At 70.6% G+C, this 56,554-nt stretch carries 50 protein-coding genes and 4 pseudogenes (1 of these 54 cut by a window edge); 28 read left to right on the forward strand and 26 right to left on the reverse strand.

Features of this window, described 5'->3' with window-relative positions; translation table 11 throughout:
• Positions 1-230 precede the first annotated feature (230 nt).
• The 4 genes from EAO75_RS00165 to EAO75_RS00180 all read right to left on the reverse strand — a co-directional run bounded on the left by EAO75_RS00165 (position 231) and on the right by EAO75_RS00180 (position 5,760).
• Entirely contained in the window at positions 231-1,913 is a 1,683-nt protein-coding gene (locus EAO75_RS00165) for a carbohydrate binding domain-containing protein (RefSeq protein WP_147992974.1), read from the reverse strand.
• Positions 1,914-2,136: 223 nt separating this feature from the next.
• A complete protein-coding gene (locus EAO75_RS00170) occupies positions 2,137-2,568 on the reverse strand; it encodes a hypothetical protein (protein ID WP_147992975.1) in 432 nt (143 codons plus the stop codon).
• An 18-nt stretch (positions 2,569-2,586) separates the two neighbouring features.
• A complete protein-coding gene (locus tag EAO75_RS00175) occupies positions 2,587-4,395 on the reverse strand; it encodes a hypothetical protein (RefSeq protein WP_147992976.1) in 1,809 nt (602 codons plus the stop codon).
• Positions 4,396-4,623: 228 nt separating this feature from the next.
• Complete coding sequence (locus EAO75_RS00180) at positions 4,624-5,760, reverse strand: ATP-grasp domain-containing protein (protein ID WP_147992977.1); 1,137 nt, start codon at positions 5,758-5,760, stop codon at positions 4,624-4,626.
• Positions 5,761-6,071: 311 nt separating this feature from the next.
• Here EAO75_RS00180 and EAO75_RS00185 point away from each other — a divergent pair, with 311 nt between their 5' ends.
• Together EAO75_RS00185 and EAO75_RS00190 are read left to right on the forward strand one after the other, a co-directional pair.
• Complete coding sequence (locus EAO75_RS00185; protein ID WP_147992978.1) at positions 6,072-6,932, forward strand: metallophosphoesterase family protein; 861 nt, start codon at positions 6,072-6,074, stop codon at positions 6,930-6,932.
• Positions 6,929-7,609, forward strand: a complete 681-nt coding sequence (locus EAO75_RS00190; protein ID WP_147992979.1) for a 4'-phosphopantetheinyl transferase — start codon at positions 6,929-6,931, stop codon at positions 7,607-7,609. The genes EAO75_RS00185 and EAO75_RS00190 overlap by 4 nt, the downstream gene beginning before the upstream one ends.
• Positions 7,610-7,633: 24 nt before the next feature.
• Here the strand turns inward: EAO75_RS00190 and EAO75_RS00195 are convergent, their stop codons facing one another.
• The gene (locus EAO75_RS00195) at positions 7,634-7,864 is read right to left on the reverse strand and encodes a hypothetical protein (RefSeq protein ID WP_147992980.1); all 231 of its coding nucleotides are present in this window, start codon (positions 7,862-7,864) and stop codon (positions 7,634-7,636) included.
• A 231-nt stretch (positions 7,865-8,095) separates the two neighbouring features.
• On the opposite strand from EAO75_RS00195, the gene EAO75_RS00200 reads away from it, so the two are divergent.
• Positions 8,096-9,139 (forward strand): alpha/beta fold hydrolase, encoded by a 1,044-nt coding sequence (locus EAO75_RS00200; protein WP_147992981.1) that lies wholly within the window; start codon positions 8,096-8,098, stop codon positions 9,137-9,139.
• 34 nt (positions 9,140-9,173) lie between these two features.
• Here EAO75_RS00200 and EAO75_RS00205 read toward each other — a convergent pair whose 3' ends face one another.
• Together EAO75_RS00205 and EAO75_RS00210 are read right to left on the reverse strand one after the other, a co-directional pair.
• Entirely contained in the window at positions 9,174-9,698 is a 525-nt protein-coding gene (locus EAO75_RS00205; protein WP_147992982.1) for a toxin-antitoxin system, toxin component, read from the reverse strand.
• 39 nt (positions 9,699-9,737) lie between these two features.
• Positions 9,738-10,388: a helix-turn-helix domain-containing protein gene (locus EAO75_RS00210; protein ID WP_147992983.1), complete on the reverse strand. Its 651-nt coding sequence runs from the start codon at positions 10,386-10,388 to the stop codon at positions 9,738-9,740.
• Positions 10,389-10,611: 223 nt separating this feature from the next.
• Here EAO75_RS00210 and EAO75_RS00215 point away from each other — a divergent pair, with 223 nt between their 5' ends.
• The 13 genes from EAO75_RS00215 to EAO75_RS00280 all read left to right on the forward strand — a co-directional run bounded on the left by EAO75_RS00215 (position 10,612) and on the right by EAO75_RS00280 (position 25,293).
• Entirely contained in the window at positions 10,612-11,274 is a 663-nt protein-coding gene (locus EAO75_RS00215) for a hypothetical protein (RefSeq protein ID WP_187284235.1), read from the forward strand.
• Positions 11,275-11,392: 118 nt separating this feature from the next.
• Positions 11,393-12,544: an NAD(P)/FAD-dependent oxidoreductase gene (locus EAO75_RS00220; RefSeq protein ID WP_147992985.1), complete on the forward strand. Its 1,152-nt coding sequence runs from the start codon at positions 11,393-11,395 to the stop codon at positions 12,542-12,544.
• Complete coding sequence (locus tag EAO75_RS00225; protein WP_147992986.1) at positions 12,541-12,843, forward strand: (2Fe-2S)-binding protein; 303 nt, start codon at positions 12,541-12,543, stop codon at positions 12,841-12,843. Before EAO75_RS00220 ends, EAO75_RS00225 begins: the two co-directional genes overlap by 4 nt.
• Complete coding sequence (locus EAO75_RS00230) at positions 12,836-14,260, forward strand: FAD-dependent oxidoreductase (RefSeq protein WP_147992987.1); 1,425 nt, start codon at positions 12,836-12,838, stop codon at positions 14,258-14,260. Before EAO75_RS00225 ends, EAO75_RS00230 begins: the two co-directional genes overlap by 8 nt.
• Positions 14,261-14,273: 13 nt before the next feature.
• Positions 14,274-15,170: a dihydrodipicolinate synthase family protein gene (locus EAO75_RS00235; protein ID WP_147992988.1), complete on the forward strand. Its 897-nt coding sequence runs from the start codon at positions 14,274-14,276 to the stop codon at positions 15,168-15,170.
• Between the two features lie 13 nt (positions 15,171-15,183).
• Positions 15,184-16,185 carry a proline racemase family protein gene (locus EAO75_RS00240; protein ID WP_147992989.1) on the forward strand — a complete coding sequence of 334 codons (1,002 nt, stop codon included), beginning with the start codon at positions 15,184-15,186 and terminating at the stop codon, positions 16,183-16,185.
• Between the two features lie 79 nt (positions 16,186-16,264).
• The gene (locus EAO75_RS00245) at positions 16,265-16,960 is read left to right on the forward strand and encodes a GntR family transcriptional regulator (RefSeq protein WP_147992990.1); all 696 of its coding nucleotides are present in this window, start codon (positions 16,265-16,267) and stop codon (positions 16,958-16,960) included.
• A gap of 155 nt (positions 16,961-17,115) precedes the next feature.
• Positions 17,116-18,114 (forward strand): LacI family DNA-binding transcriptional regulator, encoded by a 999-nt coding sequence (locus EAO75_RS00255; protein ID WP_187284236.1) that lies wholly within the window; start codon positions 17,116-17,118, stop codon positions 18,112-18,114.
• Between the two features lie 131 nt (positions 18,115-18,245).
• On the forward strand, positions 18,246-19,595 hold the full coding sequence (locus EAO75_RS00260; RefSeq protein WP_147992991.1) for an ABC transporter substrate-binding protein: 1,350 nt from the start codon (positions 18,246-18,248) through the stop codon (positions 19,593-19,595).
• A 6-nt stretch (positions 19,596-19,601) separates the two neighbouring features.
• Positions 19,602-20,558 carry a carbohydrate ABC transporter permease gene (locus EAO75_RS00265; RefSeq protein WP_147992992.1) on the forward strand — a complete coding sequence of 319 codons (957 nt, stop codon included), beginning with the start codon at positions 19,602-19,604 and terminating at the stop codon, positions 20,556-20,558.
• A complete protein-coding gene (locus EAO75_RS00270; RefSeq protein ID WP_147992993.1) occupies positions 20,555-21,415 on the forward strand; it encodes a carbohydrate ABC transporter permease in 861 nt (286 codons plus the stop codon). Before EAO75_RS00265 ends, EAO75_RS00270 begins: the two co-directional genes overlap by 4 nt.
• A 57-nt stretch (positions 21,416-21,472) precedes the next feature.
• On the forward strand, positions 21,473-23,074 hold the full coding sequence (locus EAO75_RS00275; RefSeq protein WP_147992994.1) for a glycoside hydrolase family 13 protein: 1,602 nt from the start codon (positions 21,473-21,475) through the stop codon (positions 23,072-23,074).
• Between the two features lie 77 nt (positions 23,075-23,151).
• Positions 23,152-25,293: a discoidin domain-containing protein gene (locus EAO75_RS00280; protein ID WP_187284237.1), complete on the forward strand. Its 2,142-nt coding sequence runs from the start codon at positions 23,152-23,154 to the stop codon at positions 25,291-25,293.
• Here EAO75_RS00280 and EAO75_RS00285 read toward each other — a convergent pair.
• The 4 genes from EAO75_RS00285 to EAO75_RS00300 are packed head-to-tail and all read right to left on the reverse strand — an operon-like array spanning position 25,262 to position 28,613.
• Positions 25,262-26,074, reverse strand: a complete 813-nt coding sequence (locus EAO75_RS00285; RefSeq protein ID WP_187284238.1) for an ABC transporter ATP-binding protein — start codon at positions 26,072-26,074, stop codon at positions 25,262-25,264. The two genes, EAO75_RS00280 and EAO75_RS00285, sit on opposite strands and share 32 nt — an antisense overlap.
• 24 nt (positions 26,075-26,098) lie before the next feature.
• Positions 26,099-26,875 carry an ABC transporter permease gene (locus EAO75_RS00290; protein WP_147993158.1) on the reverse strand — a complete coding sequence of 259 codons (777 nt, stop codon included), beginning with the start codon at positions 26,873-26,875 and terminating at the stop codon, positions 26,099-26,101.
• Entirely contained in the window at positions 26,875-27,648 is a 774-nt protein-coding gene (locus tag EAO75_RS00295; RefSeq protein WP_147992996.1) for an ABC transporter permease, read from the reverse strand. Before EAO75_RS00295 ends, EAO75_RS00290 begins: the two co-directional genes overlap by 1 nt.
• Positions 27,645-28,613 (reverse strand): ABC transporter substrate-binding protein, encoded by a 969-nt coding sequence (locus EAO75_RS00300; RefSeq protein ID WP_147992997.1) that lies wholly within the window; start codon positions 28,611-28,613, stop codon positions 27,645-27,647. The genes EAO75_RS00295 and EAO75_RS00300 overlap by 4 nt, the downstream gene beginning before the upstream one ends.
• Before the next feature lie 167 nt (positions 28,614-28,780).
• On the opposite strand from EAO75_RS00300, the gene EAO75_RS00305 reads away from it, so the two are divergent.
• Positions 28,781-29,632, forward strand: a complete 852-nt coding sequence (locus EAO75_RS00305; RefSeq protein ID WP_147992998.1) for an IclR family transcriptional regulator C-terminal domain-containing protein — start codon at positions 28,781-28,783, stop codon at positions 29,630-29,632.
• On the opposite strand, the gene EAO75_RS00310 is transcribed toward EAO75_RS00305, so the two are convergent.
• The 4 genes and pseudogenes from EAO75_RS00310 to EAO75_RS48435 form a co-directional block, all read right to left on the reverse strand.
• Positions 29,547-30,485 carry a PDR/VanB family oxidoreductase gene (locus tag EAO75_RS00310; RefSeq protein WP_147992999.1) on the reverse strand — a complete coding sequence of 313 codons (939 nt, stop codon included), beginning with the start codon at positions 30,483-30,485 and terminating at the stop codon, positions 29,547-29,549. The genes EAO75_RS00305 and EAO75_RS00310 overlap by 86 nt on opposite strands.
• Entirely contained in the window at positions 30,482-30,700 is a 219-nt protein-coding gene (locus EAO75_RS00315) for a hypothetical protein (RefSeq protein ID WP_147993000.1), read from the reverse strand. Before EAO75_RS00315 ends, EAO75_RS00310 begins: the two co-directional genes overlap by 4 nt.
• Entirely contained in the window at positions 30,697-31,767 is a 1,071-nt protein-coding gene (locus EAO75_RS00320) for an aromatic ring-hydroxylating dioxygenase subunit alpha (protein ID WP_147993001.1), read from the reverse strand. Before EAO75_RS00320 ends, EAO75_RS00315 begins: the two co-directional genes overlap by 4 nt.
• A gap of 329 nt (positions 31,768-32,096) precedes the next feature.
• Positions 32,097-32,924: pseudogene (locus EAO75_RS48435) on the reverse strand (alpha/beta fold hydrolase); the annotation flags it as partial.
• A 53-nt stretch (positions 32,925-32,977) separates the two neighbouring features.
• Here EAO75_RS48435 and EAO75_RS00330 point away from each other — a divergent pair.
• Positions 32,978-33,556 carry a PadR family transcriptional regulator gene (locus tag EAO75_RS00330; RefSeq protein ID WP_147993003.1) on the forward strand — a complete coding sequence of 193 codons (579 nt, stop codon included), beginning with the start codon at positions 32,978-32,980 and terminating at the stop codon, positions 33,554-33,556.
• A 22-nt stretch (positions 33,557-33,578) separates the two neighbouring features.
• Positions 33,579-34,559 carry an NADPH:quinone reductase gene (locus EAO75_RS00335; protein WP_147993004.1) on the forward strand — a complete coding sequence of 327 codons (981 nt, stop codon included), beginning with the start codon at positions 33,579-33,581 and terminating at the stop codon, positions 34,557-34,559.
• Between the two features lie 366 nt (positions 34,560-34,925).
• Here the strand turns inward: EAO75_RS00335 and EAO75_RS46905 are convergent.
• The 3 genes and pseudogenes from EAO75_RS46905 to EAO75_RS00350 all read right to left on the reverse strand — a co-directional run bounded on the left by EAO75_RS46905 (position 34,926) and on the right by EAO75_RS00350 (position 37,129).
• Positions 34,926-35,610, reverse strand: a pseudogene (locus EAO75_RS46905) (SDR family oxidoreductase).
• Positions 35,611-35,794: 184 nt separating this feature from the next.
• The gene (locus EAO75_RS00345; protein WP_147993005.1) at positions 35,795-36,214 is read right to left on the reverse strand and encodes a cupin domain-containing protein; all 420 of its coding nucleotides are present in this window, start codon (positions 36,212-36,214) and stop codon (positions 35,795-35,797) included.
• 69 nt (positions 36,215-36,283) lie between these two features.
• Positions 36,284-37,129 (reverse strand): SDR family oxidoreductase, encoded by an 846-nt coding sequence (locus EAO75_RS00350; RefSeq protein WP_147993006.1) that lies wholly within the window; start codon positions 37,127-37,129, stop codon positions 36,284-36,286.
• A gap of 275 nt (positions 37,130-37,404) precedes the next feature.
• Here EAO75_RS00350 and EAO75_RS00355 point away from each other — a divergent pair, with 275 nt between their 5' ends.
• Both EAO75_RS00355 and EAO75_RS46910 read left to right on the forward strand, forming a co-directional pair.
• Positions 37,405-38,274 (forward strand): helix-turn-helix domain-containing protein, encoded by an 870-nt coding sequence (locus tag EAO75_RS00355; RefSeq protein WP_147993007.1) that lies wholly within the window; start codon positions 37,405-37,407, stop codon positions 38,272-38,274.
• Between the two features lie 227 nt (positions 38,275-38,501).
• Positions 38,502-38,627, forward strand: a pseudogene (locus EAO75_RS46910) (NADH:flavin oxidoreductase/NADH oxidase); the annotation flags it as partial.
• A 24-nt stretch (positions 38,628-38,651) separates the two neighbouring features.
• On the opposite strand, the gene EAO75_RS00365 reads toward EAO75_RS46910, so the two are convergent.
• Together EAO75_RS00365 and EAO75_RS00370 are read right to left on the reverse strand one after the other, a co-directional pair.
• Positions 38,652-39,023 carry a DUF2255 family protein gene (locus EAO75_RS00365; protein ID WP_147993008.1) on the reverse strand — a complete coding sequence of 124 codons (372 nt, stop codon included), beginning with the start codon at positions 39,021-39,023 and terminating at the stop codon, positions 38,652-38,654.
• Positions 39,024-39,081: 58 nt separating this feature from the next.
• Entirely contained in the window at positions 39,082-40,062 is a 981-nt protein-coding gene (locus tag EAO75_RS00370; RefSeq protein WP_147993009.1) for an aldo/keto reductase, read from the reverse strand.
• Between the two features lie 217 nt (positions 40,063-40,279).
• Between EAO75_RS00370 and EAO75_RS00375 the strand changes: the two genes are divergently transcribed.
• From EAO75_RS00375 to EAO75_RS00390, 5 genes and pseudogenes are all read left to right on the forward strand, one after another.
• The gene (locus tag EAO75_RS00375; RefSeq protein WP_147993010.1) at positions 40,280-41,146 is read left to right on the forward strand and encodes a helix-turn-helix domain-containing protein; all 867 of its coding nucleotides are present in this window, start codon (positions 40,280-40,282) and stop codon (positions 41,144-41,146) included.
• Between the two features lie 196 nt (positions 41,147-41,342).
• The gene (locus EAO75_RS45510; protein WP_187284239.1) at positions 41,343-41,498 is read left to right on the forward strand and encodes a hypothetical protein; all 156 of its coding nucleotides are present in this window, start codon (positions 41,343-41,345) and stop codon (positions 41,496-41,498) included.
• Between the two features lie 450 nt (positions 41,499-41,948).
• Positions 41,949-42,467, forward strand: coding sequence for a hypothetical protein (locus EAO75_RS00380; protein WP_147993011.1), 519 nt, complete (start codon positions 41,949-41,951; stop codon positions 42,465-42,467).
• 252 nt (positions 42,468-42,719) lie between these two features.
• Positions 42,720-43,457: pseudogene (locus EAO75_RS46915) on the forward strand (M48 family metalloprotease); the annotation flags it as partial.
• A 1,272-nt stretch (positions 43,458-44,729) separates the two neighbouring features.
• Positions 44,730-46,781, forward strand: coding sequence for a phosphocholine-specific phospholipase C (locus EAO75_RS00390; protein WP_147993013.1), 2,052 nt, complete (start codon positions 44,730-44,732; stop codon positions 46,779-46,781).
• Between the two features lie 39 nt (positions 46,782-46,820).
• Here EAO75_RS00390 and EAO75_RS00395 read toward each other — a convergent pair whose 3' ends face one another.
• Together EAO75_RS00395 and EAO75_RS00400 are read right to left on the reverse strand one after the other, a co-directional pair.
• The gene (locus tag EAO75_RS00395; RefSeq protein ID WP_147993014.1) at positions 46,821-47,786 is read right to left on the reverse strand and encodes a DMT family transporter; all 966 of its coding nucleotides are present in this window, start codon (positions 47,784-47,786) and stop codon (positions 46,821-46,823) included.
• A complete protein-coding gene (locus EAO75_RS00400; protein WP_147993015.1) occupies positions 47,783-48,601 on the reverse strand; it encodes a phosphatase PAP2 family protein in 819 nt (272 codons plus the stop codon). Before EAO75_RS00400 ends, EAO75_RS00395 begins: the two co-directional genes overlap by 4 nt.
• A 236-nt stretch (positions 48,602-48,837) precedes the next feature.
• Here EAO75_RS00400 and EAO75_RS00405 point away from each other — a divergent pair, with 236 nt between their 5' ends.
• Positions 48,838-49,452, forward strand: coding sequence for a TetR/AcrR family transcriptional regulator (locus EAO75_RS00405; RefSeq protein ID WP_147993016.1), 615 nt, complete (start codon positions 48,838-48,840; stop codon positions 49,450-49,452).
• A gap of 148 nt (positions 49,453-49,600) precedes the next feature.
• Here the strand turns inward: EAO75_RS00405 and EAO75_RS00410 are convergent, their stop codons facing one another.
• From EAO75_RS00410 to EAO75_RS00420, 3 genes are all read right to left on the reverse strand, one after another.
• Entirely contained in the window at positions 49,601-50,632 is a 1,032-nt protein-coding gene (locus EAO75_RS00410; RefSeq protein ID WP_147993017.1) for a DUF2510 domain-containing protein, read from the reverse strand.
• A gap of 97 nt (positions 50,633-50,729) precedes the next feature.
• The gene (locus EAO75_RS00415; RefSeq protein ID WP_147993018.1) at positions 50,730-51,884 is read right to left on the reverse strand and encodes an anhydro-N-acetylmuramic acid kinase; all 1,155 of its coding nucleotides are present in this window, start codon (positions 51,882-51,884) and stop codon (positions 50,730-50,732) included.
• Positions 51,884-53,173: an MFS transporter gene (locus tag EAO75_RS00420; protein WP_410092118.1), complete on the reverse strand. Its 1,290-nt coding sequence runs from the start codon at positions 53,171-53,173 to the stop codon at positions 51,884-51,886. The genes EAO75_RS00415 and EAO75_RS00420 overlap by 1 nt, the downstream gene beginning before the upstream one ends.
• Before the next feature lie 268 nt (positions 53,174-53,441).
• On the opposite strand from EAO75_RS00420, the gene EAO75_RS00425 reads away from it, so the two are divergent.
• Entirely contained in the window at positions 53,442-56,111 is a 2,670-nt protein-coding gene (locus EAO75_RS00425) for an ATP-binding protein (protein ID WP_147993020.1), read from the forward strand.
• 76 nt (positions 56,112-56,187) lie between these two features.
• Here the strand turns inward: EAO75_RS00425 and EAO75_RS00430 are convergent, their stop codons facing one another.
• A protein-coding gene (locus EAO75_RS00430) for an SDR family NAD(P)-dependent oxidoreductase (RefSeq protein ID WP_147993021.1) crosses the window boundary here: on the reverse strand, positions 56,188-56,554 show its 3' portion. The gene runs 425 nt beyond the window's last position; only the last 367 of its 792 coding nucleotides appear in the window; the start codon falls outside the window, past its right edge; its stop codon occupies positions 56,188-56,190.

A 56,554-nucleotide genomic window follows, 5' to 3' on the forward strand; every position in this document is an offset into this window, starting at 1 on the left:
GTACCGCGGAGCGGGCCGCTTCTGACCCGGGGCTCCGGGACCTACTTCGGGCCGGTCGGCCGCCACCCCCGTCGACAGCGGTCGGCCGACCCGAAATCCCCCGTGCTTCCCCCGTGGTGGTGCTGTCCCCCGTTGTTCCCCCGTTGCCTTTCACCCTTATGAGCGCGCGGTCGGCGCCCTGATACACCCTCCCGGGAAAAAATTTCCCGGGAGGGATGACGAAGGCGACCTCAGCCGGTGAACCCGGCCGTGATGGACGTGAACTGCCAGTTGCTCTGGCTGATCCCGGAGCAGTTGCTCGTCACGCCGCCGCCCGGGCACGGCCGGTCGCGGTTGACCGACCAGAACGCGAGACGGGCGATGTGGTGGGAGTTCGCCCAGTCGCGGATCTGGGTCCAGGTCGCGGGCGAGGTGAGCTCCTGCTGGTCGGAMAGGCCGTTCATGCCGGAGATGCCGATGTGCGCGTAAGCGGTGGCGTCGTCCCAGCCGAAGGTGGACTTCAGCTTGTTCTTCAGCCCCTCCGAGGCGTTCACGGTGTTGCCGTACATGTCGGCGCCGCCGCCGAAGTCGAACGGCATGATCGTGAAGACGTCGATGTCCGCGTTCAGCGCCTTGGCCTGGTCGATGAGGCGGTTGCCCCAGTACGTCGGCCCGGTCGTGGAGGTGCCGAAGGTGAGGACGGTCCGCAGGCCCGGGTTGTTCGCCTTGACGATCTTCAGGGCGTTCAGGATCCGGTCCTGCACGGTGGCGTTCTCGAATTCGTCGGTGTTCTCGATGTCGACGTCGATCGCCTTCAGCCCGTAGGCGTCGATGACCCTCTGGTACGCACCCGCGAGCGCCTCGGGCGTCGAACAGTTCGGCCCGAGCTTGTTGCCGCTCCAGCCGCCGATCGACGGCACGATGTCACCGCCGGCGGCCCGGATGGAGTTGATGACGCTCTGGTCGTTGCCGCCGGTCAGCGGCCGCGATCCGTCCCAGGCGGGGTTGCAGCCGCCGGAGGAGAGGATGAACGCCATCGTGTACCACTTGATCCCGGTCGAGCTCATCACCGAGGTCGCGCTCGGCGGATCGCCCCAGCCCAGGTACAGATAGGGCGCGGCCTGCTTGAAGCCGGTGCCGCCACCGCCGCCGGTGTCCGTCGTGACGGTGACGGCGTTGGAGGCCGCCGACACGTTCCCGGCCGCGTCCCGTGCCTTCACCGTGAAGGTGTAGCCCGTGCTGGGCGACAGTCCGCTGACCGTGGCACTCGTACCGGAGACGCTGAGCACCTGGCTGGAGCCGCGGAAGATGTCGTACCCCGTCACCCCGACGTTGTCCGTCGAGGCGTTCCAGGCCAGCGACACACTGGACGAGGTCTTTCCGGTGGACCGCAGGCTGCCCGGCACGCTCGGCGCCTGGGTGTCCGAGCCGCCGCCGGGCCCGTCGAGACTGAGGTCGTCGGCGTAGTAGGTGCCCTGGGCGTACCAGCCGTGCACGTACACCTGGGCGCTGGTCTGCGAGGCACCGGTCGTGAACGACACCGACAGCCGGCTGTAGGCCGACGGCGACGACGTCCAGGTGGAGGCGCCGCCGTCCACGCCGAGGTACACGTAGGACCCGCGCACCCAGCCGCTGAGGCTGTACGTGGTGTTCGGCTGCACCGCGACGGTCTGGCTGCACTTGGCGATGTCGCTCGAACTCACGGCCCCCGCAAGAGCCTTGGACCCACCGTGCACGGGCGAGGAGGCGACCGACCCGAGATTGCCGGTGCAGCTCCACGGGGAGAGCGCGCCCGACTCGAAGCCGGCGTTGGACAGGACATTGGCCGCTTGGGCCGTACCGGGAAGAGCGACGGCTCCGGCGATCGCAAGAGCACCGGACCCGACAAGAGCGAGAAGTCGACGTCTCAGACGTCTGAGGGGTTGGTTGCGCACGTGATCTCCCTGGGAAAAGTGGGGTGTTCGGGAGTGCACAGGTGCAGAGATGTGCAGAGGTGCAGAGATGTGCAGAGGTGCAGAGATGTGCAGAGGTGCAGAGATGTGCAGAGGTGCAGAGATGTGCAGAGGTGCAGAGATGTGCAGAGGTGCGCCAACCAAATTGGTATGAACCAATCCTGGTGTCAAGCTCTGGCGCGGGATTGGTCCATACCAAAAATTCTCAGCCGTCCGACGCGGCCGGCCGTGTCGGGTGGACCGTCAGATCACCGTTCATGACGGCGTTCACGGTGCCGTGGTCGTATGCGCGATTGTCCTGGCGGATCGCGGCGGCGGAGACGGGCCGGGGCGGGGGCAACTCGGCGATCGCGGACCGCAGTTCCTCGGCGGCGTCCGGATTCTCCTCCAGCAGGTCCTGGAGGCGCAGACGCCAGGCGTGGCGGGCCTCGGCCAGTTCACGCTCGTTTCCGGGCTCCTCGACGACGCGGCGTAGATCGTCCAGCCGCCGGGCCGCCGTCTCGGTGCGGGCGGGATCGCCGCGGCCCAGCAGCCGGGCGAAGCGCTCGCGAGCGGCCTGCCAGACGTCGGTGGAGGCGGCGTTGACCAGGGCTGCGGAGCCGGCCGCGGCGAGTGTGGTCAGCCATTCGGATATCACGTCGGTGCCTTTCCTCGGTCAGGAGTCGGAGCGCCGCGCGGTCCACGGACCGGAGGCGTCGTAGCAGTCGGTCTCGAAGGTGCCGCGCATGGTGTCGCCGTCCACGCTTCCGGTGAACGTGATCTCCTTCTCGCTGTTCACGCTGCCGAAGGTGATGCGGTCGCCGTCGAGCGTGCCGTTGAGGGCCCCGTCCAGGGAGCACGGCACCCCGTCGACCTTCAGCTCTCCGGTGAGTCGGTTCCCGTCCTGGGTCAGGTTGGCCGTGAACCCTCCGGTGCCGAACCCCGTGGACCAGTCCCCCGTCCACGTGCCCGTCAGGGTGGCGATCCCGGACGGCTTCGACCCGTCGCCGGAGGGCGGCGCGGACGGGGTCACGGTCAGTCCGAAATCCCAGTAGCGGGCGGAGGCGGCCAACCGGTCGCCGGCCGCCCGTGTGGTGAGGCGGACGAGCCGGCCGACGTCGTCGATGCGTGCGGTGAAGTCGACGGCGGAGCTGTCGGACTCGGGCGTGGAGGTGGTCGCCGCCGGTTCGACGAAGCCGCTTTCCGACCTTGCGACGGCCGGTTCGGCGCTGCCGGTAGATCCGCCGGGTTCGGCCGAGGGAGCCAGCGTTCCCGTGAAGGTGCAGCCCTCGCGCCGCGCCCGGGTGACCGATCGCAGCTCCCGCGCCGGAGCCACGGGGTCGACGGCGTCCATGAAGGCGCCGTCGGCCCGCACCCACCGTGGATCCGCGCCGAACGGCGTGGTCGTGCCGGTGGGCAGCACGACCCTGCCCCGGTCGATCGTGCCGCTCGTGGCGGGGCCGCCGGTGAGGCCCTGTCGGAACCAGGCCGTGCGCGCGTGCGGGTCCGCCGCCCCGGCGACATGGTGCCGGCCGCGTGTGACGTCGTAGCGGAAGCTCGTCAGTTCCACGCGCCGGGCGGCCTCCGCCAGGACCGCGGGGGCCGAGCGGCCCTCGGCGGCCTTGTCGCAGGACGCCCCGCCCATGACGCGCGGCACGACGACGGTGACTGTGACGGTCACGACCACCACGACCGTGACCACACTCGCCACCACGGGCACGCTGACCCCGGCGGCCCCGGCGCCGGCGAACGTCAGGGCCTTGGTGACGGCGGCTGCGGCCTTGGCGAGGACGGTCGTACCGGCTTTGGCGGCGGCCGTCGAGGCTCCGGCGGCCGAGGTGGAACCGGCGGTCTGCGTTGCCGCGGTGGACACCTGGACCGGGTCGGCGAGCGGTGCCCCCGGCGCCGGTCCGGTGCCGGCCGCCTTCATGGCCTCGGTGGCGAGATGGTCGGCGGCCATGTGACCGCCGACGGCCGTCACCGTCGCAGCGGTGCCCGTGATGACGGCCGCCTTGCGCAGGCTCGTCCTCCGGGGCGGCCGTGGGGCCAGGCCGAGTACGACCTCGTAGTAGATGTTGCCGTTCTGCACGGCGTTGACGGTGCCGTGCCCGGTCGCCACCGCGATCTGGGGGGTGGTGCCGTCCGGCGAGGGGAGGAGCGATTGAACGGAGTCCGCGAACCGGCGGGCCTCTTCCGCCCGTTCGGGGTCATCCGCGACGGCCCTCTCGATCAGCTCCCGCCATTCCGGCAGCGAATCCGTCAGGTAGCGGGTCAGCCCCTGGCCCTCGTGACGTGCCGCGACGGCCGCCCAGGCGTCGATGCGTTCGTCCACCTGCGGCTCGTCGTCCGGTAAGAGGCCGAGTACACCTTCCCGGGCCTCGGCCCAAGCCGGTGTCCCGATCGCCGCGGCGAGATGCTCGGCCGCGTCCTCGGCCGGATCCGCGGACCTTCCGAATGCCCCGTCGTCCTGTGTTCCTTCGGCCATGAAGCCGCCTCCCCCGGTTGCTCCACGCTGCGTTGGCGCGAAGCTAGCAGCCACGAAAGAGGGAGAGAGCGGCTTCGAGGGACGCCTGTCCGGCGGCTTGTGGCGTGGGGGCACGCAGGGGGCGCTCCGCTTGGCAACCGCCCCGTCGGGCGACCGGACGCGCCCCGATCGCGCCGCTCGGGCGCCCGGCAGGGCGCCCGACAAGGCGGATCTTCCAGCGGACCCGAACTAGAGCGGCAGCACCTGTGCCGCCCCGCTCTCGATCGGTTCGGCCGGTGCGGGAGCCGGTACCGCCGGCAGCAGGGGCTCCGTCTCCTCGGCCGCGCGCTGCTGGGGGATGGACACCGGTCGCAGCTGGCGCGGGCCCGAGACCACCGTGTAGTCCTGTCCGAGGAACGGGGGCACGACCTCGCCCGGATCCTCCCCGAGCGCCAACTGCACAGCCAGCCAAGGCACGTTGACCCCGCACAGCGACAGCTGATGCAAGCCGCCGGCCGGCCGCGTGTTGACATCCATCAGCACCGGAGTGTCCCCGAACATCCGGAACTGGATGTTGGACAGATAGTGCAGCCCGAACCCCTCCGCGATCAGCCGCGCCGGCTCCAGCCACTGCTCCTGCAGCGTGAACCCACGGCGCCGGCCGTTCTTGATCCGGCCGATCGCCAGCCGCACCCGGTTGTCCGGCCCGGTCAGGCAGTCCACCGACACCTCCGGCTGCTCCAGCCGCGGCATCACCAGCCAGTCCACCGGCTCGTCGGTCCGCCGCAGGGCGTCCACCACCAGATCCAGCTGCACATACGGAGTCGGGAACCCGCTGAGGTGCATGAGCGAGAAGGGGGAGCGCGTGATCATGCGGAAGCCCACCCCGCCCGCACCGGACGCCGGCTTGAAGCACGCCTTGTGGCCGGCGGCCTCCAACTCCTCGACGGCGGCGACGAGTTCATCGGCGTTGCGCACCCGCCACCACGGCGGCACCGGCACCCCGACGGCCTGCACGGCCTCGTACGCGATCACCTTGTCCTGGAAGACCGCCACGGCCTCCGGCGGCGGCGCCAGCAGCGCCGTACCGACCGCCTCGAACTCCGCGCGGTGCGCCACGATCGCCGACTGGTGCAGCCGGGGCACGAACACGTCGATACCGCGGCGCCGGCACTGGGCGAGGGCGTACTCCACGTACCCGGCCGGGGACAGGCCCTCCGGCTCCAGCTCGGCGGTGTCGGCGGCGGCGAGCACGGGTGAGTCGGCGTCCCCGTGCGTCGCATGGATCTCCACGGCCCGATCGCTGGGATTTCGTCGCAGCTGATCCATGAAGAACACGTTCTCCGCGTACGTGCGGTTGAGCCAGACGCGTACGCGAGAGACCATGCAGGGCCGTCCTTTCGGGTTCGCGGGCAGGGCAAAGCAGGCCCGTGCCCGGGCAGGGTGGTTGGAGGGACACCAAAATCGCCCCTTGCGAGGGGACGCTGATTGCCGTGGTGTTGGGGCGATCATACGGGTTTCAAGGGGTGCCGCGTGCAACGTACGTGTTACGGAATTGCGGATCCTTCCTGACCGTCAGGTACACCCCCGACACCCCTCCCCGGCGACGACGTGATCCGGCCTTGTACCGGTGGGGCACTCTGTGATCTCGTGGTCCTGTTCGTGTGATCGTTCCGTGTGATCGGAAGGGGCGAAGGGTGACGTCGACGGCCCGCGGTGCCGGACAGCTGCTGGCCATCAGCGACCTGCACATCGGATACGAGGAGAACCGCGCCCTCGTCGAGAAGATGCGCCCCGACTCGGACGACGACTGGCTGCTCGTCGCCGGCGATGTGGCGGAGACCGTCGCCGACATCCGCTGGGCCCTGAAGACGCTCGCCGGCCGCTTCAGCAAGGTCGTCTGGGCCCCCGGCAACCACGAGCTGTGGACCCACCCGAAGGACTCGGTCACCCTGCGCGGCGTCGAGCGCTACGAGCACCTGGTCGAGGTGTGCCGGGAACTCGGCGTGACGACCCCCGAGGACCCCTACCCCGTCTGGGAGGGACCCGGCGGCCCGGTCGCGGTGGCGCCGCTGTTCCTGCTGTACGACTACACCTTTCTGCCCTCCGGCTGCACCACCAAGGAGGAGGGGCTGAAGTACGCGCACGGCACCGGGATCGTGTGCAACGACGAGTACCTGCTGCACCCCGACCCCTACCCGTCCCGCGAGGCCTGGTGCGAGGCCCGGGTCGCCGAGACCGAGCGCCGGCTCGCCGCACTGCCCGAGGACCTGCCCACCGTCCTCGTCAACCACTACCCGCTGGACCGGCATCCGACGAACGTGCTGTGGTACCCCGAGTTCGCCATGTGGTGCGGCACCCGGCTGACCGCGGACTGGCACCGCAGGTTCCGCGCCCGGACGATGGTCTACGGCCACCTCCACATCCCGCGGACCACCTGGCACGAGGGCGTCCGCTTCGAGGAGGTCTCGGTGGGGTACCCCCGCGAATGGCGCAAGCGACCGGACCCGCCGGGACGGCTGCGCCGCATTCTGCCGAAGGAGGGCGCGGCCCGGTGATCGAGGAACTGCTGCCGGACCCGGTGGTCACCGTCGAGGCGTACGGCCATGACGAGCACGCGGGCGCGGCCCTGTACCCCGAGGAGGAGGCCGTCGTCGCCAAGGCGGTCGACAAGCGCCGCCGGGAGTTCGCCGTCGTACGCTCCTGCGCGCGTCGCGCCATGGAGAAGCTGGGTGTGCCCCCGCAGCCGATCCTGCCGGGTGAACGCGGCGCCCCCGGCTGGCCGGCCGGTCTGGTCGGCAGCATGACCCACTGCGACGGCTACGCCGCCGCCGCACTGGTCCGCGCCGCCGATCTGGCCTCCCTCGGTATCGACGCCGAACCCCACCAGACGCTCCCGGAGGGGGTGCTGCCCGCCGTCGCCCTGCCCGCCGAGGAGGAGCGGCTGCGCCGGCTGGCCGGCGACCACCCCGATGTCCACTGGGACCGGCTCCTGTTCAGCGCCAAGGAGTCCGTCTACAAGGCGTGGTTCCCCCTCACCGGAAAGTGGCTCGACTTCGCCGAGGCCGACATCGACGTCTTCGCCGACCCCGGTGAGCGGCACAGCGGCGGTCTGCGCGCCCGGCTCCTCGTGCCGGGCCCGCTGGTGGGCGAGCGCCGGATCGACGTCTTCGAGGGCCGGTGGACCGTCCAGCGGGGGCTGGTGGCGACCGCGGTCAGCGTGCCGCACACCTGAGCCCCCTCCCGGCGCCGCTTGGCGCTAGGGCTCCGCCGGGCACCAGCTCGTCAGCAGCCGGAAGAACGCCTCCTCGTTGCCCGTCAGACCCGCGTCCGCCAGCGCCTGTTCCGCCTCGGCGAGGACGGCGGGGGGCACTACGGTTGGTCGGCCCTTCCCGGGCGGACCGTCGAACGCGGCTCGTACGGTGTGCAAAAGCCGCAGGTAGGCCTGGACTGCGGTGCGCTCGCGATCGGTCAGTACGGCAGTGGGCATCGGTCGGCTCTCCCCAAGTCGGCGTCATCGCGTCACGCCCCGCACATGAGGGCGCACCACCAGCTTGCCGTCCACCACTGACAATCGGGTCCGACCACATCTGCGTTCGTCCGCTTAGCGGAGCCGAAACCGCCCCGAAATCCCTGGTGGGAAAGGCGTTCTACGCTGAGGGGAGGAGCTTTCGGCCGCGCGCTCGCGGCCGGGGAAAGCAGCAGGAACGGAGGTGGGTGCGTGGCCGACGTACAGGGACTGAGCCCTGCGCGCGCCGTACGGCTGCGTTCGGTGGGTGACGGGGACCTCGCGTTGCAGTACCGCGTCGTGCACGGCTACCGGCGCGCCTTCCGCATGGCCGGTGACGGGCCGGTCCTGGTGCTTGTCCACGGCATCGGGGACTCCTCCGACACCTGGACCGAACTGATCCCCGACCTCGCCCGCACGCATACCGTGATCGCCCCCGACCTGCTCGGCCACGGCGCCTCGGACAAGCCGCGCGCCGACTACTCGGTGGCCGCGTACGCGAACGGTGTGCGCGACCTGCTCACCACGCTCGGTGTCGAGTCGGCGACCCTGGTGGGGCACTCGCTGGGCGGGGGAGTGGCGATGCAGTTCGCCTACCAGTTCCCCGAGCGCACCGAACGGCTGATCCTGGTCAGCGCGGGCGGGGTGGGGCGCGAGGTCAATCCGGTGCTGCGGCTGGTGTCGCTGCCGGGCGCGCATCTGATGCTGTCGGCGCTGCGGCTGCCGGGAATGCAGCTGCAAGTGGGGCTGGCGGTACGGCTGATGAGGCTCCTCGACACCGATCTCGGGCAGGACGCGCCGGAACTGCTGACCCTCGTCGACGCACTGCCCGACGAGACCTCGCGCAACGCGTTCATCCGTACCCTGCGGGCGGTGGTCGACTGGCGCGGACAGGTGGTCACGATGCTGGACCGCTGCTATCTGACCGAGGGCATGCCGACCATGCTGCTGTGGGGCGACCGGGACAGCGTGGTGCCGGTGCGGCACGCCTACGGCGCGCACGAGGCGATGCCCGGCAGCCGGCTGGAGATCTTCGAGGGGGCGGGGCACTTCCCGTTCCACACCGACCCGGCCCGTTTCGTCGCGCTGGTCGAGGAGTTCACCAGCGGCACGGCCCCCGCCGACTGGAGCCGCGAGAACTGGCGCGAGATGCTGCGGGCGGGGCGGCCCGGCACGGCGTCGGGGCAGCCGGACACGGCCCGTTCCCGTGCGGTCGAACGGGAGCTGCGGGAGGCGAGCGAGCGCAGCGCGACCTGACCCGGGCAGCCGGACGCGGCCCGACGCCCCTCGATCAGCCCTGCGGCCCGAGGTAACCCAGTGACGCCTCGATCCGCCCCGCCAGATGGTCCCGCTGCCCCCGCACCGACGAGKCCGCCAGCCAGGTGCGGCACTTGCTGGCCAGCAGCAGGCCGAAGCTCTCGGCCTCCTTCTCCTCGGCCTCGTCGAAGCGGCTGCGGGCGGCGACCTTCAGCACCGTCGAGCGCAGATCGGCGTCGTCGCTGAGCAGCCTGGCCGCCACGGTGGCGCCCTCGATGCTGTGGGTGCAGTGACCGGCCTTCATGTGCCACAGCTCGTGACCGAGGATCACCAACTGGTGGTCCGGCGCGGTGCGTTCCTCGATCACGACCAGGTCCTGATCGGCCATGTCGAGCCACAGCCCGCTGGCGGTGTCGGCCGGGAAGGCGGCCGTACGGAAGTGGACGGGACGGCCGCGGCGTCTGCTCATCGCGTCGCACAGTGCGCCGTACAGCCTGTCGGGGGCCGCGGGCGCGGGGAGTGTCAGCTCCGCGACCAACTCGCCGCACAGGCGGCGCATTTCCCTACCGATGCCCACTGATCTCCCGTTCTCCCCGGATCACGACTCGGGTCGCTTGACGCTCTCCAGGAGCATGTCCAGCCACTCCGCGACCTTGTCGCGGTGCTGGTCGGTGGGCAGTTGGGCGGCCCGCCAGGCGATGCCGCGCACTCCGTGGTCCTGGAGGAGCTTCTCCAGCGGGTCCTCGGCGGCCTGGGCGGCCTCGCGCTCCGCGAGCTTTTGGAGCAGATCCTGCTCGGTGCGCTGGAGGGCGCCGGCGAGCGCCTCGGGGTCCTCGGCCGTGAGGAATCCGGCGTGCACCCGGAAGAAGCGCTGGATGGCGTCGCAGTGCTCCATGGTGGGGCGCCGGTCGCCGTTGATCAGGGCGCCGGCCTGCTGCCGTGACATGCCCGCGCCGTCGGCGATCTCCTGCTGGGTGTACTTGCGGCCGTTCGGCTTCACGCGGGTGCGGCGCAACAGGTCGAGCCGCTGGAGAAAGCGTGCCTGCACGTCGGGCTCACCCGCGGGCCGGCCGCTCAGCAGGGCCCTGACCACGGGTTCCGTGACGCCGCAGGCGACGGACAGCCGCCCGGTGTGGAGGACCTCCGTGTGCGGCACGCCGAGCCGGTCGGCGAGCGCGGTGACACGGGCGACGACGGCCGGCAGCGCTACCGTCGGCGTGGCGCCCGAACCCTCGAAGCCATCCGTCACCGGCAGATCTCCTACGTCTCTCACAGGCTTCTCACAAGCCCTTCCCGTGAACTTGACGGAGATTACCGGGTAGTTCGAACTCACATCCAGGTCTCGCCACAACTGTGGCCAATTTCAGCCGTCAACAGGCACGAAATGCCACGATAGTTGACACGACTCGGGCTCGGGCAGCAGGATCGGGGCGCCGCGTGAAGGCCGCATAGGCAAGAGGGGTGACCTCCCGATGGCATATCAGGCAGGTGGGCAGCGGTCCGAACCGCGACCCGTCCCCGAGAGGCCGGAGGCCCAGGCGTATCTGCGGGACTATGCCGCACTCGTGGAGGCCGTGCCCTTCCCGTCCGTCGTGCTCGACCACCGTTGGGACGTCGTCCTGGCGAACACCGCTTTCGCGTCACTTTTCCGCGGCGTGGGCCCGCATCCGACGGCCATGCCCGGCGACAACTTCCTCAGATTCGTCCTCTTCCACCCGGACGCGAGCACCGTCCTCGGTGAGCACGAGTCCAGCTGGTGCCTGCCGATGCTGGCCCACTTCGCCGCCGCCGTGGAGCGGCAGGGCCATGACCACGGGTTGCAGGCCATCCGCCGGGACATCGCGCAGGATCCGATCATGGAGGCCGCCTACCGGCAGGGCCTGCCGCACTGGATCCGCGCGGTCGGCGAGCAGGCCGTCGCCCGGGACGGCGCCGTACGTCCGCTGCTGCACCCCGACCCGCGCTGGGGCGCCACCGAGTGCCGCGTCGTCGACGAGACGCCCATGACCCTTCAGGAGATGGGCTACACCCGGCTGACGCTGGTGCTGCGCGAGGTGCGCCGAGACCGGCCCCGGACGCGTACCGCGCGCCGCGGCGCGGCCCATCTGCGCGTCGTGCCCGTCACCGAGAACTGAACGGGGCACCGTCGGCGTTCAGGTCGCCGGCGGCGCCCCGTCAGCGCGCTGTCGTTTTCTGCGAAGCGGTCACTGTCGCATCATTCCGTCCGAGGGTGGTGTGTGACATAGTACTGGCGTGAGTGAGCGACTGACCTGCGACGTCGTGGTCGTCGGAGCCGGCATGGTGGGCGCGGCCTGCGCGCTGTACGCGGCCCGGGCGGGCCTCGACGTGATCCTCGTCGACCGTGGCCCGGTGGCCGGCGGCACCACCGGCGCCGGCGAGGGCAATCTCCTCGTCTCCGACAAGGAGCCGGGCCCCGAGCTGGACCTCGCGCTGCTGTCCGGCCGGCTCTGGGGCGAGCTGGCGCGGGAGTTCGGGACGGCCGTCGAGTACGAGGCGAAGGGCGGCGTCGTCGTGGCCTCGTCCCCGGACGGACTCGCGGCGCTGGAGCGGTTCGCCGACGGGCAGCGCGCCGCCGGAGTCGTCGCCGAACCGGTGGCGGGCGACGCCCTGTACGCCCTCGAACCCCACCTCGCACCCGGCCTGCCGGGCGGCGTCCACTACCCCCAGGACTGCCAGGTCATGCCCGCGCTGGCCGCCGCCCACCTCGTCCGCGGCTCGGGCGCCCGCCTGTTCACCGGCCGGACGGTGACCGACGTCCTGCGCACCCCGGACGGCGCGGTGCGCGGCGTCCGCACGGACCGGGGCGACATCCACGCCCCGGCGGTCGTCAACGCGGCCGGCACCTGGGGCGGTGAACTCGCCGCACTCGCGGGCGTCCCTCTCCCCGTCCTCCCGCGCCGGGGCTACGTCCTGGTCACCGAACCCCTCCCGCGCAAGGTGCGTCACAAGGTCTACGCCGCCGACTATGTGGCCGACGTCGCCAGCGACTCGGCCGCGCTCCAGACGTCCCCGGTCGTCGAGGGCACCGCGGCGGGCCCGATCCTGATCGGCGCGAGCCGGGAACGCGTCGGCTTCGACCGGACCTTCTCGCTGCCCGTCGTCCGGGCGCTGGCGGCGGGCACGACCCGGCTGTTCCCGTTCCTGGCCGACGTCCACGCGATGCGCGCCTACCTCGGCTTCCGCCCGTACATGCCCGACCATCTGCCCGCGATCGGCCCCGATCCCCGCGTGCCCGGCCTGCACCACGCCTGCGGCCACGAGGGCGCCGGCATCGGACTGGCCACCGGCACTGGCCACTTGATCGCGCAGGCACTCACCGCGAAGACGCCCGACCTGGACCTGACGCCGTTCCGACCCGACCGCTTCGCCCAGGAGGCCGCATGAGAACCCCTCCGGAGCTCGCCGACGCCCACCCGGGCCCGGCCTTCACGGTCACCCTCGACGGCCGTGAGATCCAGGCCCTGCCCGGCCAGACGGTCGCCGCCGCGCTGTGGGCGGCCGGGGTCACCTCCTGGCGGACCACCCGGGGGGAGGGCCGTCGGCGCGGCGTCTTCTGCGGCATCGGCGTCTGCTTCGACTGCCTGATCACCGTCAACGACCGCCCGAACCAACGGGCCTGTCTGGTGTCATTGCACCCGGGCGACGCGATCCGGACCCAGGAAGGGACGGGTCACGATGACTGACCGCGACCGCGACCGCGACCGTGAGCGGGCGGCGGCCCCGCACCTCGCCGTGATCGGCGCCGGGCCCGCCGGGCTTGCCGCGAGCGTCGCCGCCGCCGCCCGAGGTGTCCGGGTCACCCTGCTCGACTCGGCGGCGGAGGCGGGCGGCCAGTTCTACCGGCAGCCGGCCGCCGGGCTTCGGGCGCGCAGACCGCAGGCCCTGCACCATCAGTGGCGGACGTGGGAGCGACTGCGGGACGGGCTGGCCGCCCACGTGGCGGCAGGCCGCGTACGGCATGTGACGGACCATCACGTGTGGTTCGTCGAGCGCCGCCCCGACGGCGGATTCACCGTGCACGCCCTGCTCGGCCCCGAACAGCACGACCCGGCCGAGGTGCGCGCCGATGCCGTGCTGCTCGCCACCGGCGGTTACGAGAAGGTGCTGCCGTTCCCCGGCTGGACCCTTCCCGGCGTCGTCACGGCGGGCGGCGCCCAGGCCATGCTCAAGGGCGCCCTCGCCGTCTCCGGACGCACCGCGGTCGTCGCCGGGACCGGGCCGCTGCTGCTCCCCGTGGCGACCGGGCTCGCCGCTGCCGGGGTCGAGGTGACGGCGCTCGTGGAGTCCGCCGACCCGAAGGCGTTCCTGCGGCGCACCCGAGCGCTGGCGGCCCAACCCGGCAAGGTCGCCGAAGGCGCGCAGTACGCGGCCCTGTTGCTGCGTCACCGCGTGCAACTCCTCGCACGGCGCACCGTCGTCGAGGCACACGGCACCGAGCGGCTGGAGGCGGTGACCGTCGCGGCGCTCGATGCCGACGGGAGGGTCAGGCCCGGCACCGGGCGCCGCATCCCCTGCGACACGCTCGCCGTCGGCCACGGGATGCTTCCGCACACCGATCTCGCCGAGACCCTCGGCTGCCGCCTCGACGGACTCGCGGTCCATGTCGACGACGAGCAGCGCACCGACGTGCCCGGCGTCTGGGCCGCGGGGGAGACGACCGGCATCGGAGGCGCGGCGCTCTCGCTCGCCGAGGGACACATCGCCGGCCGCTCGGCCGCGGCCCGCCTGCACGGCGCGCGACCCGACCCCGCCGAGTGGACGGCGGCCGCGAGGACCCGTACCCGACTGCGCGCCTTCTTCGCCGCGCTCGACTCCGTGTACGCACCGCAGGCCCACTGGGCCGAGCAGGTCACCGACGACACCGTCGTCTGCCGCTGCGAGGAGGTCACCGGCGGTGCGATCCGTACGGCCGTCTCCGAACTGGGCGCCGGGGACGTCGGTGCGCTGCTCGTCGTCGACATGGACCGCGAGTCCGTCGAGGCGGCAGCCGAGGGTCTCGGCGAGATCGGGGGGAGGGCGGGGACGACTGAGCGCCTAAGCCGCCGGGCGCATCGCACAGGCTGGCCCGCACCGGCTCAATGCAATGTCACACTCCACTGAGAGGGAATTCCAGATGACCGTCACCGAGAACCGTCCGTGGCGCGGCGTCCTCGTCGCCACCGCCCTCCCGCTCGACGACGGCCTCCGCGTCGACCACGACAAGTACGCCGAGCACTGCTCCTGGCTCGTCGAGAACGGCTGTGACGGTGTCGTGCCGAACGGCAGCCTCGGGGAGTACCAGGTGCTCACCCCCGAGGAGCGGGCGAAGGTCGTGGAGACCGCCGTCGCCGCGATCGGCGGCGAGCGGGTGATGCCCGGCGTGGCCGCCTACGGTTCGGCCGAGTCCCGGCGCTGGGCGGAGCAGGCCCGAGACGCGGGCTGTACGTCCGTGATGCTGCTGCCGCCCAACGCCTACCGTGCTGACGAGCGGTCGGTGCTGTTGCACTACGCGGAGGTCGCCAAGGCCGACATCCCGGTCGTGGCGTACAACAACCCCATCGACACCAAGGTCGACCTCGTCCCCGAACTGCTCGCCAAGCTGCACGGCGAGGGGTACATCCACGCGGTCAAGGAGTTCTCCGGCGACGTCCGGCGCGCCTACCAGCTCGCCGAACTCGCCCCGGAACTCGACCTGTTGATCGGCGCCGACGACGTCCTGCTGGAGCTCGCGCTCGCCGGCGCCAAGGGCTGGGTGGCCGGGTACCCGAACGCGCTGCCGAGGTCCACCGTGGAGCTGTACCGCGCGGCGGTCGGCGGCGACCTGGGTACCGCCAAGAAGCTCTACGAACAGCTGCACCCGCTGCTGCGCTGGGACTCCAAGGTCGAGTTCGTGCAGGCGATCAAGCTTTCCATGGACATCGTGGGCCGACACGGGGGAAGCTGCCGTCCACCGCGGGTGCCACTGCTGCCGGAGCAGGAGTCCGCGATCCGCGCGGCCACCGAGAAGGCCGTCGCAGCCGGACTGGCGTGAAGGAGGCTGGACCATGCGCAGCAAACTCGTCCTGCACGCCGTCGACTCGCACACCGAGGGCATGCCCACCCGCGTGATCACCGGCGGCATCGGGACCGTCCCCGGCGCGACCATGAACGAGCGGCGCCTGTACTTCCGTGAGCACCGCGACGACATCAAGCAGCTCCTGATGAACGAACCGCGCGGCCACTCGGCGATGAGCGGCGCCATCCTCCAGCCGCCCACCCGCCCCGACTGCGACTGGGGCGTGCTCTACATCGAGGTTTCCGGCTATCTGCCGATGTGCGGACACGGCACGATCGGGGTCGCGACCGTGCTCGTCGAGACCGGCATGGTCGAGGTGGTCGAACCGGTCACGACCATCCGCCTCGACACCCCGGCGGGCCTGGTCGTCGCCGAGGTGGCGGTGGAGGACGGCGCCGCGAAGGCGGTCACCCTTCAGAACGTGCCGTCCTTCTCGGTCGCCCTCGACCGCAAGATCACCCTGGCCGACGGACGCACGGTGACCTACGACCTGGCGTACGGCGGCAACTTCTACGCCATCCTGCCGCTGGAGCAGTTCGGGCTGCCCTTCGACCGCTCCCGCAAGGACGACATCCTCCAGGCAGGCCTCTCCCTCATGGCGGCGGTCAACGCCAAGGAAGAGCCCGTCCACCCCGAGGACCCGTCCATCCGCGGCTGCCACCACGTCCACCTGATCGCCCCCGGCGCCACCGCCCGTCATTCCCGGCACGCGATGGCCATCCACCCCGGGTGGTTCGACCGCTCGCCCTGCGGTACGGGCACGAGCGCACGCATGGCGCAACTGCACGCGCGAGGTGAACTCCCGCTGCACACCGAGTTCGTGAACGAGTCCTTCATCGGCACCCGCTTCACGGGCCGGCTCCTCGGCACCACCGAGGTCGCCGGCCGCCCCGCCGTCCTGCCCAGCTTCACCGGCCGCGCGTGGATCACCGGAACCGCGCAGTACCTGCTCGATCCGTCGGACCCGTTCCCGTCCGGGTTCGTGCTGTAGGGGGCGGGCCGCGGGGGCGACGAAGCCGGGGATAATGACGCGTACCGCGTGACATTGCACTGCCACAAGGAGACACCGCATGGCCGCCCAGCGCACCGGCGCCCCGTCCACCGCAGCCGCCCCGGCGCTGCCCAGCCTGGGCGGCCAGAAGAGCAGCTACCGGGAGCGGGTCGCCGACGCCCTGCGGGCCGCGCTGATCGCCGGGGAACTGCGCCCCGGCGAGGTGTACTCGGCGCCGACGCTCGCCGCCCGCTTCGGCGTCTCGGCGACCCCGGTGCGCGAGGCCATGCTCGACCTGGTCAAGGAGGGCCTGGTCGACACGGTCCCCAACAAGGGCTTCCGGGTCACCGCCGTCTCCGAGAAGCAGCTCGACGAGTACACCCACGTCCGGGCGCTCATCGAGATCCCCACGGTGGTCGAGCTGGCCCGCACCGCCGACAAGGTCTCCCTGGAGGCGCTGCGCCCCGCAGCCCGGGAGATCGTCCAGGCCGCCGTCTCCGGTGACCTCATCGCGTATGTCGAGGCCGACACCCGCTTCCACCTCGGCCTGCTCGCCCTCGCCGGCAACGCCCACCTCGTCGAGGTCGTCGGCGACCTCCGCAAGCGCTCCCGCCTCTACGGCCTCACCGCACTCGTCGAGGCGGGCCGCCTCCTGGCCTCCGCCGAGGAGCACCTGGAACTCCTCGACGCGCTGATCGCCCGCGACGAGAAGGCCGTACGCGAGGTCATGACCCGCCACCTCGGACACGTCCGAGGGCTGTGGGCAGCGAAGTAGGCGGTCGCAGACCTGGGTCCACGCGCTCAAGCTTGGTCCAGCCCCTCCAGCCTCGCTCCTTCAAGAGCTCGATCAGCCGACGGGCGGGGGGCACGGTGTGGAAAGCCAGCGATTCCACGCAAGCCGCTTGCGTTTCTTGCGCTATTCTTGCGTGCATGACGCGACGACTTGCTGAAGTGGCGAAGAAGGTCGGGGTCAGCGAGGCCACGGTCAGCCGGGTGCTCAACGACAAGCCCGGTGTCTCCGAGGCCACCCGGCAGGCGGTGCTGTCCGCGCTGGACGTCCTCGGCTACGAGCGGCCGACGCAGCTGCGCGGCGAACGCGCCCGGCTCGTCGGTCTCGTGCTGCCCGAGCTCCAGAACCCGATCTTCCCGGCGTTCGCCGAGGTGATCGGTGGCGCGCTCGCCCAGCTCGGACTGACGCCGGTGCTGTGCACGCAGACCAAGGGCGGGGTGTCCGAGGCCGACTACGTCGCGCTGCTGCTGCAACAGCAGGTGTCCGGGGTCGTGTTCGCCGGCGGTCTGTACGCCCAGGCCGACGCACCGCACGACCACTACAAGGAGCTCGCCGATCGCAACATCCCGGTGGTGCTGGTCAACGCGGCCATCGAGCACCTCGGCTTCCCAGGTGTGTCCTGCGACGACGCCGTCGCTGTCGAACAGGCCTGGCGGCACCTGGCCTCGCTGGGGCACGAGCGCATCGGGCTGGTGCTCGGGCCGGGCGACCACGTGCCGTCGGCGCGCAAGCTGGCCGCCGCGCGAAGCGTCGCCGGGGAGTTGCCCGAGGAGCGCGTGGCGCGGGCCATCTTCTCGATCGAGGGCGGTCATGCCGCCGCCTCCCGGCTGATCGACCGCGGCGTCACCGGCATCATCTGCGCGAGCGACCCGCTGGCGCTCGGGGCGATCAGGGCCGCCCGCCGCAAGGGACTGCGCGTTCCGTCGGAGATCTCCGTGGTCGGCTACGACGACTCGGCGTTCATGAACTGCACCGAGCCCCCGCTGACCACCGTCCGACAGCCCATCGAGGCCATGGGGAGGGCGGCCGTGGAGCTGTTGAACGCGCAGATCGGCGGCACCGCCGTACCGACGGAGGAACTGCTCTTCGAGCCGGAGCTGGTGGTGCGGGGGTCCACCGCCCAGGCGCCCCGCCCCTGAGATCCATCGCCTCACCACCTCGATCCACTTAGCTGTTCAAAAATTTCAAATTTCGCGCGACATCTTGCGGACCGATGTCGCCGGTGCTTGAGTGTGCGGCGCCCACCGCTCCTGCCCAGAGGGGTCCACCGATGAGAAGCACCGGGTTCCGCCGTAGCCTTGCCGCGCTGAGCGTCTGCTCCCTCGCCCTGGCCGTCTCCGCCTGCGGGTCGGGCGGCGACGACTCGGCGAGCGGCAAGACCCGTATCACGGTCAACTGCATGCCGCCCAAGAGCGCCAAGGTCGACCGCCAGTTCTTCGAGCAGGACATCGCGTCCTTCGAGAAGGCCAACCCGGACATCGACGTCGTCGCGCACGACGCGTTCCCCTGCCAGGACCCGAAGACCTTCGACGCCAAGCTCGCCGGCGGGCAGATGGAGGACGTCTTCTACACGTACTTCACCGACGCAAAGCACGTCGTCGACATCAACCAGGCGGCCGATCTCACCCCGTACGTCAAGGAGTTGAAGAGCTACGGGACCATCCAGCAGCAGCTCCGCGACATCTACACCGTCGACGGCAAGATCTACGGCATCCCGCGCACCGGCTACTCGATGGGCCTGATCTACAACAAGGCGCTCTTCGAGAAGGCCGGCCTGGACCCCGACCAGCCCCCGGCCACCTGGGACGAGGTGCGCGCCGCCGCCAAGAAGATCGCCGCTCTCGGGAACGGCACGATCGGCTACGCCGACTACAGCGCCCAGAACCAGGGCGGTTGGCACTTCACCGCCGAGCTCTACTCGCAGGGCGGCGACGTCGTGAGCGCCGACGGCAAGAACGCCACCGTCGACACCCCCGAGGGCCGCGCCGTGCTCCAGACCCTGCACGACATGCGCTGGACGGACAACTCGATGGGCAGCAAGCAACTCCTCGTCATCAACGACGTCCAGCAGATGATGGGCTCCGGCAAGCTCGGCATGTACCTCTCCGCCCCGGACAACATCCCGATCCTGGTCAAGGAGAAGGGCGGCAACTACAAGGACCTCGCGCTCGCCCCCATGCCCGGCGGCCAGGGCACGCTCATCGGCGGCGACGGCTACATGTTCAACAAGAAGGCGAGCCCCGAGGAGATCCGCGCCGGGCTGGAGTGGCTGGACCACATGTTCCTCACGCCCGGCGACGGCTTCCTCGGCGACTACGCCCGCGCCAAGAAGAACGACGCCCCCGTCGGACTGCCCGAACCCCGCCTGTTCACCGGCGCCGCCGACGCCAAGGACCAGCAGGTCAAGGAGGCCAACGCCAACGTCCCGGTGGAGAACTACCAGGCTTTCCTCGACGGCAACCAGAGCCTCGACATGAAGATCGAGCCGCCCAGCGCCCAGCAGATCTACTCCGTCCTGGACGGCGTCGTCTCCTCCGTCCTCACCAAGAAGGACGCCGACATCGACCAGCTCCTGAAGGACGCCTCCGGGAAGATCGACGGCATCCTGGCCCGAGGCTGACGGGCCATGACCAGGACGGCTCAGCGACGGACCGTCGCGAAGGTCGCGGTCCGCCCGATGCAGGCGCCGCCCCCGGCAGGGGACCGGAGGCGGCGCCGCCTCGCCGACCAGGCCCGCGCGTACGGCTTCCTCGTCGGCGGCCTCGTCTGCTTCGCCCTGTTCTCCTGGTACCCGGCGATCCGCGCGGTCGTGATCGCCTTCCAGAAGTACACGCCCGGCAGCGACCCCGAGTGGGTCGGCACCGCCAACTTCACCCGCGTCTTCGCCGACCCGGAGTTCGCCGCCGCCTGGCGCAACACCCTCACCTTCACGCTGCTCGCGCTGCTGATCGGCTTCGCGATCCCCTTCGTACTCGCCCTGGTCCTCAATGAGTTGCGGCACGCCAAGGCGTTCTTCCGCGTCGTGGTCTATCTGCCGGTGATGATCCCGCCGGTGGTCAGCGCCCTGCTGTGGAAGTGGTTCTACGACCCGGGGACCGGCCTCGCCAACGAGGCGCTGCGCTTCCTGCACCTGCCCACCTCGAACTGGTCCAACGGCGCCGACACCGCACTCCTCTCCCTGGTCATCGTCGCCACCTGGGCCAACATGGGCGGCACCGTCCTCATCTACCTCGCGGCGCTCCAGTCCATCCCGGGCGAGCTGTACGAGGCGGCGGAACTCGACGGTGCCAACCTCCTCCAGCGCATCCGCCACGTCACGATCCCGCAGACCCGCTTCGTGATCCTGATGCTGATGCTCCTTCAGATCATCGCCACGATGCAGGTCTTCACCGAGCCGTTCGTGATCACGGGCGGCGGCCCGGAGAACGCCACGGTGACCGTGCTGTACCTGATCTACAAGTACGCCTTCCTCTACAACGACTTCGGTGGCGCCTGCGCCCTCAGCGTCCTGCTCCTCGCGCTCCTCGGTGCCTTCTCCGCCGTATATCTGCGACTGACCCGCACCGAAGGGGACGACGCATGACCACCCGGACCCTCGTCTCGCCGGCGACGCTGGCGCGCCCGCGCGGCAAGGCCGCCTACTGGTCCGTCTTCACCGGCACCGTCCTGCTGTTCACGCTCGCCTTCCTCTTCCCCGTGTACTGGATGGTGACGGGCGCGGTGAAGTCACCGGACGAGGTGGCGCGGACCCCGCCCACGGTCGTACCCGAGCAGTGGCATCTCAGCGGCTACACCGACGCCTGGGACCTGATGCAGCTGCCGACGCACCTGTGGAACACGGTCGTCCAGGCCACCGGCGCCTGGCTGTTCCAGATCGTGTTCTGCACGGCCGCCGCCTACGCGCTGTCCAGGCTGCGGCCCGTATTCGGCAAGGTGCTCCTCGGCGGCATCCTCGCCACCCTGATGGTCCCGGCCCAGGCGCTGGTCGTGCCGAAGTACCTGACCGTGGCTGACCTGGGGCTGCTCAACGATCCGCTCGCCATCTGGCTGCCGGCCGTCGCCAACGCCTTCAACCTCTATCTGCTGAAGCGGTTCTTCGACCAGCTCCCGCGCGATGTCCTGGAGGCCGCCGAGATCGACGGCGCCGGAAGGCTGCGCACCCTGTGGTCGATCGTGCTGCCGATGTCCCGGCCGGTCCTCGGCGTGGTCTCGATCTTCGCGCTGGTGGCCGTGTGGCAGGACTTCCTGTGGCCGCTGATGGTCTTCTCCGACACCGACAAACAGCCGATCAGTGTGGCGCTCGTCCAGCTGTCGCAGAACATCCCGCTGACCGTGCTCATCGCCGCGATGGTGATCGCCAGCATCCCCATGGTCGCGATGTTCCTGGTCTTCCAGCGGCACATCATCGCCGGGATCGGCGCGGGCAGCACCAAGGGCTGACGCCTCCTCTCCCGGACTCCCGGACGCCCTCCTCCTTCCGACAGAAAGGGCCGCACCGTGGCACAGTCCCGTCCTGCCGCCGCACAGTGGTGGCGCTCCGCCGTCATCTACCAGGTCTACGTCCGCAGCTTCGCGGACGGCGACGGCGACGGCACCGGCGACCTCGCGGGCGTCCGCGCCCGGCTGCCGTATCTCGCCGAACTCGGCGTGGACGCCCTGTGGTTCACGCCCTGGTACGTCTCACCGCTGAAGGACGGCGGATACGACGTCGCCGACTACCGCGCGATCGACCCGGCCTTCGGCACTCTCGCCGAGGCGGAGAAACTCATCGCCGAGGCACGTGAGCTGGGCATCCGCACCATCGTCGACATCGTGCCCAACCACGTCTCCGACCAGCACCCGTGGTTCCGGGCCGCGCTCGCCGCCGGACCCGGCAGCCCGGAGCGCGAGCTGTTCCACTTCCGGCCCGGACGCGGCCCGGACGGGGAACTCCCGCCGGGCGACTGGCCTTCGCAGTTCGTCGGCTCCACCGAGCCGGTGTGGACCCGGCTGCCGGACGGGGAGTGGTATCTCCACCTGTTCACGCCCGAGCAGCCCGACCTCAACTGGGCCCACCCCGCCGTCCGCCAGGAACACGAGGACATCCTGCGCTTCTGGTTCGAGCGGGGCGTGGCAGGCGTCCGTATCGACTCGGCCGCGCTGCTCGCCAAGGACCCCGCGCTGGCCGATCTCGCCGACGCGCCCGACCCGCACCCCTTCGTCGACCGCGACGAACTCCACGACATCTACCGCTCCTGGCGGGCCGTCGCCGACGACTACGACGGCGTCTTCGTCGGCGAGGTCTGGCTCCCCGACCCCGAGCGCTTCGCCCGCTATCTGCGCCCGGACGAGCTGCACACCGCCTTCAACTTCGCGTTCCTGTCCTGCCCCTGGGACGCCGGGCGGCTGCGGGCGTCGATCGACACGACCCTCGCCGAGCACGCGCCCGTCGGCGCCCCCGCCACCTGGGTCCTGTGCAACCACGACGTGACGCGCACGGTGACCCGCTACGGCCGTGCGGACACCGGATTCGACTTCGCGGCCAAGGCCTTCGGCACCCCGACCGACCTCGCGCTCGGCACCCGACGCGCGCGGGCGGCCGCGCTGCTCTCGCTCGCCCTGCCGGGCGCCGTCTACGTCTACCAGGGCGAGGAACTCGGCCTGCCCGAGGCCGACCTCCCCCTCGACCGCATCCAGGACCCGATGCACGCCCGCTCCGGCGGCACCGACCCGGGCCGGGACGGCTGCCGGGTGCCGTTGCCCTGGGCGGCCGAGGCCCCGCACGCCGGCTTCGGCTCACACGAGGAGCCGTGGCTTCCGCTGCCCGCCGACTGGGCCGCGTACGCCGCCGACCGGCAGGCAGCCGACCCCGGCTCGATGCTCGCCCTCTACCGCCGGGCCATCGCGCTCCGCCCGGAGTTCGGCGAGGGCCCCCTCAGCTGGCTGCCCGCGCCCGAGGGCGTGCTCTCCTTCACCCGCGCGCCGGGCGTGACCTGCCTGGTCAATCTGGCGGACACGCCCGCCGACCTGCCCGACCACACCGAACTCCTCCTCGCCAGCGGCCCGTTGGACACGGGCGGGCGGCTGCCGAAGGACACCGCGGTCTGGCTGCGCGCCTGAGACCGCGGACCGCTATCCCCGTACCCCCACCACGAAGGGATCAGCACATGCAGTACACGCGCAGATATGTCAGGATCATGCCAACAGCGGTGACGGTCGCCCTCGCCGCCGGCCTGCTCACCACGACGGCGCCCACCGCCCACGCGGCCGCCGGCGCCACCCTCCCGTTCACCTCGGTCGAGGCCGAGTCCGCCACCACGACCGGCACGAAGATCGGCCCCGACTACACGCAGGGCACCCTCGCGTCGGAGGCCTCAGGGCGCCAGGCCGTACGCCTCAACTCAGGCCAGCGGGTCGAGTTCACCGCGCCGAGCGCGGCCAACGCCCTCAACGTCGCCTACAGCGTCCCGGACGGCCAGACCGGCTCGCTGAACGTGTACGTCAACGGCACCAAGCTCGCGAAGACCATCGCCGTCACCGCCAAGTACTCGTACGTCGACACCGGCTGGATCCCGGGCGCCAAGACCCACCACTTCTACGACAACGCCCGCCTGTTGCTCGGGCAGAACATCCAGGCCGGCGACAAGGTGGCCCTGGAGGCGGCGAGCACTCAAGTCACCGTCGACGTCGCCGACTTCGAGCAGGTCGCGGGGGCGGCGAGCCAGCCCGCCGGGTCGGTGTCGGTGACGTCCAAGGGGGCCGACCCCACCGGCCAGGGCGACTCCACGCAGGCCTTCCGGGACGCCATCGCCTCGGCGCAGGGCGGGGTCGTGTGGATCCCGCCGGGTGAGTACCGGCTCACGTCCTCCCTCAGCGGGGTACAGAACGTCACCCTCCAGGGCGCGGGCAGCTGGCACTCGATCGTGCGCACCTCGCGCTTCATCGACCAGTCGAGCTCCTCCGGAGGCGTCCACATCAAGGACTTCGCCGTCATCGGCGAGGTCACCGAGCGCGTCGACTCCAATCCCGACAACTTCGTCAACGGCTCGCTGGGGCCGAACAGTTCCGTCTCCGGCATGTGGCTCCAGCACCTCAAGGTCGGCCTCTGGCTGATGGGCAACAACGACAACCTGGTCGTCGAGAACAACCGCTTCCTCGACATGACCGCCGACGGGCTCAACCTCAACGGCAACGCGCGCGGGGTGAAGGTCCGGGGCAACTTCCTGCGCAACCAGGGCGACGACGCGCTCGCCATGTGGTCGCTGTACGCGCCCGACACCAACAGCAGCTTCGAGAACAACACGATCACGCAGCCGAACCTGGCCAACGGCATCGCGATCTACGGCGGCACCGACATCACCGTCAGGAACAACCTGGTCTCCGACACCAACGCCCTCGGCAGTGGTATCGCGATCTCCAACCAGAAGTTCCTGGACCCCTTCCACCCGCTGTCCGGCACCATCACGGTCGACGGCAACACGCTGGTGCGCACCGGCGCGATGAACCCCAACTGGAACCACCCGATGGGCGCGCTGCGGGTCGACTCCTACGACAGCGCCATCGAGGCGCAGGTGAAGATCACCAACACGACCGTCACCGACAGCCCGTACAGCGCCTTCGAGTTCGTATCGGGCAGCGGGCGCGGCTTCGCGGCGAAGAACATCACCGTCGACGGCGCCACCGTCCGCAACGCCGGCACCGTCGTCGTCCAGGCCGAAGCGCAGGGCGCCGCCACCTTCCGCAACGTGACCGCCACCGGCGTCGGCGCAGCCGGCATCTACAACTGCCCCTACCCCACCAACTCCGGCACCTTCACCCTCACCGACGGCGGTGGCAACTCCGGCTGGAGCAGCACCTGGTCCGACTGCTCGACCTGGCCGCAGCCGGGCCAGGGCAACCCCGACCCCGACCCGGCCCGCAACCTCGCCAAGGGCCGCCCGGCCACCGCCACCGGCTCGCAGGACGTCTACACGCCCGGCAAGGCGGTCGACGGCGACGCGAACAGCTACTGGGAGTCCGCCAACAACGCCTTCCCGCAGTCCCTCACGGTCGACCTCGGCTCGTCCGAGGCGGTGCGCCGACTGGTGCTGAAGCTGCCGCCGTCCGCGGCCTGGGGCGCGCGCACCCAGACCGTTGCGGTTCTCGGCAGCACGGACGGCTCGAACTTCTCGACGGTGGTCGGCGCCACCGGCTACCGCTTCGACCCGGCCACCGGCAACACGGTCACCGTCGCCCTGCCCGGCAGCACCAACCTGCGCTACGTGCGGCTGTCGGTCAGTGCCAACACCGGCTGGCCGGCGGGTCAGTTCAGTGAGGTGGAGGCGTATCTGACTTCGTGACCGCGTCCTTGGGAACCCCGCGCTTCGCCGCCTGGATCTGCTCGTACACATGGGTGCGCAGCTCGGCGAAGCGCGGGTCCACGCGGGTGTGCAACTGGTCGCGCTCTGCGGGCAGATCGACCTTCAGCTGCTCCCGTACGACGGTGGGGGACGCGGACAGCACGATCACCCGCTCGCCCAGGTACACGGCCTCGTCGATGTCATGGGTGACGAACAGGATGGTGATGCCGCGCTCCCGCCACAGCCCCCGGACCAGGTCCTCCAGATCGGCCCGCGTCTGCGCGTCCACCGCCGCGAACGGCTCGTCCATCAGCAGCACCCGGGGCTCGTAGGCCAGCGCCCGGGCGATGGCGACACGCTGCTGCATACCGCCGGACAGCTGCCACGGATACGCCCCCACGGCGTCCGCCAGCCCCACCGACACCAGCGCGTCCCGCACCAGCTCCCGGCGTCGGGCCCTGCCCAAACCCTTCTGCTTCAGCGGCAGTTCGACGTTCTCGCCGACCCGCATCCAGGGGAACAGGCTGCGCCCGTACTCCTGGAACACGAACGCCATCCCGGGCGGCGGTCCGCTCACCCTCCGCCCCTCCAGGAGCACCTCACCGCCGGTCGGCGTGAGCAGCCCGCCCATGCACTTCAGCAGGGTCGTCTTGCCGCAGCCCGACGGCCCGACGAGACATACGAGTTCCCCGGCGTCGACGGTGAAGGTGAGGTCGCGGACCGCCTCCACACGCCGCCCGGAACCCTCGTAGACCTTCTTCAGACCGCGTACGTCGAGCATGACCCGCCCCTTCACGGTGTTCACTCAGGACCGCCGGGTGCTCGCGCGCAGACCGTGGTACCAGCCGAGCACCCGGCGCTCGACCAGCTGGAACACGACGGAGAGCAGGAAACCGAGCAGACCGAGGACGAGGATCCCGGTCCACATGTCGGGGATGGCGAAGCTGCGCTGGAACTGGACGACGGTGAAGCCGATGCCGTTGTTGGCGGCGAACATCTCGCTGATGACCATCAGGATGATGCCGATCGAGAGCGCCTGGCGCAGCCCGGCGAAGATCTGCGGGCTCGCGGAGGGCAGCACCAGATGGCGCAGCCGGGCGATGCCCGTGACGCCGTACGAGCGGGCGGTCTCCAGCATCACCGAGTCGACCGCGCGCACACCCTCCACGGTGTTGAGCAGGACGGGCCAGACGCAGCCGCTCGCGATCACGACGATCTTCATGGTGTCGCCGATGCCCGCGAACAGCATGATGACCGGCACCAGCACGGGCGGCGGCACCGCCCGCAGGAACTCCAGGACGGGTTCGCACACCGCGCGCACCGCGCGGTAGGAGCCGATGACCGTGCCCAGCGCGACGCCGACCACGGCCGCCGTCGCAAAGCCCGCGAGCAGCCGCAGGAGGCTCGGCACGACGTCCGTCCGCAGCCGCTCGGCCGTCCAGACGTCCGGGAACGTGTCGAGGATCGTGCGCAGCGGCGGCCAGAAGGGGTCCGTGCTGCCGGCCGACGCCGCCCACCACACGGCGACCAGCACCACGGGCAGCGCGACGACGAAGAGCAGCCGCAGCAGCAGGTGCCCGATCACACCGCCACCTCCCCGCGCACCGACTGGTGCCAGGCCAGCGCCCACCGCTCCACCGTGCGCGCGCCGACGTTGATGAGCAGCCCGAGCACCCCCGCGACGACGATGAGCGCGTACATCTCCGGCACCGCCTGCGAGGTCTGCGCCACCGCGATCTGCTGCCCCAACCCCGGTGCGCCGATGACGAGTTCGGCGGTGATCGCGAGGATCAGCGCCACCGCGGCGGCCAGCCGCACACCGGTCATCACGTACGGCAGGGCGGTCGGCCACAGCACATGGCGGATCCGCGCCCAGGTGCCGAGACCGTACGAACGTGCCGTCTCCTCGGCGACCGGGTCGACGTCCTGGACGCCGTACAGGGTCTGGATGAGCACCTGCCAGAAGGACGCGTACACCACCAGCAGGAGCACTGACCGCAGCTCGGTGCCGTAGAGGAGCACCGCCAGCGGGATCAGCGCCACCGACGGGATCGGGCGCAGGAACTCGATCGTCGAGGCGGTCGCCGCGCGCAGGTACGGCACGACGGAGACGACGACGCCCGCGACGACACCCGCGCAGACCGCGATGGCGAGGCCCAGCGCCCAGCCGGTGAGGGTGTCGCCGAGGGCGTGCCAGAAGGCGGCGTCGGAGAGTTCGTCCCCGAGGGCCGCGGCGATCCGGCTGGTCGGCGGGAAGTACGCCTCCTTGACCAGGCCGAGCCGCGGCACCGCCTCGCCCAGGGCGAGGAAGGCCGCGAGCCCGGCCGCACCGAGTGCGACGTTCGCGCCTCTCACGGCAGCAGCGAGTCCAGGTCGGGCGTCTTCTTGAACAGTCCGTCCTCCTCGCCGAGCTTCATGAGGGCCTCGATGGAGGCGCGGTTCGGCTCGGCCGGCCACTTCGGCAGGATCACCTGGTCCAGCACCGACTCCGGGATCTTGGTGTACGTGGTGACGATCTGCCGGGCCTCGTCCGGGTGGGCCTCGGCGTAGGCGAGGGACTCGGCGGTGGCGTCCTGGAACTTCTTGACCACGTCCGGGTGTTGCTGCGCGTACTGCGTCGACGTGAAGTACATCGCGACGGTGAGCTCGGGGGCGATGTCGATCAACGGCGAGGCGATCTCCCGGCCGCCCTGGCTGCGGATGGTGGCGGTCGCCGGTTCGACCACGCACGCGGCGTCGATCTGACCCTGGTCGAGAGCGGCGGGCATCTGGTCGAAGGCCATCTCGACGAGCTGCACCTTGTCCGGGTCACCGCCCGCTTCGCGCACCGCCTGCCTGACGGCGGTCTCGTTGATGTTCTTCAGCGTGTTGATGGCGACCTTCTTGCCCTCCAGGTCCTTCGCCGACTTGACGGGGCTGTCCTTCTTGACCATCAGGCCGTTGAAGTCCTTGCCCCGCACCCCGGTCGACGCGATGCCGTTGGCGACGGCCTTCACGGGAACGCCGTTGCTCTGGGCCACCATCAGGGACGTCACATTGCTGAAGCCGAACTGGAACTGACCGCTCGTCACACCCGGCACGATCGCCGCACCGCCCTGAGCGGTGGTGAACTCCAGCTTCAGGCCCTGCTTTTCGAACAAGCCCTTCTTCTGGCCGAGATACAGCGGCGCGACATCGACGATCGGAATCAGCCCGAGCTTGACGGTGGTGACGCCGCCGGACGACGCTCCCGCGTCCGGCGAACCGTCGTCGGACGAGCCACAGGCCGTCCCGACGAGCAGCAGGGCGCCGGCGGCGAGACCGGCGGACAGACGACGCATGGCTCCTCCTGTACAGACAACGGTGCAACGGTGTTCCGACAGGTTGTGCGCAACGCGCACAGTAGTGCGCGGGGTTGCTCAGCGGGAAGGTAGAAGCCTCAAACGCATCCGGTCAATGGGTTCACCAAGGTTCGCCGACAACATTGTTGACACTTCTGGAGGTGGCGATGTCCGCCGAAGCCCGCGCACCGCACTTCGTGAGGTCCTTCGAGCGCGGCCTGGCCGTCATCCGCTGCTTCGACGCCGACCATCCCGCCCGCACGCTCAGCGACGTCGCCCACACCTGCGACCTGACCCGCGCCGCCGCGCGCCGCCTGCTGCTGACCCTCGCCGACCTCGGCTACGTCCACCAGGACGGCCGCCTCTTCCGGCTCACCCCGCGCGTACTGGAACTCGGCTACTCCTACCTCGCCGGCTACACGCTGCCCCAGATCGCCGAGCCGCATCTGGAGCAACTCGTCGCGCAGGTGAGGGAGTCGTCGTCGCTGTGCGTCCTCGACGGCGACGACATCGTGTACGTCGCCCGGGTCGCGACGCGCCGCATCATGACGGCGTCCATCACCGTGGGCACCCGTTTCCCGGCGTATGTGACATCGGTGGGCAGGGTGATCCTGGCCCACCTGCCTCAGGAGGAGGCCGAAGTCCTTCTGGAACGGGCCGAGTTGAAGCCCCTGACCGCCCGCACCCTCACCACTGCGGACGCCCTGCGGGCGGAGCTGCGCCGCGTCCGACGGCAGGGTTACGCCGTCGTCGACCAGGAGTTGGAGGAGGGGCTGCGGTCGGTCGCCGCCCCGGTGCGGGATCGCGGCGGCGAGGTGGTGGCGGCCGTCAATATCGCCGTGCACGCCGGCCGCAACTCGATGGACTCCGTACGCCGCGACCTGCTGCCGCACCTGCTGGCGACGGTCGGCGGCATCGAGGCCGACCTGCGGATCACAGATCCAGGACCAGCCGCTGCCCCCGGCACCGGGACACACAGATCATCATCGTCTCGCCGCACTCCTGCTCCTGGCGAGTGAGCACGGAGTCCCGGTGGTCCGGGGCCCCGTCGAGGACGTCGGTCTCGCAGGTCCCACAGGTGCCCTCGGTGCAGGAGTAGAGCACCTCGATGCCGGCGGCCCGGACGGTGTCCAGCACGGAGTCGCTCGGCGTGACCGTCAGGGTCAACCCGCTCCGCGCCAGCTCGACCTCGAACTCCGTGTTCTCGTCGCCCTCTTGCTCCTTCGGTGCGAACCGCTCCACGTGCAGCAGCCCGGCCGGGCACCGCTCCTCCACCGCGTCCAGCAGGGGACCGGGCCCGCAGCAGTAGACGAGCGTGCCGTCGGGCACCTCATCCAGCACCGAGGCGAGGTCCAGCAGTCCCGACTCGTCCTGCGGAGCGATCGCGACCCGATTGCCGTATCGCCCCAACTCCCCGGTGAACGCCATCGATTGACGGGTGCGCCCGCCGTACAGCAGCGTCCACTCGGCACCCGCCGCCTCGGCCGCGGCGAGCATCGGCAGGATCGGGGTGATGCCGATGCCACCGGCGATGAAGCGGTAGCGGGGAGAGGGCTCCAGCCGGAAGTGATTGCGCGGGCCGCGCACCCGGACCTTGTCGCCCTGCCCCAACTGCTCGTGCACACGGGCGGATCCGCCGCGCCCGTCCGGCTCCCGAAGCACGGCGATCCGCCACTGAGTCCGGTCTGCCGGATCGCCGCACAGCGAGTACTGGCGCTCCAGCTCCGGCCCGAGCAGGACGTCGATGTGGGCGCCGGGTTCCCAGGCGGGGAGCTGCTCGCCCAGCGGGTGGCGCAGGGTGAGGGCGAGGATGCCGTCGGCCGCGAACTCCCGGCGCTGGACGACGAGTTCGGCTTCGTACACGTCGCTCATGAACTGTTCCCTTGTGGCTCGCGTCCTTGCGGCTGGTGTCCCTGGGGCCGGCGTCCCTGGGGGTGGTGTCCCTGGGGGTGGGCGAGCATCCACTCCCACATCTCCACCGGGTCCTGCGCGGTGTGCTCGCGGCCGCAGTGGCAGGTGCCGTGCAGGACGTCGGTGCCCGGCAGCCAGTCGATGCGGTAGATCTCGCCGGTGGGACCGGCGCTCACAGGACCTTCTCCACGGGCTTGTCGCCCTCCTCGACCAGACGGGCGAGGATACGGCGGGCGGCCAGGCCGCCGGTGTCGATGTTGATGCTCAGCTCCTGGTAGCCGTGGCGCTCGGTGCCGAGGGTCTTCTGGAGCAGGTTGAGAGCGGTGACGTCCTGCATGACGACCGTGTGGTTGTTGCCACGCAGGAACTCGGTGACCTCGTCGTCGTCCGTCGCCCAGTCCCGCGAGACCGCCCAGAAGTCGTACACCTTGCCGTCGCCGGACGGAGTGATGGCGTAGGTGACCTCGGTGTGGAAGCCGCCGGGGTCGCTGCCGTCCGGCTCGGGCACCACGCCGACGGGCGCGACGCGGCTGTGCAGCAGATACAGACAGGGGGCGTGGTACTCGATGTCCTGCCAGCGGGTGATCCGGCCCTCGATACCGGTCGACCTGGCGTAGAACGGCGGGCACTCGGCGTCGTCCATGTGCCGGCTCACCCGGACGATCCCGGCGCCCTCGTCGACCTCGGTGGTGATCGGCGTCTCGGCGACCTCGGGGGTGCCGATGTAGCCGCCGTGGAGGTAGGTCTCGTGGGAGAGGTCGAGCAGGTTGTCGACGAGGAGGCCGTAGTCGCAGTCGATGGGCTCCATCCCGCGGACGGTGACCCAGCCGGGGGAGTCGAGGTGCCTGGCCCGCGGGATGCTCTGCGGGTCGGCGAGCGCCGGGTCGCCGATCCACACCCAGATCAGGGAGTCCTGCTCTACGACCGGGTACGAGGCCACGCGCGCCGTCCGCGGGACGCGTTTTTGCCCCGGCACGTACACGCACGTACCGGTCGTGTCGTACGTGAACCCGTGGTACCCGCACACGATCCGGTCACCGTCGAGCCGGGTCGGCGCCTCGGAGAGCGGGTAGCGCCGGTGCACACAGCGGTCGTGCAGCACGACGGGTGTCCCCTCCTCCTCGGTGCGGTAGAGGACGAGGGTCTCCCCGAGAACGGTCCGACCGAGCAACTCCCGCCCGACCTCGTGGCTGTAGGCGGCGACGTACCACTGGTTCTTGGCGAAGGCGGTGGAGTGAGGCATGGGCGGTCCCGTCCCTGTCGGCGGGGCGCCCTCGCCCCGCGTGCCGTGGTTGGACTTAGCGTCCTGACGGCCGCGGTCACTGCGCAAGGCGGCTTCTGCCAGACGGAAGGCATTGGCGCGGACGTTCGAGGGCGGCTTGGTCGGGGCCCTTTGCCGGTCAGGGCGTTGCCCCCTTCTACCTGGCATTCCTGGGACTTCCCGTGGGCGTATGCACTCGTTGTGCACCGCTTCCTGGAATGCCAGTCGCAGGCGTGGGCACTTCCCGAACAACGAGCCAGTGCTTCGGGTGCGGTCAGGTAGGCCTCGTGCGCATGACCGGGGATCTGGACGAGGCGGCTGTTCGGCAGCGCATCATCAAGGTGCCGGGAGATGCCGAGCAGGACGGGCGGGCTGAGCTCCCCGGTGACGAGGAGCGTCGGGGTCGTGAGGCCGGTGAATCGGCCGAGGTCGTCGCCGAAGGCGTCGATGGCCTGGACCTCCCGCGCCCAGGTCGGCGTCATCGACGCGCGCCAGGACCACACGGGGCTGCGGCGGAACTCATCGATCGCCTCCTCCGGCATCTGCAGGAAGTTGCGCGTGCCCAGTGTGAGCGCACGGTCCAGGTCGCCCTTGGCCACGGCCTCTTCGAAGGGTGCGATGGCATCCCCTCCGATGGGACCGTGCGGCGGTACCGGCGGCTCGTAGAGGACGAAGGCCGCGGGGAGCCGGTGCAGGGCGAGGCCCAGGGGCACGAGCCCGCCGTAGGAGTGGCCCAGCAGGATCGGGTCCGGGCCGGCCAGGTCGAGGACGGCGGCGATGTCCTCCTGTTCGCGCTGGATGCTGTGGTTGGGGGTGTCACCGCTGGGCCCGTGGCCGCGGCGGTCGACCGCGTAGGTCGTCAGGTGCGGTGCGAGGACATCGGCCAGCGGCTGCCAGTCCTGGGCCGCGTTCAGGGCTCCGGGGAGACCACGAGGGGGCGTCCCCGGCCGGTGACGGTGACGGCGATGCCGAGTCGCCTGTTCGAGGGCAGGCCAGGGGCGGTTCCTCCGACGGGCGGCCGGTGGGGAGGCGTGCCCTTTCCGGAAGGCGCGACAGGGCCGGCGGGCGGCGAGGCAACGGCGGCGGCCATGGCATCGGCGAAGTACCCAGCCTGCAGTGTCGATCAGGATGGAGACCATAACATCGAATCGATGTACGCATCGATTCGATGTAGTCGTGCGATGATGGAGCCGTGCTGGAACTAGCGATCCTGGGCTTCCTGGCCGAGGGACACCTGCCGGGACACGAGTTGCGCCGCCGCGTCTCGCAGCTGACCGGCTATACGCGGCCGGTCAGCGACGGCAGCCTCTACCCGGCGATCAACCGCCTCGCGAAGGCGGGTCTGCTGGAGCGGCGCGCCGACCCGGCGGCAGGTGCCGCGAGGTATGTGCTGAGCCTGACCGAGGCCGGGCGCACAGAGTTGCTCGGACGCCTACGCAAGCCGGCCGATCACGAGATCACCGACTTCACCCGGTTCTTCACCATCCTGGCCTTCCTCTCCCAGCTGCCCGACGTCGTCGAGCAGCACGCGGTGCTTCGCAGGCGGCTGGAGTTCCTGGAGGAGCCGGCGAGCTTCTTCTACGACGGCGAGAGGCCGCTGCGCGCGGAGGGGGTCGCCGATCCCTACCGGCGCGGCATGCTGCTCACCGCCCGTGCCATCAGCACGGCCGAACGTGCCTGGCTGCGCGAGGTCCTTGGCGAGGAGCCGCGCGCGCCCTTCACAGCGCGCACCGACAACGATCCCCCTAGGCTCGAAGAACCCGCGAGCTGACCGGCCCCGGAGGTAACTGCCCATGCTTGCGTCCTGGTACGACGAACAGGGCCCCGCCGCCGACGTCCTGCGCGTCGGCGAACTGCCCGATTCTCAGCCCGGCCCCGGCGAGGTCCGCGTCCGTGTGACCCTCTCGGGCGTCAACCCCGGCGACACCAAGAAGCGGCGCGGCTGGCTCGGCTCGTCCATGCCCTACCCGCGGGTGATCCCGCACAGCGACGCCGCCGGCGTCATCGACGCGGTCGGCAACGGGGTCGACGAACGCCGCCTCGGGCAGCGGGTCTGGGTGTACGGCGCCCAGTCCTACCGTCCGTTCGGCACCGCCGCCCAGTACACCGTCGTACCCGACAGTCAGGCCGTGGCCCTGCCCGACCACGTGGGTGACGAACTCGGCGCGAGCCTGGGCATCCCCGGGATCACCGCCCACCGCACCGTCTTCGCCGACGGGCCGGTCGAGGGAAAGCTCGTGCTCGTGCACGGCGTGCTCGGTGGAGTAGGTTCCCTGGCGGCCCAGCTCGCCCGCTGGGCAGGCGCCACCGTGCTCGCCACCGTCCGCCGTGGTGCGGACCTCGACCGCGTCGACCCGGCCGTCGTATCCCACGCCGTCGCCCTGGACCAGGAGGACCCGGCGGCGGCGATCCGCGCGTACGCACCCCAGGGCGTCGACCGGATCATCGAGGTGGCCCTGTCGGACAACGCCGACCTCGACAACGCCGTCGCCGCGAACAACGCCGTGATCGCGGCCTACGCCACTCGCGCCGACCGCACCGAGATTCCGTTCTGGCCTCTGCTGTTCAACAACGTCACCCTGCGGCTGCTCGGCAGCGACGACTTCCCGGCCGAGGCCAGAAGCCAGGCCACTCGCGACCTGACCTCCGCAGCCGCTGTCGGCGCTCTCAGCGTTGATGTCGGCGACCGCTACTCGCTGGAGGACATCGCCAAGGCCCACGACCGTGTCGACGTGGGAGGCCGTGGCCGCGTCCTGCTCACCATCCCTCAATGACGCAGAGTCGGAACACTGCCTCCGGGGCGATGACCGGTGATACCGAGGTGCAGGCGACAGCGGCCGATGGTTGACGGTGCGCGAGACCAAGCGCGCGCCCGTAGGCAGTGGTCCTGAGATGTCGCAGGTCACGGGGGGCGTCGCAGCGGTGCGGACCCGGGGCAGAGGTCGGCAGGGTGGCGTGGGCACGCCGGGCTGTCGTACGGCCTTCTGAGCGTGCCGCGGTCGGGACCACCGTGTCGCTCTCCCCCGTCGACTTGATGGGCGATGCGGTGGATTCGCAGATCCGGCAGTACGTCGGCGCGTAGCCGCAGATGCCGACCGGCGGACTGATCGTCAGGTGCCTGCTGCGGACCTCGAAGTTGGTCAGTGAGCGGTGAAGCCGCCGTCGACCGGAAGAGCGACGCCGATCACGAGGCTGGCGCCCGGGCCGCACAGCCAGAGAACGGCTGCGGCGATTTCGTCCGCGCGCCCCAGCCTTCCGATCGACTGCTCTTTCATGATCTCTGCCATGGCGTCGGCCTGGTTCTCGACCATGTCGGCGGCCATGGGCGTGTCGATCACGCCGTGCTTGGAGGCGTGGTAGGCGGCACGTTGTGGCATGCCCAAGAGCCCTCCCGGCGAAGAGCAGTTGACGATGACACCGCTGCCTTGTGTGCGCATCTGACGCAGTTCGTCCTTCATGCTGGCCCAGATGCCGCGCAGGTTGACCGCGTTCACGTGGTCGAAGTTCTCGGCGGGCTCGTCGGCCGCGTCACTGGGCGGTGCCTGCACACCGGCATTGTTGAACGCCATGTCCAAACGGCCGAACGTGGCGACAGCCCGGTCCACCATCGCGGCCGTCTGACCTTCGTCTGTGACGTCGCAGGTGACGCCGATCGCCTGGTGGCCGGCCGAGGTCAATTCCGGCCTCCACGGCATGCTTGTCGACGTCCGCGAGAACAACGGCGGCACCGGCTGCGGCGAAAGCCTGGGCCGCTGCGAGCCCCATGCCAGATGCCGCGCCGGTGACGAGCGCCACCTTGTTCGCGAAGTCGTAGGTCGGGTTCATGGTGTGCGTAGCTCCCAACGTCGGTCGGCGTGGCACCAATCGGTCAGAGAAGTGATCACGCCGACGTACGCCCACGTCGTCGTTTCGCGTGTGGGTGGCGTCGTGTGACAGGCCGCAGTTGGAGTCGGTTCCGGCATGGTGACGCACTCGGCAGGCCCAGCCCGCCGACTGCGAGGGGGCCGGATCAGCGGCGGGTGCTGTGGCGCGGGCCGCTGTACTCGTCGTCGGCCACATGCTCGAACCAGGTGCTTTCCGGGCCTGCGTCGGGGCCGGGGTTCTCCCAGAGGGCGAGGTGGGTCATGAAGTGGTCGGGGGCGGCGCCGTGCCAGTGCGCCTCGCCCGGTGGCGTGTAGATGACGTCGCTGGGTCGGACTTCGAGGATGTCGCCGCCGCGGGACTGGATCAGGGCGATGCCCTCGACGATGTACAGGGTCTGGCCCAGGCCGTGGCTGTGCCAGGCGGTACGGGCACCGGGCGCAAATCTGACCATGTTCGCCCGCGCCCGCGAGGGCTCCTGACCCTGGTAGATGACGTCGAACCAGACATCACCAGTGAACATGTCCGCCGGGCCTTTGGCGGACGGTGGCTGGTTGGGAATCTCCATCGTGCCTTCTTCGAAGAGTGCCGCTGCCGCTGTTCAGGCGGCAGCGTGACAGCCGGCCTTCCGGGGCTCTCAGGCGGTGGTGTCGTCGTGGGCGAGGTTGCCGCCGAGTTCGCGGGAGGCTTCGGCCTGGGCGAGGAGTTCGTTGGCCTTGGCCTTGACGCCTTCGATGGCGTCGGCGCCGGCGACGAAGCGCTGCAGGGGCTTGTCCTGGTCGGCGATGGCGAGCAGGGCGCGGGCGAGCTTGGCGGGGTCGCCGGTCTGCTGGCCGTTCATGCCCTTCCAGGCGGCGACGGTGGCGGTGGTGCGCTCGGCGTAGTCGTCGATGGTCGGCTCGGGCCAGATGGTGGAGCCGTCGACGAGCAACTCGGTGCGGAAGAAGCCGGGTTCCACGACCGTGGTGTGGATGTTGTACGGCTCGACGTCGTAGCGCAGCGACTCCATCCAGCCCTCGACGCCGAACTTCGATGCGGCGTAGGCGACGCAGAACTCCTGGCCGATGATTCCGGCGGAGGAGGAGAGGGTGATGACGTGGCCGGCGCGCTGCTTGCGCAGGACAGGCAGGACAGCGCGGGTGACGTTCATGGGCCCGAAGAGGTTGGTCTCGATCTGCTGGCGCATCTGGTCGGGCGTGATCTCTTCGAAGTAGCCGGCGAAGAAGTTCCCGGCGTTGTTGATGAGGACGTCGATGCGGCCGAAGCGGTCGACGGCTGCCTGGACGGCGGCCTCGGCGTCCTCCGGGCTGGTGACGTCGAGCTTGGTCACCAGCAGATTGTCCTGCGGTCCGCCGAGGGTCTTCTCGACCTCTTCGGGGCGCCGTCCGGTGGCGACGACCTGGTGGCCCGCCTTGAGGGCCTCGCGGGCGATGTCGGTGCCCAGACCGCGTCCGGCGCCGGTGACGAGAATGACCTTGCTCATGAGGGATTCCTTTCAGATGCCGAATCCGGCACCCGGAGTTGTGCGGTGATGAGATGCGCGCAGTCGCCGACGAGGCCAGGCCTCCCGGGCATCGGGACCGATCAGGTTGCGCAGAGGGGGCTGCCGATGTCCTGGCCGGTTTCTGCCGGCTACCTCATCGACTTTGACACCTTCACGCGTATCCGCAAAGGGAGAATTCCTTACCCGTATAAAAGGTTCCAGGTATAAATCCCTACCCCCCCAATGCCGGTCCATTCGGTGCCACACTGGCCGGTATGACTCGCAACGCGCATCTCAACGAGCTGGGCGAGTTCCTCAAGACCCGCCGGGCCGAACTGAGCCCCCGCACCGTGGGCCTGCCCGAGACGGGCGGCCTGAGGCGGGTCAAGGGACTGCGCCGTGAGGAAGTCGCTCAGCTCGCCGCCATCAGCACCGAGTACTACACGCGCCTTGAGCAGGGCCGCATCCAGGCATCGGGGCCGGTACTGTCCGCTCTGGCGCAGGTACTTCGTCTGGACGACGACCAGCGGGACTACCTCTTCGAACTCGCCGGCAAGGACCAGGCACGGCCTCGCCGCCGTGCCGTGCAGAAAGTGCAGCCGACGCTGCAGCGCCTCCTGGACAACCTGATCGACACCCCAGCTATTGTTCTGGGCCGCCGTACGGACATTCTCGCCTGGAATTCCCTGGCAGCCGCCCTGATGAGCGATTACGCGGAAATTCCGGAGAAGAAAAGGAACCACGCGCGGATTCTTTTCACCGACCCCGCGATGAGGACCCTGTACGCGGACTGGGAGGAGGTTGCGCACACCACCGTGGCGCAGCTGCGGATGCAGGCTGCCAAGTATCCCGACGATCCCCGGCTGGCCGCCCTCGTGGGAGAGCTCTCCGTGCRGGACCCGCACTTCCGCCGTTGGTGGGGTGACCACCACGTCGCCGCCCGCACGATGGGCACCAAGACTTTCCGCCACCCCGTGGCCGGCGAGCTGACTCTCGACTGGGACACCCTCACCGCCAGCATCGACGCTGAGCAGCAACTCGTCGTGCTGACCGCCGAACCCGGTACCCCTTCCCACGACGCGCTGCGCATCCTCGCCTCCTGGGCCACGAGCCAACAGCAGCCCGCACCCGACGCCGCCACCTGACCACACCAGTACCGGGCGACCCTGCGACGGCCACTGCAACGCGGCGCAGCCGTCATCACCGCCGGCGAGGCGCAGCCACCCGGACTGTCCTGCGGCAATGTCGTGTCCTGGCGCACCGTCGCGCCACTGACGTCTCGTGCGGTTCGTGCGCCCGACGGCCGGCCGTACGCCCGGGCCGTTGCTCGCCGCTGTGCCACTGCACCCCCCCAACCGATGAGGAACCACTCGTGAGCGCCCTGTTCACCGCCCTGATCCTGCGGTCACTCGAGATCCCCAACCGCGTCTGGACGTCCCCGATGTGCATGTACTCCGCCACCTCGGACGGGCCGGAGACTGGCGTGCCGACCGACTTTCAGAGCCCGACTCGGAGGCCGGGTTCAGCGGGGCGAGATGCGGACCGTCGCCGACTTCGGTCCCTCACCCTGCATGATCGGCACGGCCGAACTGCCCGGGTACTTCGCCTCGTAGGCGGCGTCCACAGCGGCGTCGACGTCGCTGCTGGCGGGTTCGAAGGTGACCTCGTAGAACTTACCGGCGATGCGTACGCGACCGGCTTTCTGGCTGATGGCCGCCTGATACCACTTCGACTGCCGTCCGTTGGCGGCTCGCACGTACACCTCGCCGTCGGCGACGAGCGCCCAGGTCTGGGTCGGGGTGCCGTAGGTGGTGCCGTCCTCGCGGAACGGGGAAACGAAGAGGTCAGTGTTCTCAGCGATCGCGCGGAGCTGTGTCTGGCTCCATGAGCTCATGATGGTCTTCTCTGAGGTGTGCGGGTCTGTTCTTCGGGGTGACTAGCGGCGTCGGCGGTCAGCGGTCGATGCTGGCCATGTTCGCCTCGTCGTGGCGCTCGCCCGCGGCCGGCGTGAGGTTGTTCAGGCGGTCGAGCTGAGCGGCGCTGAGCTCGATGCCGTCGGCGGCGGTGTTCTCTTCGACGCGGGCGACTCGTCGGGTGCCGGGGATGGGGGCGATGTCGTCGCCGTGGGTCAGCAGCCATGCCAGCGCGGTCTGGGCCGGCGTGGCTCCGATCTCGGCGCCGATGGCCTGTACTTCGTCGACGATGCGCAGGTTGCGCTGGAAGTTCTCACCGGTGAAACGCGGGTTGGTCTTGCGCCAGTCGTCATCGGGGAAATCGTCGACGGTGCGGATCTGCCCGGTCAGCAGACCGTGCCCGAGCGGCGAGTAGGGAACGAACCCGATACCCAGCTCGCGCAGCAGCGGGAGGATCTCGTCCTCGACGTCGCGGGTCCACAGTGAGTATTCGGTCTGCAGAGCGGCCACCGGATGCACGGCATGCGCCCGGCGGATCGTCTCGGGGCCGGCCTCGGACAGCCCGATGTGGCGCACCTTGCCCTCGGCGACCAGCTCGGCCAGCGCACCGACGGTCTCCTCGATGGGGGTATTCCGGTCGACGCGGTGCTGGTAGTAGAGGTCGATGTGGTCGGTGCCGAGCCGCTTGAGCGAGCCTTCGACCGCGGCCTTCACATTTCCGGGGCTGCTGTCGACGACGCCGGGGCCGCCACCGGCGTGGGAGACGAGACCGAACTTCGTCGCCACGACGACGTCGTCGCGCCGGCCCTTGATGGCCTCGCCCACGATTTCCTCACTGTGGAAGGGACCGTAGATCTCGGCTGTGTCGATGTGAGTGACTCCGAGGTCCAGCGCCCGGTGGATGGTGCGGATCGACTCGGTGTCATCGAGTCCCCCGCCCGTCGTGTAGGTGCCGGCCATGGTCATGGCTCCCAGGCCGATCCGAGAGACATCAAGTCCACCCAGAGAGATGTGCTTCATTACAGAACTCCGCTTCTCAGTTTCTTTGCGGGAAAACTCGGGCGGCTATTCCTGAGACGCTGCCGCCTCATTTCTGCCCGGTAGCGCATTCAGCGTCACATGCCCGGCAGGCCTCTGCAAAGGGGAGGGTTTCTTACCGGGAATGAATGTTCCAGGTAGAGATCTCTACCCCCCATCCGTGCTGTGCCGGAGCGGTTTCCGCAGTACCGTGACGCGCATGAGCAGGGACGCACACCTCAACGAGCTGGGGGATTTCCTCAAGGCCCGCCGTGCAGAGCTGAGCCCCCAGTCCATGGGGCTGCCCGACAACGGGAGCCTGCGCCGGGTCCCGGGCCTGCGCCGGGAGGAAGTGGCACTGCTGGCGGCGATCAGTACCGAGTACTACACCCGCCTGGAACAGGGCCGTATAGAGGCCTCCGCCCCAGTCCTGATGACCCTGGCCCGGGTACTGCGCCTGGACGACGACCAGCGCGACTACCTGCTCGGACTGGCCGGGAAGGAAAACGCACGGCCACGCCGGCGCCCCGCGCAGAATGTGCGTCCGCAGATGCGACGGCTCCTCGACAATCTCGTCGACACCCCCGCTCTCGTCCTCGGCCGGCGCATGGATATTCTCGCGTGGAATCCCCTCGCCGCGGCCCTGATGACGGACTTCTCACAGATCCCGGAAAAGCAGCGTAATTCTGTTCGGCTGGTATTCACCGACCCCGCGATGAGAAAGCTGTATACGGACTGGGAAGAAGTCGCCCGTACCAACGTCGCTTTTCTGCGTATGGAAGCCGCTGACAACCCTGATGACCCCCGGCTCAATGAACTCGTCGAGGAGCTCTCCGTCCAGGATCCTCAGTTCCGTGAGTGGTGGGCCGCTCACGACGTGGCCCACCACGCCATGGGTACCAAGGCCTTCCACCACCCGGTGGCCGGTGACCTCACCCTCGACTGGGAAACGCTCGCCTGCCCCACCGACCCCGACCAGCAGCTCACCGTCCTGACCGCGGAACCCGGCACCCCCTCGCACGAGGCTCTGCGCTTCCTCGCGTCCTGGGCCACCACCCACCAGTCCAGCGCCGACACCGTCGGCTGACTCCGGGCCATGCGGTCGAGAGGCCGTCAGGGGTGGACGTCACGCGGCTGTTCGCGCGGCCGATGAAAGAGCACCCGGCGCGCGGCGGTGAATGGGCCCCGTACCCCGCGACAGGGCAGGCCGGTGCCCTGGTGCGCGGGGGCGATTATCTCGGCCGTGATGGAGACGGCGCGAGATCGATGTCCTCGTGCAGTGCGTGGACCGGGCGGACCGGTCCCATCTGGCCAAGGCCCTCGACGCGGTCGTACACAGTCGTCCCGCCGCCGACGATCGGGGAGCGCAGGCGGGCCAACTCGTCCTCGGATACGCCGACTTCACGCAGCGCGCCCAGCCGCCTCTGACCTCTGAGTGACCCGGGTCGAACCGGGGTCGAATCGGAGTGTTCTCCTCTGACTGCCTCCGCTCGCCTCTGCAACCCGTCCTAGCAGGTCACAGCCTCATCGCCCCCACACAAGTGCAGGTCAGAAAGATGCGCTAGCTGTACCACTGGTTTTTGGCGAAGGCGGTGGTGTGCGGCATGGGGTCGGCTCCCGTCTTTGTGTGGTGGGGACATCGTCGGGACGGGCTGAACAGGGGCGCAATACCGCTTCCGTCTCCCGGAAGTCCGGTTGGAGGGAGCCTGGTCAGAGGGGTGAAGCGGTGGTGTTGCTCATCTCGGTGATCGTGGATGGCTCATTTGTGCCGGCTGTGATCGCGTGAATCCGTGCTGGTTCTTCGGATTTCGTGCCAGAGTTTGCATTCGCGCGCGACTTGGCCGACTTGATGGGTAGCGAGCTTTCGGGGGACGGACATGGGTTCTGGGATGACCGCACCGGTCGGCAGGAGTGTGCGCGACGTCGTACGTGAGGTGGTCGGGGAAGTGGCGTCCGACGAACTTCCGCTCGTGGACGGGCTGTTCCAGTTCGACGACGTCACGGTCGTACGGCGGCTGAGCGGACGGGGCGGTCGACGGGAACCGCTGGGGTTCGGCTGGGGTGAGATCGCGGTCCTGGTGACACCGGTCGTCTGGCTCACGGTGGACCAGGCGGCCAGGCGATTCGGTGACGTGATCGGCGAGGGAGCGGTGCAGCGAATCATGGCCGGTCTGCGCCGCGTCCTGCGCCGTCGCCCCGCTCCCGTCATCGTCCCGCCGCTCACCCGCGAGCAGCTCGGGCAGGTGCGCGAGCAGGTGCTGCAGGCTGCCACGGAACGGGGCCTGTCCGAGCGGCGCGCCAAGGAGATCGCCGACGCTGTGCTGGCCCGGCTGGTGCTGGCAGAGGCAGACGACCCACCGCAGCAGCCGGACACCCCGGCCGACGGCAGCACCCCGGGCCAGGGCTGAGCGATGGCTACGCCTGATCCTCGGGCTCCGCTTGCCGAGCGGGTAATTGGCGTGGGCACGACAGTTCGGTTCGCGATGCTGGTGATCCTGTTGCTGACGGCCAGCGGCGCGATGATCCTGCCCGTCCTCCAGGCGTTCCAGAGTGCGAACACCCTGAACTGCAATCTCGCTGCCGGGGTGGATCCCGCCAACATCGGCAACGGACCCGCCCTGGTCAGTGCCCTCAGCCAGGCCGTCCCGTACATAGCCTGTATGGCCGAGTACGCTCCACCGCCCCCATGGTGGGGGATAGCCGGGTGGCCGGTCCTGCTGTCCGGCGCGGCAGGCGTATTGTTCCTCGTTCTTCCGGCCTGGAAGGGCAGACGCGGCCGGCTCGTGCCCCTGGAGTCGGTCGACCATGCGGGCGAACTCGGCCGCCTGCTCGACGACTTGGCGGCGACGGCCGGCCTGGGGCGGACGCCGCGGGCGGTCATCGACCCGGCAGCCGCCTCCACCGGCGCGGTGGTGTTCGGGCGCAACGGCCGTCCGGTCGTGTGCCTGCACGGCGGTCTCCTCGCCCGAAGAAGCAGCGAGCCCCAGCGCTTCAGGGCGGTGCTGTTGCATGAACTCGCGCACATCGCCAACCGGGACGTGACCATCACCTACGTCACCATCTGCTTGTGGCGGGTGTTCCTCGCCATGGTGCTCGTGCCCTACCTGGTCTGGGAGGGCGACGTGATCTACGGGACCTACTTCGAGTTCGGGGCGTCGGACTGGCTCAGCGGCCTGCCGGCGACGACGCGGGGTGTGCTGCTTCCCGTCGTCATGGTGGCGCTGGTGTACCTCGCTCGATCGGACGTGCTCCACAGCCGGGAGGTCTACGCCGACCTGGCGGCCGTCCGCTGGGGCGCGGACCCGAAAGGCTGGGCCGTCACGCAGTCGGCTCCGGCGGACAGCGCGCTACGGCGGGCTTTCGCGTCGTTCCTGGACGTGTGGCGCACCCACCCGCGATGGGAACTGCGCCGTGACGTCCTGGCCGATCTCTCGCCGCTGTTCGGCATCCGCGCGCTGTCGATGTTCCTGACCGGGACCGCGGCGACACTGATCCACTCCTATGTGCTGAGCTACTTGTCGCCGTACTACCTGGCCGGCGGGTGGCTGAACCAGGCCGTGTTCCTCGCCTCGGCAGTCCTCGTCACCGGGGTGGCCGGGATCGCCCTGTGGCGGGCGGTGGTGCACGCCGCCCTGACGGCGGGCCGACCGCCCTCCGGAGTGCGGACGGGGCTGTGGCTCGGCGCCGGGATGGCGGCCGGCAACCTGATCACCGGGTTCGGCTCGGGCGCCGAGTGGTTTCCCAGCCGGCCTCAGTTCCTGCTGCTCGTCGTGTGTGCCGGCGTGGCATACGCCTGGTGGGTCACCCAGTGCGCCCGCCTGTGGACCAGAACCTGGCGGGGGCGGACGCTGCGCCCGGTGCTGCTGCTCAACCTGGCGGCCGGCGCCTTGGTGCTGTGCTGCTGGCTTGCCTGGTGGGGGCAGGCCGGGGCGCCGTACGCGAGCGGATTCTCGTTCTCTGCCGCCGGGGTGCACGCGGCCCTGCAGTACGACTTCCCCGGCTCGATCACAGGACACCCGGCCATGTTGTCCGCGATCACCGCGGTGCTGCCGCCGGTGCTGAACGCGCTGGGTCCACCCCTGCTCCCCGCCGCGGTCGCGGTGTTCTGGGTGGTGCCACTGCTGGCCTGGGCGATCGGGCCGAGCACGGTCACGCCCCGCTGGGCCGACGGCGCTCTGCCCGACACCGGCGTCCTCGTGCAGCCGTCCGGGGAAGGCCTTCGTTCAGGTACGCCATCGTCGTGGTGCCCTTGGCGGGGATCCACTTGTCGTACTTGCCACGGTTGTAGGCCTGCTGGCCGTCGGTCCAGCCGTGCGGGAGGCCCTCCAGGAACTGCATGCCGGCACCCATCTCGCCGACAGGTACATGCAGTTGGCGTTCGGCGCCGTGGTCTCGGTCGCCATGGTGGCCTGCCGGCATTGCCGACCAAGGCCGCTACGAGCCGGCGTACCGGCCGTGAACTCGGCGAGGAAACCGTGCGCGTCGTCTCTGTCGTGATCGCGACCATCCCCGTGCCCCCGGCCCCGGCACACCTCACGTACCCGCGACTTTCACACGAGCGCCACCGGACCCTTCCCTGACGTTTGGTGCTCCTGGAACACTCCTTCCGCGCGCATTCCGTCACATGCCGTTAGGTCAAATCACCCCCTATGGGAAGAGGTCCCTCACTCATGCCCGAAGTCAATCGCCGCAGATTCATTCAACTCGCGGGCGCGACCACGGCGTTCACTGCTCTGTCGAGCAGCATCCAGCGGGCCGCCGCCATCCCGGCGAACCACCGCACCGGGTCGATCGAGGACGTCGAGCACATCGTCGTCCTGATGCAGGAGAACCGTTCTTTCGATCACTACTTCGGCAAGCTGCGCGGCGTCCGCGGCTTCGGCGACCCGCGTCCGGTGGCGCACGACAACGGCAAGTCGATCTGGCACCAGTCGAACGGCACCAAGGACATCCTGCCGTTCCACCCGGACGCCGACGACCTCGGCATGCAGTTCCTGGAGGGCCTCCCGCACGGCTGGACCGACGGCCAGCAGGCCTACAACCGTGGCAAGTACGACAAGTGGATCCCCGCCAAGGGCACCACGACGATGGCGTACCTGAACCGCGAGGACATCCCCTTCCACTACGCGCTCGCCGACGCCTTCACCATCTGCGACGCCTACCACTGCTCGTTCATCGGCTCCACCGACCCGAACCGCTACTACATGTGGACGGGTTACACGGGCAACGACGGCCAGGGCGGCGGCCCGGTCCTCGGCAACGACGAGGTCGGCTACGGCTGGACGACCTACCCCGAGCGCCTGGAGCAGGCCGGCATCTCCTGGAAGATCTACCAGGACATCGGCAACGGCCTGGACGCGGCCGGCTCCTGGGGCTGGATCGACGACGCCTACCGGGGCAACTACGGCGACAACTCGCTGCTGTACTTCAACAAGTACCGCGAGGCCAAGCCCGGCGACCCCTGGTTCGACAAGGCCCGCACCGGCACCGACGTCAAGAACGGCGACGGCTACTTCGACCGGCTGAAGGCCGACGTCAAGGCCGGCAAGCTGCCCCAGATCTCCTGGATAGCCGCCCCCGAGGCCTTCTCCGAGCACTCCAACTGGCCCTCGAACTACGGCGCCTGGTACATCGCCCAGGTCCTGGACGCCCTCACCTCCAACCCGGAGGTCTGGTCCAAGACGGCCCTGTTCATCACCTTCGACGAGAACGACGGCTTCTTCGACCACGTCGTGCCGCCGCTGCCGCCGAAGGACGCCTCCCAGGGCAAGTCCACCGTCGACGTCTCGCTCGACCTCTACAAGGGCGACAGCAAGCGCCCGGCCGGCTCCTACGGCCTCGGCCCGCGGGTTCCGATGCTGGTCGTCTCGCCGTGGAGCACGGGCGGCTACGTCTGCTCCGAGACGCTCGACCACACCTCGATCCTTCGGTTCATGGAGCGCCGCTTCGGCGTCAAGGAGACCAACATCTCCCCCTGGCGCCGGGCCATCTGCGGCGACCTGACCTCGGCCTTCGACTTCGCCCGCAAGGACAGCCGCCCGGCCGCCCTGCCGGAGACGGACGAGTACGAGCCGCAGGACCGCGAGCGTCACCCCGACTACAAGCCGACGCCGCCGGCCGATGTCGCCATGCCGAAGCAGGAGCGCGGTCTGCGTCCCGCCCGCCCGCTCAAGTACGCCCCGCACGTGGACGGTTCGGTCGACGCGGTGGCCGGCAAGTTCACGCTGTCCTTCGCCTCCGGCGCCAAGGCCGGTGCCGCCTTCCACATCACGTCCGGCAACCGCACGGACGGCCCGTGGATGTACACCACCGAGGCCGGCAAGGGCATCGCGGACACCTGGAACTCGGCGTACTCGGGCGGCTCGTACGACCTGACCGTGCACGGCCCGGCCGGTTTCGTGCGCTACTTCAAGGGCTCGAACAAGACGGCCGGCCCCGAGGTCACCGCCCGCCACAAGGGCGACGACATCGAGCTGACCTTCACCAACAAGGGAACGGCGAGCGCCCGCCTGAAGATCGCCAACGGGTACGGCGGCCGCCCCGCGACGGTGACGGTACGGCCCGGCGCCACCGTGCGGCACTGCGTCGACCTCGCGGCGAGCCGTCGCTGGTACGACCTGACGGTCACCTCCGACGCCGACTCGGCGTTCCTGCGGCGCTTCGCCGGGCACGTCGAGAACGGGCGGCCGGGCGTGAGCGACCCGGCGATCGTCATGGAGTAGTGCCGATCGGAACGCTCCGAGCGCTGCTCCGAGTAGCGCTCAGAGTGCTGTGAGGTGCCCCGGCTCCGGCTGCCGGGGCACCAACGCAGGTTCCGGCGCCGCCGACTCGGGCTCCAGGGCCAGTACGGCGGCCACGGGGTGCTCTTCGGCCGGTGCCGCATCGGCGTGCTCCGCCTCGGGGGCGGGCTTCGGCGTGGCCCGGCTCAGCAGCACCACACCCCAGGAGGCCAGGCCCGCTCCGGCCAGCGCGAGGAGGATGCCCGCCGCGCCGCCCTGGAGACGCTCGCCGAGCAGGACGAGCCCGATCACCGCGGCCGCCATCGGGTTCGCCAGCGTCACCATCGCGAGCGGGGCGCCGAGGCCGCCCCGGTAGGCGGTCTGCGACAGCAGCAGGCCGCTCGCCGCAAGGGCCGCGACCAGCAAGGCCACCCCGAGCACCTGAGGGCTGAGCAGCGGGGCCGAGTGGTCCGTCGCTGCCACCGTCACCGTCTGCGTGAGCGCCGAGGCCACCCCGGAGGCGAAGCCGGACGCGGTCGCGTGCCGCAGCCCCGGCCGGGCGCCAGGCCGCGACAGCATGCCGATCAGGGCGACCGTCACCGCCGCGACCGCCAGCGCCTCGGAGGTGCTGAGCACGTCGTCGGGCGCGGGCGCGGACGCCGTCACGAGGATCGCGCCCAGTCCGGCCAGGGTCAGCGCCGTACCGCGCCACTCGACCCCGCTGACCCGCCGCCCCGCGAGCCGCGCGCCCAGCGGCACCGCGGCCACGAGGGTGAGCGCGCCGAGCGGCTGCACCACGGTCAGCGGACCGTACTTCAGGGCCACGACGTGCAGCAGCGCACCCGAGCCGTTGAGCAGGACCGACCCCCACCAGGCGCCGGAGCCCAGCAGCCGCAGCAGGCCCGAGCCCGCGGCGCGGGAGGCCAGCCGCTCCTGGGCGACGGCCGCCGCGGCATAGGCGACGGCGGAGAACAGCGACAGGACGACGGCGAGGACGGTGGCGTTCATCGGCCGGCTCCCACGAGTACGGCGTCCTCTTGGACGGGTTCCGGGTTCCGGGCCTCGGGTACGAGCTTCCCGGCGCCGCGGCCGGCCGTCGTCGCCGTGCGCTGCGGCAGGCGCATCGACGCGAGCGCGATGCCGAGCATGGCCGTCGCCACGATCGCGTCGAGCCAGTAGTGGTTGGCCGTGCCCACGATGACGACCAGGGTCAGCAGCGGGTGCAGCAGCCACAGCAGGCGCCAACGCGACCGGGTCGCCACGATCAACCCGATCGCGACCATCAGGGCCCAGCCGAAGTGCAGGGACGGCATCGCCGCGAACTGGTTCGACAGATGGTCCGTCTGCGGCGAGCCGTACACGGAGGGGCCGTACACCTGAGCTGTGTCGACCAGTCCGGTCGCGGCGAGCATGCGCGGCGGGGCGAGCGGGAACGTCAGATGCACCAACAGGGCGGCGGCGGTGACGGCGGTGAGGACGCGGCGGGCCCAGACGTAGTGCGCGGGGCGCCGCAGATACAGCCAGATCAGGAAGGCCGCGGTGGCCGGGAAGTGGACGGTCGCGTAGTAGGTGTTCGCGATGTGTATGAGGGTGTCGCCGTGCAGCAGCAGGCTTTGCACCGAGCCCTCGCCGGGCAGACGGACCGCCCGTTCCAGGTCCCACACGCGGTCCGCGTTGCGGAAGGCCTCACCGGTGTGGCCCGTGGCCAGCTGCCGGCCGAACTTGTAGACGAGGAAGAGCCCTGCGACGAGCAGGAGCTCCCGGACGAGCGGAGGCCGCGCTATCGCGGTCTCCGCCTGTGCAGGCTCGGTGCGGGCATTCATTCCCCCGGCCCTTTCGTTCACGTGGGTGGTGCTGGCTGAGCTTGTCGAGCTGTTTGACTCCAGGGGCTCGGCGAACTCATCGATACGGCGACGTACCGAAACGCCCCTGTACCGATACGACACTGTACCGATACGCCTGCGTTCCGGTACAGTGACGTTTCGATAGACGTGCGCCACACTGGATACCGAGCCTTCGCGGACAGCGGGGCGTGGCACCCGAGCGAGGAGACGAGCACATGACGTCGCAGGCCGCGGACGGACCGGAGACGGTCGCCGCCTCGCGCCGCTCCAAGATCACGCCCGAGCGTGAGCAGGAGTTCTTCGACGCCGTGCTCGAACAGGTCCGTGCCTGTGGCTACGACTCCGTCACCATGGAGGGCGTCGCCGCCAGCACGCGCTGTAGCAAGGCCACGCTCTACCGGCAGTGGAAGACGAAGCCGCAGTTCGTGGCGGCCGCCCTGCGCGCCAGCCGGCAGACCCGCTTCGACGGCATCGACACCGGCACGCTCGCGGACGACCTGCGGGAAGCCGCCCGGGCCGCGGGGGCGTGGTCGGCCAGGGACACCCGGCTGTTGCAGGCCCTCGGCCACGCCGTCATGGAGGACCCGGAACTCAAGAAGGCGCTGCGTGAGGCGCTCATCGACCCCGAGATCGACGCGCTGCGGCAGATCCTGCGGCGCGGTGTCGAGCGGGGCGAGGTGGCCGCCGACCATCCGGCGCTGGAGTACATCCCCGCCCAGATCTTCGGTGTGCTGCGCGCCCGTCCCGTGCTGGAGGGCGTGGACGCCGACCCGGAGTACATCGTCCGATTCGTGGAGGCCGCCGTGCTGCCGACGCTCGGCCTCACCTGAGACTCAGGTCGCCGTCCACGGGATGACTGGACGGTGACCTGTTCCGCGCCGACCCGTGGGGACGGGGGCGGCGCGCACCCCCCGGCCGGGTGGGGCTCCTCTTGAGCGGAGGGGAGCCCCGCCCGGCCGCTTTCGTGCCTGCGGCGGGTCAGACGTCCTGGCCGTTGCCGCCGCCGGTGGACGCCTTGATGCCCTTGGCGATCTCGTCGAGGACCGACTGCCCCTCCTCGACGTCGACGCCGGTCCGGACCACCACCATCTGCCGCGCACTGACCGGCGAGGGGAAGGCGAGCGACTCGACGTAGCCGTCGGCGCCCTTGCTCGTGACCGCCTTCCAGCGGACCAGGTAGCCCTTCTGCCCGGCCACGGTCACCGCCTTCGAGGCCAGCACCTCGTGCGAGGTGATCTCGCCGTACCCCTTGCCGTACGACTGCTCGGCGTTCGCCGCGATGTCCGCCTTCGCGACCGCCTCGGCCGTGTCGCCCTTGGTGCCGAGCGCCAGCGCGGGAGCCGAGTAGGCGCCGCCCTTCTGGCAGGTCTGCGAGGTCTCGGAGGGGCACTTGTACGTCTCGTCCGACGCCACGTGCGCGCCCCAGTTGATCTGCTGGCCGTACCAGCCGTCCGGGATGGGGATGCTGATGCCGCTCACCGGGTCGGTCACCGAACCGCTGTCCACCTTCGGCGCCTCGGACTCGTCGGGGGAGGGCGACTGCCCACCGGACCCGCCATTGCCCCCGCCGGATCCGCCGTTCCCACCGCCGGAGTCCCCGAAGGGGCCGCCCTGACCGCCGCCGGGGCCGCCCTGTCCGCCCGAGCCCTGTTGCTGGGAGTTGGCGCCGCCGTCCGAGCTGTCGTTCGCAGTCAGCGCGTACACGCCCACGCCGATGCTCGCCAGGACGACCACCGCCACCCCCACGGCTATGCCGGTGCGCAGACCGCGCCGCCCGCCCGACTGCACCTGGCCGGGATAGCCCGGGTGCACCGGATACGCGGGATACGCCGGGTGCGCCGAAGCGTCCCCGCCCGCCGTCTGCTGCTCCGGCGGGCTCCACGTGTCGGCCCCACCCGCGGGCCGGACCTGGTCCGTCCATGCCTTGCCGTCCCACCAGCGCTCGGTGGGCGGACCGTCACTTTGCCGGCCGGGGTCGGGGTACCAGCCGGGAGGAGTCGCCTGCGTCATGGGTCCACCGTATGAGGCGTCGGTGAAAGCGGGATGAGAGGCCCAGGCTTCGGAACCCTGGCACGCCCGCATCCCGCGCCCCGTGCCACCCCGGAGGTCACTCCAGGACGAGCCGCATCGGCCGCTCCCCGGCAGGTGGCGGAAGCCGCAACCCCTCCAGGCCCGGTGTGATCGAACCGAGTACGCGCGCGTGCCGGGCGCCGGTGGCCGACGGCTCGGTGCCGGGCAGGCCGTGCGCGGTCAGGAACCCCAGGACGGCGAAGGCGTACGCCTCCTTCGCCGCCGACGGCAGACCCAGCGCGTCGGAGGTGCGCAGCACCACCCCGGGCAGCCGCTGCCCGAGCATCCTCATCAGCGTCGGGTTACGAGTCCCGCCCCCCGAGGCGATGACCTCGGTGGCGCCCAGCGTGTGCAGGGCGTCGGCGACCGTCCGTGCCGTGAGCATGGTCAGCGTGGCGACGACGTCCTCGGCGGGCAGGGTGCCGAAACCGGACAGCGCGTCCCGCAGATGGCCCAGGTGGAACAGCTCCTTGCCGGTCGTCTTCGGCGCGGGCAGCGCGTAGTACGGCTCCTCCAGCAGCCTGCGCAGCAGCGGCTCATGGACGGCACCGCGACCGGCGAGCGCCCCGTCCACGTCGTACGACAGACGCCCGCCGCTGAACCCCCGCGCAGCCGCGTCGATCAGCGCGCACCCCGGCCCGGTGTCGAAGGCCGTGCCATCGGGTGCGGTGAGGTTGGCGATGCCGCCGAGGTTCAGGGCGACGGGCGTGCCGGGCCGGCCCCGCAGCCACAGCAGGTCGACCAGGCTGACCAGCGGCGCTCCCTGGCCACCGGCGGCGATGTCGCGCGACCGGAAGTCGGCGACCACGGGCAGCCCGGTCGCCTCGGCGATCCACGCGGGCTGCCCGAGCTGGAGCGTGCCGTACACCTTGCCGTCCTCGGCCCAGTGGTACACGGTCTGCCCGTGCGAGGCGATCAACTCCGCCCTCCCGTCGCACAGTTCACGCACCGCCCGCACGGCCGCCGCCGCGAAGGCCTGCCCGATCCGCGTGTCGAGCCGGCACACCTCGGCCATCGAGGTCGTCCCGGGCGGCAGCGCGGCCGTGAGCGCCTCCCGCAGTGCCTCGTCGTACGCCGCGCTCACCAGCCCCAGCGGCTTGAGGACAAGGCTGTCGCCGTCGAGGCTCAGGTCGACGGCGCCGGCGTCGATGGCGTCGTAGGACGTGCCCGACATCAGGCCGATCACCCGCATCAGCTCAACTCACCCTCCGTGACCCCCACTTGCTTCCGCCGCGGCGTCCAGGCCAGCGCCAGGACGCTCACCGCGCACGTCGCCGCCGCGTAGTACGCGGGGATGTCCACGCTCCCCGTCCGCTCGATCGTCTCCGTGATGATGAGCCCGGCGCACCCCGAGAACACCGCATTGGACAACGCGTAGGCGAGTCCCAGCCCCGTGTAGCGCACATTCGTCGGGAACAGCTCCGCCAGCATCGCCGGACCCGGTCCCGCCATCAGCCCCACCACGGCACCCGCGCCCCACACTGCCGCACCCTTCACACCGAGGGAAACGCTCGGGTCCTGAAGAAGGTTGAGCAGCGGCACCGCGAGCAGCACCACGAGCACCGCACCCGTCAGCATCACCGGCCGTCGCCCGAACCGGTCGCTCAGCCATCCCGCCGGCACGATCGTCACCGCGAACCCGAAGTTGGCCAGCACCGTGGCGATCAGCGCCTGCTGGAAGGTCGCGTCCAGCGTGGACTGGAGATACGACGGCAGCACGACCAGGAAGGTGTAGCCGGCCGCCGCCCACCCCATGATCCGCCCGGCACCCAGCGCGATCGCGCCCGCGACCTCCCGCGCGGGCGGCCGCCCGTCCTGCCGCTCCTCCCGGAACGCCGGCGTCTCGTCCAGCCGCAGCCGCAACCACAGCGCGCCCAGCCCCAGCGGCAACGTCAGCAGGAACGGCAACCGCCAGCCCCAGGAGCCGAGTTGCTCCTCGGTCAGCACGGTGGCGAGCAGCGCCGCCACCCCCGCACCTCCCAGCAGCCCCAGCGCGACCGTGAACGACTGCCACGAGCCGTACAGCCCGCGCCGCCCGGGTGGCGCGAACTCGGTCATCACCGACACCGCGCCCCCGAACTCCCCGCCCGCCGACAGCCCTTGCAGCACCCGCAGGAACGTCAGCAGCCACGGCGCGAGGGCGCCGACCGTGGCGTACGTCGGCAGCGCGCCGATCAGCGTCGTCGCCACCGTCATCAGCGTGATCACCAGGATCAGCACCGGCCGCCTGCCGATCCGGTCGCCGAGCCGGCCGAACAGGGCCGCCCCGACCGGCCGGAAGAAGAACGCCAGCGCGAACGAGGCGTACGTCTTCACCAGCGCCTCGACCTCGCCGCCGCCCTCCGGGGTGAAGAAGCGCGCCGCGATGATCGTCGCGAAGTAGCCGTAGACACCGAACTCGTACCACTCGATGAAGTTGCCCACCGACCCCGCGACCAGGGCCTTGCGGGACCGGACCGTGCTTCGCTCGTGGATGGTCAACGTCAACCCCTCGCCTACGCTGGTCGTCCGAAGGCCGACCGGAGATCGACCGGGCATCGCCCGGATGTCGAGTGAATGTCGGTTCGACCATCGGTTTTTGACTGTCGGTCAGTTTTCCAGGGGCAGGTCGCGGGCCCTTCGCGTCGCCTTCCCGCACACACCGTCACCCATCACGGCAACAGCTGCCCGGACCGGCCTCCACTTAGGCAGCCGGAGGGCTACGCTCGAGGTCTGCACGTCGTCAGGTTGACACTGGGGAGGTAGCGGGATGACGCAGGTACGGCCCACACCGGCCGCCTCGGCTTCCCTGTGGGAGCGCGACGAGGAACTCGCCGCGGTCGAGGAGGCCCTCGACACACTGTGCGCCGACCACTCCTCCTCGGGCAGCCTCCTGGTGCTCCGGGGCGAGGCGGGGCTCGGCAAGACGGCACTGCTGGCCGAAACCCGCCGTATAGCCGAGTCCCGCGGCTGCACGGTCTGGTCCGCCCGCGGCAGGGAGACCCTGAGCTCGGTCCCGTTCAACGTCGTACGACAGCTCCTCCAGCCAGCGCTGCTGTCGCTGATGCCGGAAGAGGCGCGCGAGTACCTCGGCGACTGGTACGACATCGCCGGACCCGCCCTCGGCATAACGGACCCCGGCGAGCGCCAGGCCGACCCGCAGGGCGTGTGCGACGGCCTAGTCGCCGCCGTCCGCAGACTCGCCCGGCGCGACTGGCCGCTGGTCCTGCTGATCGACGACGCGCACTGGGCCGACCAGGAGACCCTGCGCTGGCTCGCCGCGTTCTCCGAGCACGTCGGCGAACAGAACGTGCTGGTCCTCGTCGCCCGCCGCCCCGGCGAGACCAGCGGCGACAGCGCCCGCCACCTCGACACCGTCGCCGCGGCGGGCTCCTCCGTCGCCACCCTGAGCGCCCTCACCCCGGACGCCACCGCCGGCCTCACCCGCGCCACCCTGGGCGTGCACGCCGACGCCCCGTTCTGCCGCGAGGTCTGGGCCGTCACCGGCGGCAACCCGTACGAGACCGTCGAACTCCTCGCCAAGGTGCAGGACAGCGAGTTCGAGCCGACCGAGTCCGCGGCCGCCGAGCTGCGCGCCCTGAACCGCGAAGCACGCGGCGGCGGCCTCGTGGCCCGGCTGGAGACGCTCGGCATCGACGCCACCCGGTTCGCCTGGGCGGCCGCGATCCTCGGCACCGGCATCAGCGTCGACCTGGTCGCCGAGCTCGCCACCATGAGCCCGGACGAGGCCGTGCGCTGCGCCGAGCTCCTGCGCACCGCCCGCATCCTCACCGAGCCCGACCCGGCGGGCGTCCAACCGGACGACGGCGAGCTCCAGTTCGTGCACCCGCTGATCGCCAGCGCCGTCTACAACTCCATCCCGGACGCCCTGCGCACCGCGATGCACGGCATCGCCGCCCGCGTCGTCACCGACAACGGCCACGGCGCCGCGGTCGCCGCCCGTCACCTCCTGGAGGTCCACCCGGACGACGACGAGGAACTCGTCGAGCAGCTGCGCGAGGCCGCCCGCGAGCATCTCGCCGTCGGCGCCCCCGACGCGGCCCGCCGCTGTCTGGAGCGCGCCCTGCTGGAGCCGCCCCTGCCCGCGGTCCACGCACGCGTGCTCCACGAACTCGGGTGCGCCACCCTCCTGACCGCGCCCGCCAGGACCATCGACCACCTCCAGACCGCCCTGGCCATGCCCGGCCTCCACGGCGACGAACGCGTCGACGCCGTCTGCCGCCTCTCCCAGGCCCTCCTCCACAACGACCAGCTGGAGGAGGCCGTCCGCACCGTCGAGGCGGAGGCCGCCCGGCACCCGGCCGGACCGGCCAGGCTGCGGCTCCAGGCGGTGCAGTTCATGTGGGAGGGCATCCACGCGGGCGAGTCCGCCTCACCCGGACGCTCCACGCGCCTCGCCGAACTCGCCAGGACCTGCACCGGCCGCGACAACCCCGAGCGGGCCCTGCTCATCCTGCGCGGCTTCGACGCCATGGCCCGCGGCGAGAACGCCGAGGAGGTGGCCGAGCTGTGCGACCGCGCCCTCGTCAACGGCCGCCTCGCCCCCGGACTCGGCTGGACCGACCCGCAGTGGGGCATCGAACTGCCGATGATGCTGGCCAGCGCCTACGCCTACACCGACCGGCTCGACCGGGCCGAGGCCCTCTACAACGAGGCGCTGCGCGCGTACGAGTCCGCCGGCTGGAGCGGCGGCCATCTCTCCCTTGCACACGCCTACGTCGGACTCGGCCTGCGCAGGCGCGGACGGCTGCGCGAGGCGGAGGCGTCGCTGCGCAAGTCGCTGGCGCTCGCCGAGCGCGTCGGCCGCCGGCTGCCCCTGCACTGGTCCGCCACCTGCAACCTCGTCGACACGCTGCTCGCCCGCGGCCATGTCCAGGAGGCCTGGGAGATCGCCGAACAGTACGGCTTCGCGCCGCCCTACCCGTCGACGATCGTCCTGCCGGACCCGCGCTCGGTCCGCGGCCGCCTGCTCCTCGCCGTCGGCCGCACCAAGGACGGCATCAACGAACTGGAGGCCGCGGAGAAGGCGGCGGACGTACGCGGCCACCACAACCCGGTGCTCGTCCCCTGGGCCGTCGACCTGGCCCGGGTCCTCGCGAGCGAGGACCCGGCGCGCGCCGCCCGGCTGGCCACCGAGGTCCGCCGGCAGGCCGAGCGCCTCGGCACGGACACCGCCATCGGCGAGGCCCTGCGGTGCGCCGCCCTCCTGGAGACCGGCCAGCGCGCGGTACGCCTCGCCGAACAGGCCGTCGCTTATCTGGAGGCCTCGCCCTGCCTGTACGAACACGCGGCGGCCCGGGTCGAGTACGGCATCGCCGCCCGCTCGTCGGCGGAGCTGCGGCGCGGGATCACGCTGGCCCGGTCGTGCGGTGCGGACGGGCTCGTGCTCCAGGCGGAGGCGGCGCTGGCGCTCCAGTAGGGGGCCGGGAGGGGGCGGCTTTCGGCTGCGGCGCCGTCGGGACTGGTCGCGCGGTTCCCCGCGCCCCTTCAAGGCGTCAGAGCTTGAGGAGTTGATCTGTGACGGCGGTCAGCCGTCGTCGCACGTTCGGGTCGTACGTCCCCTCGTGCGCCCGCGCCCGCGAGGTCCCGTCGAAGTAGCCGCCCGTCCCCATGTCCCGGGTCGCCAGGGCCAGGACGCCCGGCGCCCCGTCGGCGACCGTGTTCCACGGCTTGACGCCGCCCTCGCGGACCATCCCGGTGTCCATGTAGGTCGCCGGGTGCAGCACGTTCACGCAGACGCCGGTGCCCTCCAGCTCTCCGGCGAGGGCGAACGTATGGGCCGCGAGCGCGAACTTGCTGCGCCAGTACGCCGAGGCACCGGTGTAGCCGCGGGTCAGCTCCGGGTCGTCGAAGTCGAGCGGC

The sequence above is a fragment of the Streptomyces sp. UW30 genome, assembly GCF_008042075.1.
Classification (GTDB): domain Bacteria; phylum Actinomycetota; class Actinomycetes; order Streptomycetales; family Streptomycetaceae; genus Streptomyces.

Excerpts from the sequence above, each read along its gene's own strand:
- EAO75_RS00175 (WP_147992976.1), bottom strand. The coding sequence starts at position 4,395 with ATGGCCGAAGGAACACAGGACGACGGGGCATTCGGAAGGTCCGCGGAT.
- EAO75_RS00180 (WP_147992977.1), bottom strand. The coding sequence starts at position 5,760 with ATGGTCTCTCGCGTACGCGTCTGGCTCAACCGCACGTACGCGGAGAAC.
- EAO75_RS00195 (WP_147992980.1), bottom strand. The coding sequence starts at position 7,864 with ATGCCCACTGCCGTACTGACCGATCGCGAGCGCACCGCAGTCCAGGCC.
- EAO75_RS00215 (WP_187284235.1), top strand. The coding sequence starts at position 10,612 with ATGGCATATCAGGCAGGTGGGCAGCGGTCCGAACCGCGACCCGTCCCC.
- EAO75_RS00225 (WP_147992986.1), top strand. The coding sequence starts at position 12,541 with ATGAGAACCCCTCCGGAGCTCGCCGACGCCCACCCGGGCCCGGCCTTC.
- EAO75_RS00230 (WP_147992987.1), top strand. The coding sequence starts at position 12,836 with ATGACTGACCGCGACCGCGACCGCGACCGTGAGCGGGCGGCGGCCCCG.
- EAO75_RS00235 (WP_147992988.1), top strand. The coding sequence starts at position 14,274 with ATGACCGTCACCGAGAACCGTCCGTGGCGCGGCGTCCTCGTCGCCACC.
- EAO75_RS00240 (WP_147992989.1), top strand. The coding sequence starts at position 15,184 with ATGCGCAGCAAACTCGTCCTGCACGCCGTCGACTCGCACACCGAGGGC.
- EAO75_RS00245 (WP_147992990.1), top strand. The coding sequence starts at position 16,265 with ATGGCCGCCCAGCGCACCGGCGCCCCGTCCACCGCAGCCGCCCCGGCG.
- EAO75_RS00255 (WP_187284236.1), top strand. The coding sequence starts at position 17,116 with ATGACGCGACGACTTGCTGAAGTGGCGAAGAAGGTCGGGGTCAGCGAG.
- EAO75_RS00260 (WP_147992991.1), top strand. The coding sequence starts at position 18,246 with ATGAGAAGCACCGGGTTCCGCCGTAGCCTTGCCGCGCTGAGCGTCTGC.
- EAO75_RS00265 (WP_147992992.1), top strand. The coding sequence starts at position 19,602 with ATGACCAGGACGGCTCAGCGACGGACCGTCGCGAAGGTCGCGGTCCGC.
- EAO75_RS00270 (WP_147992993.1), top strand. The coding sequence starts at position 20,555 with ATGACCACCCGGACCCTCGTCTCGCCGGCGACGCTGGCGCGCCCGCGC.
- EAO75_RS00280 (WP_187284237.1), top strand. The coding sequence starts at position 23,152 with ATGCCAACAGCGGTGACGGTCGCCCTCGCCGCCGGCCTGCTCACCACG.
- EAO75_RS00285 (WP_187284238.1), bottom strand. The coding sequence starts at position 26,074 with ATGCTCGACGTACGCGGTCTGAAGAAGGTCTACGAGGGTTCCGGGCGG.
- EAO75_RS00300 (WP_147992997.1), bottom strand. The coding sequence starts at position 28,613 with ATGCGTCGTCTGTCCGCCGGTCTCGCCGCCGGCGCCCTGCTGCTCGTC.
- EAO75_RS00305 (WP_147992998.1), top strand. The coding sequence starts at position 28,781 with ATGTCCGCCGAAGCCCGCGCACCGCACTTCGTGAGGTCCTTCGAGCGC.
- EAO75_RS00310 (WP_147992999.1), bottom strand. The coding sequence starts at position 30,485 with ATGAGCGACGTGTACGAAGCCGAACTCGTCGTCCAGCGCCGGGAGTTC.
- EAO75_RS00320 (WP_147993001.1), bottom strand. The coding sequence starts at position 31,767 with ATGCCTCACTCCACCGCCTTCGCCAAGAACCAGTGGTACGTCGCCGCC.
- EAO75_RS00335 (WP_147993004.1), top strand. The coding sequence starts at position 33,579 with ATGCTTGCGTCCTGGTACGACGAACAGGGCCCCGCCGCCGACGTCCTG.
- EAO75_RS00345 (WP_147993005.1), bottom strand. The coding sequence starts at position 36,214 with ATGGAGATTCCCAACCAGCCACCGTCCGCCAAAGGCCCGGCGGACATG.
- EAO75_RS00350 (WP_147993006.1), bottom strand. The coding sequence starts at position 37,129 with ATGAGCAAGGTCATTCTCGTCACCGGCGCCGGACGCGGTCTGGGCACC.
- EAO75_RS00365 (WP_147993008.1), bottom strand. The coding sequence starts at position 39,023 with ATGAGCTCATGGAGCCAGACACAGCTCCGCGCGATCGCTGAGAACACT.
- EAO75_RS00370 (WP_147993009.1), bottom strand. The coding sequence starts at position 40,062 with ATGAAGCACATCTCTCTGGGTGGACTTGATGTCTCTCGGATCGGCCTG.
- EAO75_RS00375 (WP_147993010.1), top strand. The coding sequence starts at position 40,280 with ATGAGCAGGGACGCACACCTCAACGAGCTGGGGGATTTCCTCAAGGCC.
- EAO75_RS00380 (WP_147993011.1), top strand. The coding sequence starts at position 41,949 with ATGACCGCACCGGTCGGCAGGAGTGTGCGCGACGTCGTACGTGAGGTG.
- EAO75_RS00390 (WP_147993013.1), top strand. The coding sequence starts at position 44,730 with ATGCCCGAAGTCAATCGCCGCAGATTCATTCAACTCGCGGGCGCGACC.
- EAO75_RS00395 (WP_147993014.1), bottom strand. The coding sequence starts at position 47,786 with ATGAACGCCACCGTCCTCGCCGTCGTCCTGTCGCTGTTCTCCGCCGTC.
- EAO75_RS00400 (WP_147993015.1), bottom strand. The coding sequence starts at position 48,601 with ATGAATGCCCGCACCGAGCCTGCACAGGCGGAGACCGCGATAGCGCGG.
- EAO75_RS00405 (WP_147993016.1), top strand. The coding sequence starts at position 48,838 with ATGACGTCGCAGGCCGCGGACGGACCGGAGACGGTCGCCGCCTCGCGC.
- EAO75_RS00410 (WP_147993017.1), bottom strand. The coding sequence starts at position 50,632 with ATGACGCAGGCGACTCCTCCCGGCTGGTACCCCGACCCCGGCCGGCAA.
- EAO75_RS00415 (WP_147993018.1), bottom strand. The coding sequence starts at position 51,884 with ATGCGGGTGATCGGCCTGATGTCGGGCACGTCCTACGACGCCATCGAC.
- EAO75_RS00425 (WP_147993020.1), top strand. The coding sequence starts at position 53,442 with ATGACGCAGGTACGGCCCACACCGGCCGCCTCGGCTTCCCTGTGGGAG.